Genomic DNA, 56710 nt, shown 5'->3' with positions numbered 1-56710 from the left:
ATCGGGACGGCCGGCATCATATTCGTCGAAGACCAGCGCGACATTGTGCTGATAGGCCCAGGGCAGGATACCGTCCTTGAACTCGGTGACCTGCAGCCCGTCCTTGACGACGATCGCATCCTTGCCGACGAGATCGATACGGCTGACATGGCTGTCGAGGTTGATGCGCACGCAGGGCCAGTTGAGCCGTGCGGCCACCTGCTCGATATGCGAGGACTTGCCCGTGCCGTGATAGCCGGAGATCATCACGCGGCGGTTATGGGCGAAGCCTGCGAGAATGGCGAGCGTCGTGTCGCGGTCGAACAGGTAGTCGGTGTCGAGGTCCGGCACATAGGCGTCGCCCTTGCTGTAGGCAGGAACGCGGATGTCGGAATCGATGCCGAAGGCCTCGCGGACCGAAACGGTGGTATCGGGCAGTTCTGAAATATCAAGTTCGATCTTGCTCATCATGTCTCCAAGGCGGGTGAAGCCACCCGGCCATACTGTCTCAGGCCATGTCGCAACCGTGACGCCGCGATTTTATTTCCGCGCCCGTCCAGGTCGGAACGTCGGCGATGCTTCTCCGGGACTGAAACGAAACCTCGGCGGGATAATGTCCGCGTGCGAGCATTCTTGAAAGAGTCCCGGACAAGAAACGCCGCGTCCGGAAGGTCGGCGGAGGCGATGTCGGGAAAACGCACAAATATGAGCCGCGTTTGCCTGCGGCCTCAGCCGAGTTGGACCATACCCGATTGAAGCCCAAGAGCAAGGACGGGAATTAACAAAAACCGTTCTGCTTCAACAATTGATAGGCCTGGACGACGGCGCGGAAACGCTCTTCCGAGCCGCGGTCGCCGCCATTGGCATCCGGATGATGCTTCTTGACCAGTTCCTTGTAGCGGCTCTTTATCTCCGCCGACGTCGCATTGGCATCGAGGCCCATCGTATCGAAGGCCTTGCTTTCCAGCGATTTCAGCTTGCGCGCCTGGGGAAACCGCGGCCCGCTGCCCTTGCCGCTTTCCTTGACGAAGCCAAAGGGATCACGAACGCGCGTGTAGGCGCCGGAGCGCACCTCCGAATGCAGCGGGCTGTCCTTCGCCGCCTTGTTGACGCCGACGGTCCAGGTCGGCCGGTGGCCGGTGATCGCCTCTTTCTGGTAGCGCGCGATCTCGCTATCCGAAAGGCCGGAGAAATAATTATAGCCCTTGTTGTAGTCCTTGACGTGCTCGAAGCAGAACAAAAAGAACTGGCCTTCCGCATTGCGTCCGACAGGAGCGCGATGCGAGCCTTTTTTGTCGCAGCCGTCCCACTGGCAGGTAGGCGGGGCCTCCTCTGCCTCAGGCTCGCGTTTGCGGCGTGTTCGGATGCGATCGAAATATTTGGAATCAAGTCTCATGACGGCGCTAATTATGGGGCTGTCGCGACGCGACAACAAGAATTGACAAATGGGTTTCTTGCTGGCTTGGTGGGAACCTTTTTCGCGAAACAGCAAGACCGGATGATGACCCTGCGAACCCGCATCGAAGAAAAACTTGTCGAAGCCTTCGCGCCCGACCGCCTGAGCGTCATCGATGAAAGCCACCTGCATGCCGGCCATCAGCCTGACATCACCGGTACCGGCGAAACCCATATGCGGGTGAGGATCGTATCAGTCAAGTTCGCCGGCATGTCGCGGCTGGCGCGCCACCGAGCGATCACCGACTTGTTGAAACCGGAACTCGATGCCGGCCTGCATGCGCTGGCCGTCGAACCGGCAGCACCTGGTGAGCCGACCCGCTGGTAGCACAGCCTATATAAGATTGATCGCCCGCAATCCAAGCCGGATCAGGCTGGTTTTGCGCCATCCTCCCCGGCCGGGCGGATGCGCAGCTTGGTGATGCGGTTCTTTTCCCGCTTCATGACGACGAAACGCTTGCCATAAAAGGTGAAGGCCTGGCGCTCTTCCGGGATGGTCATCGATTCATGGATGACGAGGCCGGCAATCGTCGTCGCCTCCTCGTCGGGCAGGTTCCAGTCGAGCGCGCGGTTGAGGTCGCGGATCGGCACGCCGCCGTCCACGACGACCGAACCGTCGGCCTCCTGGCGCACGCCCTGGATCTCGATATCGTGCTCGTCGGAAATATCGCCGACGATTTCCTCGAGAATATCCTCCAACGTGACGATGCCCTGCACCTCGCCATATTCGTCGACGACGACGGCGAAATGCTGCTTGCGGCGCAGGAAGGCGTTGAGCTGGTCTTCGAGATTGGTGCTGTCGGGCACGAACCACGGCTTCTGCGCGATCTTGACGATATCGAGGTTCTGCGGCTCCATGTTCGGCTCGGCAAGCGCCCGCAGCAGATCCTTGGCGTGGACGACGCCGATGATGTTGTCGATCGTGCCGCGCCACAGAGGCATACGCGTATAGGGACTTTCGAGAATGGCGCGCACCACCGCTTCGGGCGGATCGTCGGCGTTGATCGCCCGCATCGCCGTGCGGTGGACCATGATGTCGGAGAGTTCAAGCTCGCTGAGATCGAGCACGCCGCCGAGGCGGTCGCGATCGGCCTTCACCACCGATCCCTCGCGGTGCAACAGGTCGACGGCGCCGCGCAGTTCCTCGTGCGCCGTCAGCATCGACGTCTCCCGCGACAGGTTGATGCCGAACAGCGCAAGGATCCGGCGGACGATCGCGTTGACGAAGGAGGAAAGCGGGCCGACGACGAGGACGAAGAGCCTGGCCGGAACCGCAATGGCGAGTGCGAAACGGTCGGGTGTCGAAATCGCCCAGCTCTTCGGCAGCACTTCGGCGAAAATGACCAGGATGACCGTCATCGCAAGCGTCGCCAGCGCCACGCCGGAACTGCCGAACAGCCCGAGGAACAGGCTGGTGGCGATCGAGGAGGACAGGATATTGGCGAGATTGTTGCCGATCAGCAGCGCGCCGATCAGCCGGTCGCGCCGCTCGATCAGCTGCCGGACGATGCCGGCGCGTTCGTCGCCGTTGGCTTCAAGCGTGTGGATGCGGCTGCGCGAAACGGCGGTCAGCGCCGTCTCGGAGCCGGAAAAGAAGGCCGACATCAGTACGAGCCCCGCAATCGAAAGGATCTCCGGCCAATATGTTGCAAGAAATGCCAGAGCGCCTTCGACGGTTATCACGGATGTTTTTCCCGGAGAAAGCTGATCACTTCGGAAGCTGGAACGTCGTCGGCGACGAAGGACTGGCCGATGCCGCGCGTCAGGATGAAGGTGAGTTTGCCGCTCTTGACCTTCTTGTCCTGTGCGATCGCATCCATCAGCATTTCGGCCGGCGGTAGCTCGCCCGGAATGTCGGACATGCGGGTCGGCAGGCCGACCTCCTTGAGATGCCGCTCGACGCGCTGCGCATCGTCGGGGCTTGCAAGGTTCATCCGTGCGGAGAATTCGTGCGCCAGCACCATGCCGATCGAAACGCCCTCGCCGTGCACGAGGCGAGAGCTGTCATAGGCGGTCGCCGCCTCCAGCGCATGGCCGAAAGTATGGCCGAGATTGAGCAACGCCCGCGGACCGTTCTCGCGCTCGTCGGCAACGACGACATCGGCCTTCGCCTGGCAGCTGGCGGCAATCGCCTCGATGCGGGCGGAGCCGCCTGTAAAAACCGACGTCCAGTTGGCTTCCAGCCAGGCGAAGAAATCCGGCTTGTCGATCAGCCCGTATTTGGCGACCTCGGCGTAACCGGCGCGGAATTCGCGTTCGCTCAAGGTATTCAGCACATCGGTATCGGCCAGAACCAGATCCGGCTGATGGAAGACCCCGATCAGATTCTTGCCGTGGCGGGAATTGATGCCGGTCTTGCCGCCGACCGAGGAATCGACCTGCGACAGCAGCGAGGTCGGCACCTGCACGAACCGCACGCCGCGGCGGACGATGCCGGCGGCAAATCCCGAAAGGTCGCCGATGACGCCGCCGCCGAGCGCGATGACGCAATCGTTGCGCTCGACACGGGCTTCGAGCACCCTGTCGCAGACGGTCATCAGATGTTCGAAGCTCTTGGTCTTCTCGCCGGCCGGCAGGACGACCTCAGCCGAGGCGATGCCGGCTTGATCAAGACTTGCGACGAACGCCTTCAGATAGAGCGGAGCGACATTTTCGTCGGTGATAACAGCCGCCTTGCGGCCCTTAAGCCGGAAAGCGATCTCGGCGCCGGCCCGCGCGATCAACCCCGGCCCGATCAGGATGTCATAGGCGCGCTCGCCGAGCGGCACATGCACCGTCTGGATGGCGGAGGCGGAGGGTATCGCATTCATGACGCTGCACTTTCCTTCTGAGCTTCGATCACCGCATTCAGCACCTCGTCGGCCATGATTTCCTTGCGCACGTCGCGCGAGAGCACGGTGAGGTCGGCCTGCGCATAGATCGGATAACGCGCATTCATCAGGCCTTCGAGCGTCTGCTTCGGATTTTCGGTCTTCAGCAGCGGCCGCGTATCGCGCTTGGCGACCCTGTCCCAGAGCACGTCGAGATCGGCCTTCAGCCAGACGGAAAGGCCGCCCTTCTTGATATGCCTGCGCGTCCGATCGTTGATGAAGGCGCCGCCGCCGGTGGAGACGACCCGCGGCCCGCTCTTTAAGAGCCGCTTTACCACCCGCGTTTCCAGCGCCCGGAACTCCACTTCGCCATAGGCCGCGAACAGTTCGGGGATCGTCATGCGTGACACCCGCTCGATTTCGTGATCGCTATCGATGAAGGGAATACCGAGCTGGGTGGCAACGATCCGGCCGACCGAGGATTTTCCGGCGCCCATCAGCCCGACAAGGATGAGATTACGTGAACCGAGCGCGGCGCGAGCCCTGTCTTTCAAGCTGTCAGCAACGGTCAGCAGTGGTTCACTCATCGGTCCATTCACACTTTGTTTGCAAACCGTATCGACAAATGCAGCTGGAGCGTCAAGTCGCGGACAAGGGAATCATGGCTTGAATACCGCTTCTTGCACTTGCAGATACGCTTCTTATAACAGAAGCAGAGCATGAAGGAGTTGCCGGATGCCGACCCTGTTCCGTTTTCTGTTCGTCTGCGCGATCCTCGCCGGGACGGTCTACGGAGCGATGTGGGCGCTTGTGACCTTCGTCGAGCCCGAGCCGCGCGACGTAACGATCCGCATTCCCTCCGAGCGGGTCAATCCGCCCGCGACGGGGGCGATCGCTCCGGCCAGGAAGTGACCGGAATGGTGGATCTCGGCCGCGTCCATGTGGAATCCTTCCTGGAGATGATGAGCGCCGAGCGTGGCGCCGCCGCCAACACGCTGGAATCCTATGAGCGCGATCTCGAAGATGTCAGCTCCTTCTTGCACGAGCGCGGCATACGTCTCACCGAGGCTGCCTCCGCCGATCTCGCCGCCTATCTCTCCTCGCTCGCCCGAAAGGGTTTCAAAGCCTCTTCCCAGGCGCGCCGGCTTGCGGCCATGCGGCAATTCTACAAGTTCCTTTACGCCGAGGGCCTGAGGACCGACGATCCCACCGGCATTCTCGACGCGCCGAAAAAAGGCCGCCCGTTGCCGAAGACGATGGGCGTCGACGAGGTCGGCAAGCTGCTCGCGCAGGCAGAGGCCGAAGCGGCGGATACGGCGCCGGGCCAGCTGCAGCGCCTGCGCATGCTGGCGCTTCTGGAGCTGCTCTATGCCACCGGCATGCGTGTCAGCGAACTGGTTTCGCTTCCCGCCCGCGTGCTCGACCAGGAAGGCCGTTTCCTGATAATCCGCGGCAAGGGCAACAAGGAGCGGCTGGTGCCACTGTCGCATTCGGCGATATCGGCGCTGAAATCCTACGGACGCCTGCTGGCGGCGGAAAATGCCGCGGGCAAGCAGCCGCAGGAAAGCCCATGGCTTTTTCCCGCCGCCTCGAAGGAGGGCTATCTGCCGCGCCAGGTTTTCGCCCGCGACCTGAAGAACCTGGCGATCCGCGCCGGGCTGACGCCGTCGATGATCTCGCCGCATGTCATGCGCCACGCCTTTGCCAGCCACCTGCTGGCCAATGGCGCCGATCTGCGCGTCGTGCAGGAACTCCTCGGCCATTCGGACATTTCGACCACACAGATCTACACGCATGTCCTGGAAGAGAGGCTGCAGCAGCTTGTCCAGACGCATCACCCCCTTGCCAAACAGGCGAAAAAGCACGAATAGGACCGGCGACAAGGGGCGGAGCCAGGAAAAACGCCCCGGGCACAAGGAACGGAAACGCACCTCATGCACAATTATCTCGACTTCGAAAAGCCGATCTCCGACCTCGAAGGCAAGATCATCGAGCTGAAGAAGCTCGCCACGGAAGACGAGAGCATCGACACCACCGATGAGATCGGCAGGCTGGAGATTCGCGTCCGTGAGGCGATCCTCGAAATCTATTCCAAGCTCAATCCCTGGCAGAAGACCCAGGTCGCCCGCCATCCGCAGCGCCCGCATTTCGTCGACTACTCCAAGACCCTGTTCCAGGAGTTCACCCCGCTCGCCGGCGACCGCAAATTTTCCGAGGACGCCGCGATCCAGGCGGGCCTTGCCCGCTTTCGGGGCCAGCCGGTCGCCGTCATCGGCCAGGAAAAGGGCAACGACACCAAGAGCCGCCTGAAGCACAATTTCGGCAGCCCGCGGCCGGAAGGCTACCGCAAGGCAATCCGCATCCTCGAGATGGCCGATCGTTTCGGCCTTCCGGTGATTTCGCTGGTGGATACGGCAGGCGCCTATCCCGGCGTCGGCGCCGAAGAGCGCGGCCAGGCCGAGGCGATCGCCCGCTCGACGGAAAAATGTCTCGGCGTCAAGGTTCCCCTCGTGTCGATCGTCATCGGCGAAGGCGGCTCGGGCGGCGCCATCGCCATCGCCACCGGCAACAAGGTCTATATGCTCGAGCATTCGATCTACAGCGTCATCTCGCCGGAAGGGGCCGCCTCCATCCTCTGGCGCGATTCGACCCGCGCCCGGGAAGCGGCGACCAATATGAAAATCACTGCCGAGGACCTGAAATCGCTCGGCGTCATCGACGGCATCATTTCCGAGCCGCTTGGCGGCGCCCATCGCGATCCCGACAGCGTCATCGCCGCGACCGGCGACATGATCGCCAATGCGCTCGGCGAAATGGCGTCGCGTTCCGGCGAGCAACTGCGCAACGAGCGACGCCAGAAATTCCTCAATATCGGCCGCAATCTGTAGGACAGAATGATTTTAGGCCCAGTCGGCCTAGCCGAAAATCGCTGAGACTTTTCGGCATCATCTCCGAGACAAGTTCGGCTTTCACCGATTGGGGCCAAATCTTGGCCACATTGATATTATCTGTAGCATTCGCGCTTGCGGGGATGTTCAGGGCAAGTCATAGGCTGGTAAGGATTTATAAAGTATAAGCCGCCTATGATTCCGTCTGATGCCCGAACTCCATAGGCGGACCGGGTCGCTTTATCTTTATGGGCTAGTTTGGATGCGCATACGTCATTTTGCCTATGTTTCCCTCATGGCGCTGGCTCTGACCGGCTGCAATGACGCGTTGGATACCGCGCAGGTCGATCTCTCCAAGGTCAAGAACAAGGTCGAACAGCCGCTTCCCGCCCATATCCTCACCGCCATGTCCGCCAAGGGCATGGACCGCAATTCGCCGATCATGATCCGCATCTTCAAGGAAGAAGGTGCCATGGAGATCTGGAAGGCGAAGACCGACAACCGTTTCGACAAGATCGCCGACTACAAGATCTGCGCCTGGTCCGGCCGTCTCGGCCCGAAGGTGAAGACCGGCGACCGGCAGGCGCCGGAAGGTTTCTACGACCTGACACGCGCCAACCTGAACCCCAATTCCAAATATTATCTGGCGATCAACACCGGCTTCCCGAACCGCTACGACGCGGCCAACGGCCGCAGCGGCTCCGATCTGATGATCCATGGCGCCTGCTCGTCCTCCGGCTGCTATTCGATGACCGACCAGCAGGTGCTTGAAATCTACGCTTTTGCCCGCGACGCCTTCAAGGGCGGCCAGTCGACCGTGCAGCTGCAGGCCTTCCCCTTCCGCATGACGGCGGAAAACATGGTCAAGCATCGCCTCGACTCGAGTTACGACTTCTGGAAGATGCTGAAGGTCGGCTATGACAATTTCGAAGTGACGAAGCGCCCGCCCGAGGTGAACGTCTGCGAGAAGAAATACGTCTTCAACCAGCAGGCAACAGATGGCGGCGCCTTCAATGCCGCTGGCAAATGCCCTGCCATGTCGACGCCGCCGGCGCTGACGGCAGCGCTTTCCGCCTACGGCAAGACCTATGATGCCGACTATGCCAAGGCGATGGGCAAATTCGACGGCATGGCCTGGTACGACCCCTCCGAAGCCGAGCGCAAGGCCGTGGTCGCCAAGACCCGCAAGGGCCGCGAACTCGCTTATGCGCCGACCGGCACCTCGCTGGAAGCCGGCCGCATGGTCAAGGTTGCCGAACTCGAAGACATGATGGCCAAGCGCACCGCCCAAGGCATCGCCGCCAAATCAGCGCCGGGTGCCACGCCTCTCGCCGCTGCCCAGCCGCAGCCAATGGCAGTCGCTGCCGCGACCCCCGCGGCCGTCGCGACCCCCGCAGTGGTGCCGGTGCCGATGCCGAACCCGCTGGCCTATACGGCACCCGAACCGCAGGAAACCGCGGAAGTCGCGGCAAAGAAGCCGTTCTGGAAATTCTGGGCGCGGAACTGAACGGCTTGAACCCCGTTCTCTACGATCTTCGCGGCCTGAAATGCCCCTTCCCCGTGATCAAGACACGCAAGAAGCTTGCCGCCATGGCAAGCGGCACGCTCATTCGCGTCGACACCAGCGATCCGCTGGCGGTGATCGACATGCCGCATTTCTGCAATGAGGACGGCCACGAACTGGTCGAGACCGAAAAGACCGAAACCGGCCACCGCTTCCTGATTAAAAAGGGCTAACTGGCACGGCTTGCTTTGGCGTTGCTCACCAAGGACGCAGACCCACAGATCCTCTTTGCTGATCGGCATCGATCTTGAAGGACAAAAAACGATGAACGCCGCCGCCTCATTTCGCAAGGATTACTCCGAACTCGTCCCGCCAAACCAAGATTTCTACCAGAATATTTTTAAGTTGAATGGTCGCGCTTTTCTATTCAAGGGAACCAATGACGGTGTGCAGGGCTACGGAACCTTCAATCTGAAGGTCCAAGACCAAGAGTATGGCCTGTTCAACGGGTTGTCACTGATCGAGCTGAGATTATGGAGTTTCGAAATTGAAGGACGCACGATCGTCTGCGCTGTGGCGCAGCATTTCCGGCGCCCCGGGGGACATGCGCTTTCGCTATACTGTCGAAGCGATCAATGTAAGCTGTTTCCATCACAGCGCAGACGCCGCAATCACCCTGGCCGATTGCCAGATGTTGTCGCGCATTTTGCGGAAGATGCTGCCCGATTATCACCGCATGGCATGCCGAAATTTTCCGCTGCAAGCGGCCGCTCCCATTGAGATCGTTGAGAGATGGAACAATCCGAATCGGCAAATTGCGTCTTTTCTCAGTTTGACGACGCAAGTTGCGTGGGACGTTGAATCCGCGGAGCGGCAAGTGGAAGGTATAGATGGCTTCTTCAAAGAAGGTTGGCGAGACCGATATGATTTTGCCTCCGACAACAATTTTGCCGTCAAGTTCCGCGCTCCGCCAATTGAAGACATTCCTTCGTTTAGCGTCATATTCGATGGCCTTGAATTCACGTACAATCATCAGGAAGTTTCAGAAAAAATAGGACAAAAAACCTTTTGTTCTACTGTGTTATACGCTCCTTGGTCGCCGAACTCTCTCAGGGCATCCGTCAACGGTGCGATATCTTCTATCACCGATGAGACGAGAGCAAGAGCTGACCGGTTTGCACGCTTTAGCGCTTACAAAGACCTTAGAGCCAGCCGGGGTGAGAAATATCGAGAAACCTTGCTTAGCGTGATTTTGCTTTCGGGAGGACTTTGATGTCTGAATCTATTGCTCCTGATTATAAGTAAGCTTCTGGCTAGATTCGCATGCCCGGAATGGCAAGCGGATTGTCGGACAGCGCCGCGCGATCCGGCATGTCGATGCGCGGCTTGCCGAGGAAGGCGTCGAACAGATCCTTCACGAAGGCCTCCGGCAGGTCCCTGGTGATCAGCACCATGCGTGTGCGCCGATCTTTCGGATCCGGCCAGGCGGCAAGCCGCACCGGTGGATGGAAGATGCTTTGCACGCCATGCAGCACCAGCGGCCGGTCCGGCCGGTCGGAGACCGAAACGATCGCCTTCATCCTGAGCAGCTTCTCGCCATGGGCCGAGCGCAGCAGATCGATGAACATGTCGAGCGCCATCGGATCGATCGGCTTCTCCTCGATGATCGAGAAGGAGCGGATCGAGGCATCGTGACGGTTGACGTCATGCGGATCCTGATGCGCATTATCGTCATCATGATCATGGTGGTGATGATCATGATGGTGGTGGCCATGGTGATCGCCATCATGATGATCGTCGTCGTGATTGTGGTGCGCCCCGTGCGCATCCTCGTCCTGCAGCCAGCGGCCGACATCGGCGATCTTCGTCGCCGGATCGTAGATCCCGTTGACGAGCACTGCGGCACTGCCTGCCTCGGTGCCGTCGGCATCCATCATCGCAGCGCGCGGATTGAGCGCCCGCAGGCGCTTTTCCAGAGCATCCGCTCCAGCTGTCCCGCCGGCCATCGCCTTTTTCGAGACGATCAGCCGGTCGGCCACCGCCGCCTGCTTGCGCGCTTCTTCGTGATTGTCGAGCGTCTGCAGCCCGTTCACCGCATCGACGACGGTGACGACGCCGTCGAGTTCGAAATTCGTGGCAATGACGGGATTGCCCATGATCGCCTGCATGACCGGGGCAGGATCGGCAAGGCCCGTCGTCTCGATGACGACACGCTTGACCGGCTTGACCCGGCCCGTCTGCACGGCGTCCATCAGGTTTGCCAGCGTATCGACAAGCTCGCCGCGCACCGTACAGCAGAGGCAGCCGTCTGAGAGTTCGATGATCGAATCGCCGGAACTTTCGACCAGCAGATGATCGATGCCGACATCGCCGAATTCATTGATGATGACGGCGGCATCCTTCATCACCGGATCTTTGAGGATGCGGTTGAGCAGCGTCGATTTGCCGGCGCCGAGAAAGCCGGTCAGGATGGTGACCGGAATCCTATCGTTGAGCGCGCTCATGTCGTTTTACCTTGAAAACCTGTCTTAGAAGGATGTCGGGCGCGGCATCGGCACCGGCACGTTGGCGATGCCTCCCGCCGTATCGCCGGTCGCCACCTTTTCCGGCTGTGCCGCCGGCTGCGGGTCCTGACCGGGAATGAGGCCGGCAAAGACGAAGCGCGGATCGTGATCCATTTCCAGGATATAGGGCGACTGCACCTTCATGCGGCCGACCTCGTCGCGCGTTTCGCTGCGTATCTTGGCGCCTTTGGCGCTGCAGATATCGGCGGTGATGTCGGTAACCTGGTCCTGTCCCTGCCCGTAAGGCTTCAGCGAACCCAGCGTGTCATTGCCGGGAAACGGCGAGGTGAAACCCTTCTGCAAAAGGTTCGCCGTCGCATCGGCGCGCGCAGCAAGACTGTCGGTGCCGAGCACCACCGAGACGAGCGTATGGCCGTTGCGCGTCGCCGAACCGATCTGGTTGAAGCCCGAGGCGCAGATGAACCCGGTCTTCATGCCATCGGCGCCGGCGAAGCGGCCGATCAGCATGTTGAGGCTCGGCACGTTCTGCTGGCCGTTGGTGAAACCCTCAAGCGCGAAATAGCTGGCATATTGCGGAAAATCGCGGCGCAGCGCCACGGTCAGCACCGCAAGATCGCGCGCCGTCGTATATTGTCCTTTGCCGGGCAGGCCATTCGGATTGACGAAATGCGAATCCGTCATGCCGAGCTTCAGCGCCTCACCGTTCATCCGCGTCACGAAGGCTTCCTGGGTGCCGCCGACCGCTTCGGCGACCGCGACAGCAATGTCGTTGGCCGATTTCACCATCAGGATCTTCAGCGCGCTGTCGAGCGTCAGCTTCTGGCCCGGCTTGAAATACATCTTGGCGGCCGGCTGCGCGGCGGCGCGCTTGCTCATGACGACAGGCGTATCGAGGCTGATCTGGCCGGCGCGGATCGCGTCGAACACGGTATAGACGGTCATCAGCTTGGTCAGCGAGGCCGGATACCATTTGCGGAAGGCTTCTTCATGCTCGAGCACGCGGCCGGTCTGCACATCGACGAGAATATGCGGATTGGCCTGAGCGAGCGGAATGGAGGCGATAAAACCGGCAGTCGCGGCGACCACGAAACTCAACGGCCGCAAAGCGGCAAACAAACGGAAGTGGCTCGTCGACACGGTTCGTCCTTTGGATATTCGGAAAATCTCGAAACCTTCACCTATTTATCCTATATGGCTATGACATGGCAAAGGTCATTGACTAAGTAATTTCCACAGCTCCCACCGCCGCCTCATACGCCGGGGCTCACACCCTTGTGATGCGATGAAAGATTGTCGGGATTTCATAACAGGAACGCGAATATGCCGATTTTGAACAGAGCCGCGGAATTGCAGGACGAAGTCGCCGAATGGCGCCGCCACATCCACGCCCGGCCCGAACTGCTTTTCGCGGTTGAGAACACCGCCGCCTTCGTCGCCGAAAAACTCAAGGAATTCGGCGTCGACGAGATCGTCACCGGCATCGGCCGCACCGGCGTCGTCGGCCTGATCAAAGGCAAGGGCGAAGGCCGCCGCACTGTCGGCCTGCGCGCCGATATGGACGCCCTGCCGCTGACAGAGATATCCGGCAAACCCTGGGCTTCGAAGACACCGGGCAAGATGCATGCCTGCGGCCATGACGGCCACACCGCCATGCTGCTCGGCGCCGCGAAATACCTCGCCGAGACCCGCAACTTCAACGGCAATATCGCCGTGATCTTCCAGCCCGCCGAAGAAGGCGGCGGCGGCGGCAACCTGATGGTCAAGGACGGCATGATGGAGCGCTTCGGCATCGAAGAGGTCTACGGCATGCACAATCTGCCGGGCCTGCCTGTGGGCCAGTTCGCCACCCGCAAGGGCGCGATCATGGCGGCGACCGACGAATTCACCGTCACCATCAAAGGCCGCGGCGGCCACGCCGCCCAGCCGCACCGGACGATCGACCCGATCGCCATTAGCGCCCAGATCGTCGCCAACCTGCAGATGATCGCCTCGCGCGCCGCCGATCCGATCAGCTCGGTCGTCGTCTCGGTGACCAAGTTCAATGCCGGTTTCGCCCATAACGTCATTCCGAACGACGCGACCTTCGCCGGCACGGTGCGCACCCTGGACGCCGAGGTGCGCACGCTGGCCGAGATGCGGTTCCGGCAGATCGTCGAGGGCGTGGCCGCAGCCCACGGCGCCGAGGCCGAGATCAGCTTCCACCGCAACTACCCCGTCACCGTCAACCATCCCGACGAGACCGAGCATGCGGTCGCCACCGCCAGCGCCATTGCCGGCGCGGGCAACGTCAACGCCGAGATCGACCCGATGATGGGCGGCGAGGATTTCTCCTACATGCTGAACGCCCGCCCCGGCGCCTTCATCTTCATCGGCAACGGCGACAGCGCCGGCCTGCACAACCCGGCCTACGACTTCAACGACGAAGCCATCGCCCACGGCATCTCCTACTGGGTCCGCCTCGCCGAACAACGCCTCGGCGTCTGACGACAATTAAGGCTTGGCTTCGCGCCAAGCCTTTTGTATGCATGGCATCCAGTGGTCCCGTAGCTCAGCAGGATAGAGCACCAGATTCCTAATCTGGGGGTCACGCGTTCGAATCGCGTCGGGATCACCATTGATTTCAATTACTTATGGCCCGCAAGCCGTCGTTTCATGTCGATTCGTGTCGCAACTACTTCCGTTGATTTCCGGCGATTTCAATAGGGCAGCGGCGAATCCACGCATGCAACATAAGTTGACATCGGATCGCCCACCTTCTTACGGCGCCAGATTAGGGAACGAAAGTAATGCAGACCCTTGCGGCTCTCCTCACTCCCACTATCGCAATAATTGCCTTGATGATTGCCTTCCTACAATGGCGCACGGCGCATCAGAAGGTAGTCCTCGATCTTTTTGAACGGCGCCGGAAGGTATACGACGAGGTCCATAATATCATCGTCTACTTCTGGACCAACGACGGGAACCTTACGGGCTTTCATGCCGGGCAACGCTTGGCACATGCATATGCAGAATCCAGGTTCCTATTTGGTGAGGAAATTTCCAACGCGATTAACTCATTGAAGGCAACGATCTTGGACTTGTCAGCCTTGAAGGGCAAATTGGAGAAGCTCCCTTCCGATGGCGTTGCTCGCGAGGAAAATATCGAACGTATAATCGATTTGGAAAAGATCTTTGAGACATGGCCGCTAACCTTCTCGGAACTTTGCATGCCGTATCTTAAGCTCGACCAGCGTCGAATAAGGACGCCGATGGAATGGCTGCGCGACCGCAATAATCTGCGGCTAAGCCATGCTGACGATGTCAGTCTTTCCAGGCGGCCTTGATTTCCTGTCTTCCATTGTCGTTCCCGCGAAAGACCGGTGGCCACAGGCCGCCTCGCAGACGGAACGATCGTCGCAATCTTCGTAAATCTGGGCTCTGAGGCGCTTTCGATCATTTCGATGCGCCCCGCCCGCAAGGACGAAAGGAGCATGATCCGATGACTATCAAAGCCCGGAAAACGACGCAGTTCCAGCCTGGGCGCGGTTACTCCAAGGAGGATTGGGATGCCGTCTCCGACAATCCCCCTCTGTCCAAGGAAGAGATGGCAAGAGCCAAGCCCTTCAAGGAGGCATTTCCTGACGTTGCTGAAAAGATGGAGAAGGCCATTGCAGCCCGCGGTCGACCCAGGCTGGACAACCCGAAGCAACCCCTGAACATCCGTCTCGATGCCGATATCATCCAGTTTTACAAGGCCACTGGCAAAGGCTGGCAGTCAAGGATGAACGATGCATTGCGCAAGGCGGCGGGCTTATAGCGCCCTTCGAAGATCCTCTCCAAAACTGGCGGCCGTCGGCGGTTAAATCGTCTTCCAAAGCTTGGCTAGCCTCATCATCGCAGTGCGGAGCCATTGGCTCGCCGTGTCCTCACCGCCCGCCGCGCCCCCAATCCCAAAAGCCCCGCCACCATCCAACCACCTATAAACCCAATCGCGCCCCAGACCAGACCCGCAAAACTAACGGGCACGCCCGGCACAAAATCCCGCCAGGTATTGGCGAAAACAACATCATCCGGCTCCCCCAGCAGCACGAAGGGCTTGGCGACCGGGGCAGCGGTGCCGAGTTTCAGTTGCTGCGAGAGCAGCGTTTCGTAGCGCGTGATCGTGCTTTGCATGGAGACGCCGCGGTCGCGCAGGAAATCGTCGGAGGATTGGGCATAGGCGGTCAGCGCCTGCTGGCGATCGAGGTGGTGGTCGGCGGCCTGTCTGTTGAAGTCCTCGACGATGACGCGCAGTTCGTCGATCGCCCCGCCGATCCGCTGGCGGTATTGCTGGGCAAATTCCGGCGCCTGCGAAAACACCGTGCCGCCGGCAAGTCCGGCGACGATGGCGACGATCCTTGCAGTGGGTCCCATGCTCGGTGCCTCCGGCTCTCCTCAGCGGTAACGATCCGCGGCAGCAAAGGTTTCGCTACGACACAATCGGTAACGCTATGTGATTGAACCGACAGGGCTTCCGGCGAGTTGATCCGATGACCAACTGAGAAAGAGAGACTTGTCATGAAACAGATTATCCTTGCCTGCTCGCTCGCCGTTGCATCGATCTTTTCGGCAATGCCGTCCCAGGCGGCCAGCGTCACCATCACCACGGATGACGCACGCCCCTACTATCGTCATGGGGAACGCCCCCACTATCGTCATGCAGAACGTCCCTATTACCGCGAGCACATGAGGCCGCGCCATGTTTCGCGCGATTGCTTCACCAAGACGGAAAAAATTCGCCGTCATGGTCATACGGTCATCAAGGAAACCCGGGTCTGCCGATAGGCGATCCAAGCACGAAGCCCGGCGGTTAAACCAACCCCCAACTGAAACGCAGAACACTTTCTGTGAATATCTGTCGCGAAACTCCAACTTTGCAGTTGAGTTTCGCGACAAGCCATCCTCGTGCAACGGCAAGGCCGGCTACAGTGGCTTTCGGAAGAACACGACGCGCTGTGTCTCTTCAAATCCTAAAGCGGTATGGAGCGCATGACTGGCTGAATTCTCAAGCCGCGCGTCAGAGCCAAACTCAACACACCCAAGCGACTTCCCCCAATCGGCAACGGCATTGCAAAGCAATCGTGCGATACCCTTTCGCCGGTCAACGGGCCGCATATAAATCCCTTCGAGGAAGAAAACGGGCGAGCTGCTGCATCCATTCACATAATCATGTCGCAAAGTGGCCTCAGCAAATCCGACAGCCTCATTCGCAGCATTTCGAGCGATGAACGCGACGGCTTCTCCACCTTCTGAAAGAAACTCTCGGCCCAATTCAGCTCGATGATCTTCAAGCGAGTGATGCGGCCATAGCGCAATGCGAAGCTGCGCCCATGGCTCAATATCTTTTATAGTCCCAATCTCAATAATCGCTTCCATATTGCGGCTCCATTCCTGTCGCAAAAATCCCAATTAAATCGACAGTTTTGGGACAGGTGAGTGCGCAGAATGCTTCACGACGGATATAACCGCCCCGAACACCCATACCACAAGGGAATTCGGCACCTCTCGATGCGGAACTTCGCCATAAAAGCCGCGTTATCCGCCAAAAGGAGTGAGTGTCATGCGTATCAAGATGACTCTTTTGGCAATCGCCTATGTCGCGGTCAGCGCCGTGCTGCTTGCCGTTGTCTATCACCCCCAGGGGTCGGTTGCCCTGCAGAAGACGGATCGTATGGCCGGTTCGCCCTTCCTCGTCGAGCGCTTTGCCGGTTGATCGACTGAGCGCTCGTTGAGAGCGGACGATGCGAAAGCGCCTGCATCAATGCCGATCATTGATCGGAGGCCCGCCGAGCAGGATCCGGTTCTGTACCGAGTGCACGCCTTCGACGGCCTTGGCGACCGCGGTCGCCCGTTCGATCTCGCCGACCGTACCGACGGTGCCGCTGAGCACGATCTGGTCGCTCTCCATCGTCACCTCGACATCTGATGCATCGATGCCGCCGGCAATTGCCAGCGCATTGGCGACATCAGTCTCGACCGATGCGCGATTGGAAATTTCGGCTTCCATCTCGGGCTCGAGCCCGTGAAATGTCTGCTCCTTGAAAACCATGATCCGTTCCTCCTTAAAGCAAGGGCCGTAAAACCCGGGCGTCAAACCTGCGGAAGAAACGCCCGTCGGCCGGATTTGGTTGCAGCGCCGCTAAAGCGCGTCGCGATCTTTCCGATTCGCGCCTTGCGCTTTAGCTCTTTATTTTCTCGCATGTCGTTGGCGGCAAAAGCGCTTGGCGCTTTGCCCGGGAAAACCGCGGCACACTTTTGCGCGACATGCTTACCAGGTGAGGCGATAGCGCAGATTGACGCTGCCGGCCTCACTCGCCGAAAACGGATTGTTGACCGAGGCATCGAGATTGAGGTTCGGCAGGATCGCCTGGTTGACGGCAACCGTGCTCGAAAAGTCGCCGCTGGCATTGCTGACACCGGCGCCCGCCGAAAGCGAGGTTCCCGTCCAGGGATGGATCAGCTTCAGCGCCTGCGACGCCGTCACCGAGGCCTGTTTGATATCGACCGCGTCATATTGGACACTGATGGATCGGCTCGATTGCATGTCGAGCGAATCCGACAGGATCCAGCTGCGTGCGCGGCTGAGCGTCAGCGCGCCGCTGCCGCGCAGCGTATCGACGCGGATGCTTGCGCCCCGCTGTGATTGGCCTGCGGGCGTGACGCTGGTCCTGTCGATCCTGCCCCAGAGCATCGCCTGTCCGGAATCGGGCAGCGGCGCCCCGCCTTTGGTCGAGGCCAGGCCAATATCGGCACCGGCGCTGGTTTCCCATTCGGCCGGCAGGCGAAAACCCATCGTCGCTTTGTAGGATTGGTCGGAGAGTTTGGCTGGCGACCAGATCAGCAGACCATCCGCTCTCGCCGCGCTGGTGAGCGAGGTTACGATGGCAAACACAATGCACGCTATTTTGAATGTCATGAAGTCCGAACGTTTCACCTGACATGGCGCCGCAGCGCCGATACCGACGCAGCAACGCGTATGAATGCGCTCGCAGCGAACGCGATGAAGGATTGCGGCCAAGCCGCCTATCCCGGTTTTATCCTCGATTTTAATGTTTGGCCGGAAGGCCAGCGGCACCTCAGTGCCTGTGCTTCTTGGGACGGCTCAGCGCCCCGAATTGACCATGCGGCCGTGAACGGCGCGACGGATTTTCGATTCCGCCGGCAACGTCGCAAGGATCACATCCAGCCGCGGCTCTGTAAACCCCTTGAAGGCCGAAATCTGCTGCACCGCACACTTGCCGCCCCCAGCAAAGCCTAGTAGAGCCTGAGCCTACGACAGGAAATTATCGCGAAATTGCATATGATGACCGGCAAAACCGCGCCGCGGCGCCTTAGCATCTTCGGTTCGACCGGCTCGATCGGCCAAAATACCCTCAATGTCGTCGATCACCTGGGCGGGCGGGAGAACTTCGAAATCTCCGTACTAACCGGCAACAGCAATGTCGAATTGCTGGCCCGGCAGGCGAAAGCCTCCGGCGCGCTGATGGCGGTGACGGCAAACGACCGGCATTACGAATCGCTGAAGAGCGCACTTTCGGGCAGCGGCATTGCCGTCGCAGCCGGAAAATCCGGCCTGATGGAAGCAGCCGACCGCGAGGCCGACTGGGTGATGGCGGCGATCGTCGGCACGGCGGGGCTGGCCCCGACCCTTGCCGCCGCACGCCGCGGCGCCGATATCGCCCTTGCCAACAAGGAATGCCTGGTCTCGGCCGGCGATCTCTTCCTGGCAACGATCCGCGAAGGCGGCGGCAGGCTGCTTCCCGTCGACAGCGAACACAATGCGATTTTCCAGGTGCTGGAAGAAAACCAGCGCCACGCCGTCGAGCGTGTCATCCTGACCGCCTCCGGCGGCCCCTTCCGCACCGCCTCGCGCCACGAGATGGCCGGCGTGACGGTGGAAACCGCGCGCGCCCATCCGAACTGGTCGATGGGATTGAAGATCTCGATCGACAGCGCCTCGATGTTCAACAAGGCGCTGGAGATGATCGAAGCCCGGCATCTTTTCGGCCTCAAGCCCGAGCAGATCGAAGTCATCTTTCATCCGCAATCGATCATCCATTCGATGGTCGGTTATACCGATGGGTCGGTGCTGGCCCAACTCGGCGCCCCCGATATGCGCACCGCCATCGGTTATGCCCTGTCCTTTCCGCGCCGGCCGAACCTGCCGATCGAGCGGCTGGATTTTGCCAAGCTCGCCAGGCTGGATTTCGAGGCACCGGATGAGGTGCGGTTTCCAGCCTTGCGGCTCGCCCGCCTGGCGATGACGCGCGGCGGCGTGCAGGGCGCCGTGCTGAACGGCGCCAAGGAAGTGGCGCTGGAGGCCTTCATCGAAGGGCGGCTGTCTTTCCTCGCCATGGCCGAGATCACCGAAAGGGTGATGGACGACCTGGCCGGCCTGCCGCCTGCAGCCGATATGGACGATGTCTTTGCTGCCGACCGGCAGGCCCGGCAAAGGGCGTCCGAGCTGATGACACTCGCTGTCACCGGCTGAAAGTCACCGCAGCCTGTTGCCGCCCTCATCGAACAATCGGCAATCCGACGGTTCGAACAGCAGACTGATCTGCTCGCCCGCGGCGATGCTGATCGGTGAACGATGCTCGACGGTCAGCGACTGGCCATCGGCAAGCTGGCAATAAAGATATTGCGTTCCGCCGAGATACTCCGAAAAATCGACTTTTGCCGTCAGGCTGCCCGAAAGGCCGGATGCCACTTTCAGATGCTCCGGCCGCAGGCCGAGCGTCACAGCCGCGCCAACCGGTCGTCCTGCCGGCGGCAGGCTGCTTTCGATCTGCGAGCCGGCGACCTCGACCAGGCCGCTCTCGCCCCAGCGGGCGTTCAACAGGTTCATCCGCGGCGAGCCGATGAAGCCCGCCACGAAAGTATTGGCGGGGTTCTCGTAGATTTCCCGTGGGGTTCCGGCCTGCTCGACGCGGCCGTCGCGCAGCACGACGATCTTGTCGGCCAGCGTCATCGCCTCGGTCTGGTCGTGCGTGACATAGATCATCGTATTGCCGAGTTCGCGGTGAAGGCGGGCGATTTCGATGCGCATCGACACCCGCAATTCCGCATCGAGATTGGACAGCGGTTCATCGAACAGGAAGACATCGGGCTTGCGCACGATCGCCCGGCCGATCGCCACACGCTGACGCTGGCCGCCGGAAAGCTGCCCCGGCCGGCGGTCGAGAAGATGGTCGATCTTCAGGATCGCCGAGGCTGCCTTGACGCGCGTCTCGATCTCGGCCGCATGGGTGCGCGCCATCTTCAGCCCGAAGGCCAGGTTGTCGCGCACGCTCATATGCGGATAGAGCGCATAGGACTGGAAGACCATGGCGATGCCGCGCTCGGACGGATCGAGATCGGTGACGTTGCGTCCCTTGATCTCGACCTCGCCGTCGGTGACATCCTCCAGGCCGGCGATCATCCGAAGCAGCGTCGATTTTCCGCAGCCGGACGGGCCGACGAAAACGACGAATTCACCCTCTTCGATCGTCAGATCGATCCCGTGGACCACCTGCAGATTGCCATAGCTTTTGCGCACGTCCTGGAGCACGACGCTCTTGTTAGCCATACCGTTCGTCATCCCCAACGACCTACTTGTCCGACTGGACCCAGACGAGCATCTCTCCGGGTCCGCGGTTGTCCCAGAGATGATAGGGCACGAAACGCGCGGTGGCGACCTGCCTTTCAGCCGGCGCATTGCGGTAGAGCGGTGTCCCCCAGTTCGAGGTTTCCTCACGCTCGACCGTGAGATCAAGCGCGACGGCATCATTGAGATCCTTCAGCACCACGGTTTCGACGGCCGGGAGCTCGCGGGGCAGGATGATGGCGTTGAGGTCTTCGCCATTGTCGGTGGTTTCGATGCAGTAGACCAGCGGGCCGCGCATCAGGGCCACACGGCCGGCATCCTGGCGCACCTTCGGATTGGCATATTGCGGGCGCAGCGCCAACGGCAGGTGAAGGGCGACACGATCGCCGTCGGCCCATTGGCGATCGATCCTGGCATATCCGTCGCGGATATTGGCGTTAAGATCGAGCATTTCCCCGTTGACGCTGAGGGTGGCGCCATCGGCCCAATCCGGAATGCGCAGCGACAACGCAAATGTCGCCGGCGTCTTGAGCCTGGTGGTGAACGCCACCGCGCCATCCCAGGGATAGTTGGTGGTCTGCTGCAGCTCGCCTTCGGCACCGTTGGCAAGCTTCAGCCGCGCGGTGCTTTCGCCATAAAGATGGACAGCGATCTCGTCGTCGGCAACGGCATACATATAGGAGCCGATCGAGGTCACCAGCCGGGCGATATTCGGCGGGCAGCAGGGGCAATGGTGCCATTTCCAGCGATGATGTTTGCCGGCGCTTTCGAGCGGATTGTCATAGAAGAAGGTCTTGCCGTCAGTCGATAGCCCGGGCAAGGCGCCGTTATAAAGCGCCTGTTCCATGATATCGGCATAACGACGATCGGGACCGCGCCCGAGCATGCGGCTTGCCCAAAACACCAGGCCGACCGAGGCGCAGGTCTCGGCGTAAGCCGTGGCGTTCGGCAGGTCGTAATAATCGGTAAAACCTTCATTGGAGGCGGCTGGACCGATGCCGCCGGTGATGTACATCTGCTTGGTGGTCAGATCGTCCCACAGCGTTTCCAGCGCTGCCGTCAGGCTGTCGTCCTTATATTCGGTGGCGATGTCGGCCATGCCGGAATAGAGATACATAGCGCGCACGGCATGGCCGACGACCTTGGTCTGATCGCGCACCGGCTGGTGGGCCTGGCCGTACTCATAGGTCTTCTGATGGAAGTCAGCAGCGCTCCGGCCGTCGCGAGCGGCTTCCGCCGTGAAGAAGTGCGGCTCGGAGCCGCGCTCGTCGATGAAGAATTTCGACAGCTCGAGATATTTCTTTTCGCCGGTGACGCGGGCGAGTTTGACCAGCGCCAGCTCGACCTCCTCGTGGCCGCAATAGCCGGGGAACTGGCCCTCGCCATGGCCGAAAACCTTGATCATGTAATCGGCAAAGCGGCACATGATGTCGAGCAGCTTACGTTTGCCGGTCGCCTGATAATAGGCGACCGCGGCTTCCATCAGGTGGCCGGCGCAATAGAGCTCGTGATGGTCGCGCAGGTTGGTCCAGCGGCGGCTTGGCTCGACGCGCTGGAACCAGGCATTGAGATAACCGTCCTTGTCCTGCAGTCTCTCATACATGTCGATGATTTCGTCGGCGCGCGCCTCCAGCTTCGGGTTCGGCCGGCGATAGAGCGAATAGGCGATGGTCTCGATCGACTTGCCGAGATCGGAATCCCAGAACATCTGCGTCGTCCCACCCCAGGGCTGAATGGGAATGACGACGCCGGGGCTCGGCTGGGAGACATCGATTGCCTTCAGCATGCCGGCCTCGACGCAGCGGTCGAGCAGGGTTTCGGCGGTGGAATTACAGACGGCGTCCTGCCATTTGCCCCAGAAACCGCCGAGCTCGACATCGGGAACGGCGACGGGACGAAACTGGCGGTCGTTGCTTGATTTGGTCATGGGCTCGATTTTCCCTCGGTTATTTCACCGCGCCGGCCATCAGCCCGCGCATGTAGTAGCGTTGCAGGAGCAGGAAGACGATCAGGCAGGGGATCGTCATGACGACGACACCGGCCTGCACCGCTCCCCAGTTGATGGCGCCGAGCCGCCCGGCGCGAACCGCCGTCATCAGCACCGGCAGGGTGTATTTCTCATTGCTGGAGAGCAGCACCAGGGCGGCTAGAAACTCGTTCCAGGCATTGAGGAAGGCAAAGATTGCCACCGTCGCCACACCGGGAAGCACCAGCGGCAGCAGAACGCGGACCAGGAGCCGGAGGTCACGCGCGCCATCGATGCGCGCCGCCTCTTCGATCTCCTTCGGCACGGCATCGAAAGCGTTGCGCATCATGAAGACCGAGAAGGGCAACTGCAGCGTCACATAGACCAGCGTCAGCCCGATGAGCGAATTGTTGAGGCCAAGTTTTGCCAGGATGATGAAGAGCGGCGTCAGGATCGACTGGAACGGGATCATCAGCGTGGTGATGATCAGCACGAACAGTGCATTCTTTAGCGGGAAGCGATAGCGCGAAAAACCGTAACCGGCGAGCAGGCTGACGCCGACGGTCAGCACCACGGTGGCGACCGAGACGAACAGCGAATTGATCATATGCTGCCAGATGCCGGCGCCGAACGTATCGAGCAGCGCGTAGGAATCGATGCTGACGCCTGAGGTCGGCCATGGCGGCAAGGGCGGCAGGCTGGCCTCGGTGCCATGCCGGAAGGACGACAACAGCGTGATCACGAAGGGGGCGAGAAAGAAGATCGAAATCGCGATGCCGGTGAGATGATAGGCGGACTTCACCCGGAAGGCTTTGCGGGCGCGGCGTTCCCTCGAGGTGATCATGGACGCTCCTCCCCGACGCGCAGCAGCCAGAGCTGCACGATGCTGATCGCCATCAGGATGGCGAGCAGCACGATCGACAGCGCCGCGCCATAACCGAGATTGAACGACACGAAGGACTGGTTGAAGATGTAATAGACCACCGAGATCATCTTGTTCTGCGGTCCGCCCGAGGTCATGATGTAGAACTGGTCGAAGGCGAGGATCGAGCCGGTGACCGAGACGATCAGCGCCAGCGCGATGGTCTTCCTCATCAGCGGCAGCGTCAGATGCCGGAAACGCTGCCAGCGGCCGGCGCCGTCGATGCGGGCAGCCTCCGTCAGCTCGGACGGGATGGCCTGCAGTCCGGTCAGCAGAATGATCATGGTGAAGCCGGCGATCTTCCAGACGACCATCACCACGATCGTCAGAAAGGCGGTGTCGAAGGTCGCCAGCAGATTGGGGCTCTTTTCCACCAGGCCGAGCGCCTTCAGCGCCGGGCCGATGAAGCCGCTATCGACATTGGCAAGCCACACCCAGAGCAGCGAGGCGGTGGCCAGGCCGACGACGACCGGCAGGAAGATCACCGTGCGATAGGCACCGACGAACTGCCGTTCCTTCTCGACGAAAATCGCCAGCGGAAAGGCGACGGCGAAGATGGCGATGGTGACGATGAGCGTATAATAGGCGGTGAAATAGAGCGCCGTCACGAAGCGGGTGTCGTTGACCATGCGGTAATAATTGTTGAAACCGATCCAGCGCGACGCCCCCATCAGCGGCCAGTTGTGCAGGCTCATCCACCCGGTGAACAGCACCGGCATGAGGAAGAAGACGATGACCAGCGCCATGGCCGGCGCGATATAGGCAAGGCCACGCCAGTTCGATTGGCGTCGCCGCCGGCGCCGAGGCAATAGGATCTCTGGACCGGAACCGGTCATCGAAACGCTCCGCATTTGTCGGTTGGGATTTGGCCGGGAAGCTGCCACCGCTCCCCGGCCGCGGCCGGGAGAGAGTTATTGGCCGCTATCGATGATCGATTGCATTTCCGCCTGGGCGCTGGAAAACGCGCCGTCGACATCGTCGCCGAAGATCGCGGCGTTGGTGAAGCTCGCCCACGGGCCGTTGGCGCTGTTGATCAGGTCATTGAACTGCAGCGTATAGGGCGTCTTGGCCACGCTGATCGCCTTGAGGCCGACCTGCATGCGTGGATCGAGCCCTTCCAGCACCTTGTCGGCGATATCGCCGCGGGTCGGCAGGCTGCCGTATTTCGCCATGATCTTCTGACCGTCCTCCGAATAGACATATTCGAGGAAGCCCTTCACCGCGTCGATCTTCTTGGTGCCCTTGGTGATGACGAAATTATCGCCGCCGGCAAAGGACGACGGCTTGCCGTCGACGCCCGGAATGAGCGTCACGCCGAAGTTGATGTCCGGATGCTCGGTCACCAGCGTGCCGATGGCAAAGGCGCCGAGGGTCTGCTGGCCGATCTTGCCATTGGTGAAGGTCAGGAAGTTGGCGCCAGTATCGCTGGCCGCACCCGCCGGCACCAGGTCCTTCTTGACCATGTTGCGGTAGATATCGACGGCCTTGCGCATCTGCGGCGTATCGAGCGTAGCCGTCTTGCTGTCGGCCGACAGGATATCGGCCCCCGCACCCCAGGTGAGCGGCGTGAAGGTGAAGATCATGCAGCCACCGCAGCCGCCGCCGGAGAAATAGAAGCCGTATGTATCGTCACCCAAGGCCCGGATCTTCTCGGCGTTGGCGGTGATTTCGTCCCAGTTGGCAGGCGCCTTTTCCGGGTCGAGGCCGGCCTTCTTATAAAGGTCCTTGTTCCAGGCAAAAACCGATGTCTCAACCGACAGCGGCAGGCCGTAAATCTTGTCCTGGTAGGTGCCGAGGCGGACATGCGAGGGCGACAGCGAGTTGAAATAGGGCAGCGACTTTGCCCAGTCCGTCAGATCTTCCAGCTGCCCGGCCGCGGCAAAGGCGGGGTTATAGATCAGATCCATCGACAGGGCGTCGGGCGCCTGTCCGCCGGCGATCGCCGTCGCATATTTCTGCACCAGCTCGGAGAACGGCACCTCGGTCATCACGACCTTGGTCTCATGGCCGGCATTATAGGCTTCGACGACCTTCTTGAAGGCGTCGCCGATGCCGGAGCGAACCCACATTTCGACATTTTCAGCCGCCGACGCAGCCGAAAACAGGCATAAGGTAGCGATGCTGGTCGCCGCCAAAAGACGCTTGATCATGACACTCCTCCCGATATGGCGCATCTCCCTGCGCCTTTGCTCATTCCCTCGAGGTTTTACCCCCGCATGACTGCCGGACGACGAGCCGGCACGGCAATTTCCGCACTCCCGGCTCGACCGGCCGGCCTTCCGCAAGCGCCAGAACCGTCAATCCGGCCTGCCGCCCGAGCTCCTTCAACTCCATATCCACCGTGGTCAGCGGCGGCCGGGTCTGGGCGGCGACAATCTCCCAATTGTCGAAGCCGATCACCGAGACATCCTGCGGCACCTTGACGCCGCGCTCGCGCAGCGCATCGGCGGCACCACGGGCAATCTGGTCATTGCCGCAGAACAGCGCGTCCGGCTTTTCTCCCGGCCTTTTCCAAAGCTGCTCCACCGCCTCATGGCCCCAGCTTTCCGACCAGACGCCGTAGAGCACCGGTTCGCGGTGGCCTGCCACCGCGTGATAGGCGCCGGCGCGCTCGCGCACCGAAAAGAACTCTTCCGGCCCGGTGATATGGGCGATCCGCCGCCGCCCGACCTTGGCCAGCCATTCCACCGCCAGTCTCGCCCCCTGTTCGTCGTCCGAACGGAAGGTAACGCTGTTCTGCGTCCCCTCGGTGAAGGCGTAGACGACAGGCACGTGCAAATTCGACAGATCGACAGGCAGACGCCTGTCCAACCGTTTCCCCGTGGCGATGATGCCGTCGACCTGTTTGTCGAGCATCGCATCGACATGGATCTGGGCGAGCGCCGGATCGTCTTCGATGGCGCAGAGAAAAACCGAAACCCCGTGATCGACCAGCGCGTCCGAAATACCCGCCATCACCGGCAGCGTGAACCGACCGTAAGTGTCGTTGGTCAAGAGCCCGATGGTGAAGCTGCGTTTGCTCAGAAGCCCTCTCGCCAGCGCATTCGGCCGATAGCCGATTTCGCCGGCGATCCGCTTCACCCGCTCGCGGGTTTCCGCGCCCATCCGGCCGGTGTCGTTGAGCGCCTTCGACGCCGTCGAAATGCTCACCCCGGCCGCCGCCGCCACCTCATGGATGGTGATCCTGCCTCTTTTTCCTCCCGCTATATTCAGAGTTTCCTCCTTCTGAAGTGACGTGAGAAAAGCTTTTACCAACGAAAGTGTCAAGTGAGAAAAGGTTTTCTCACGCAAATCGGAGTTCCGGATTAGGGAAGACAGTGGGCGGATAAGCGCAAGCACAGAGGAAGACCCATGCGCATCGGTCGGACCGATTGCAATGTATCGTCGATCTTGAGCCGAAGCAGCGCGTGTAAAATTTTAAGCAGGCGCAGGGAAGCGGCAGCGGCGCCCTTGCGGAAACAGGACGATCGCCGTCAGAACCTCCAATGGAGGTCCTGAACTATGACGGAGCGATCATCGAAAAACTCAGGCGACGTGCCTTGCCAGCGCGCAGCGCGACCACAGCGAATGCAGCGCCTCGACCAGATGGGCGATATCGGCATCCGAATGCAGCGGCGTCGGGGTGATGCGCAGCCGCTCGGTCTTCTTCGGCACGGTGGGATAATTGATCGGCTGGACGTAGACGCCGCAATTGTCGAGCAGCAGGTCGGAGATCCACTTGCACTTGGCCGCATCGCCGACCAGCACCGGCACGATATGGCTCGGATTGGGTACATGCGGAATACCGCGCTGGTCGAGCAGCGCCCGGAGCTTGCGGACCCGGTCCTGATGGCGGGCGCGCTCGAACTGGCTGACCTTCAGGTGCTGGATCGAAGCGACCGCACCGGCGGCAAGCGCCGGAGGCAGCGCCGTGGTGAAGATGAAGCCGGAGGCAAACGAGCGGATGAAATCGCAAAGGGCTGCCGAAGCGGCGATATAACCGCCCATCACCCCGAAAGCCTTGCCGAGCGTGCCCTCGATCACCGTCAGCCGGTCCATCAGCCCCTCGCGCTCGGCAATGCCGCCGCCGCGCGGGCCGTACATGCCGACCGCATGCACTTCGTCGAGATAGGTCATCGCGCCGTATTTGTCGGCGAGATCGCAGATTTCCTTGATCGGGGCGATATCGCCATCCATCGAATAGACGCTCTCGAAAGCGATCAGCTTCGGCGCCTTCGGATCGGCGGCCTTAAGCCTGGCTTCGAGATCGGCGACGTCATTGTGCCTCCAGATCACCTTGTCGCACTTGGCGTGACGGATGCCCTCGATCATCGATGCATGGTTCAGCGAATCAGAGAAGATGATCAGGCCGGGAATTTTGGCGCCGAGCGTGCCGAGTGCCGCCCAGTTGGACACATAGCCCGAGGTGAAGAGCAGTGCTGATTCCTTGGCGTGCAGATCGGCAAGTTCACGTTCGAGCATGACGTGATAATGGGTGGTGCCAGAAATATTCCGGGTGCCTCCCGCACCCGCGCCACAGTGGTCGATGGCGTTTTTCATCGCCTCGATCACCTTCGGGTTCTGGCCCATGCCGAGATAGTCGTTGGAACACCAGACCGTGACTTCCTTTTCGCCATCGGCCGTATGGCGCGTCGCGCGCGGGAAATTGCCGCGGTGGCGCTCGAGATCGGCAAAAACGCGGTAGCGGCCCTCGGCATGCAGCCCGTCCAGCTCGTTTTTGAAAAACGCTTCGAAATCCATCATATGCTCCAGTATCGCGCGGCCGTTCTTGCCGACCGGACGTCCGCGCGTCAATGCTTACCCTTTGCTTTACCATCAACTGCGGCAAAAGGCCCAGTTTTTTGAATGATTCCAGATAAAAAATCTGCGTGTGGCGATCAATGAAATTGATCCGAAAAACCCGGCAGAGTTTGCCGATCGCCGCAAGCACGCCGACGACCGATATCGCAAAAAAATCGGCGCGCCGGTGGACAACCCTTTCTTCCGACATAGTTTTCGATCTAGCCTGAAAAAAATAAAGGGACGGCCTTTGCCCGCTGGGCAACAACCTCGGAGAAAAAACATGAAAAAAGCTGTCATACTCGCATTGGTCGGCCTGTCGATCGCAAGCTGCACGCCCACCCAGCAGGGCGCCGGCATCGGCGCTGCATCAGGTGCCGTCATCGGCGGCGTCGTCACCGGCAATGTCCGTGGCGCAGCAGTCGGCGCCGCTATCGGCGGTGTCTCCGGCGCACTGATCGGCAGCGTCGCCGAACAACCCGGCCAGTGCTACTACCGCGACCGTTACGGCCGCCGCTACATCGATAGCTGCCCGCGCTGAGAACCGCTTACAAACCGCACATTCAGGAAATCCCGGACACACCTCCGGGATTTTTTGTACTAAATTAGCGCGCGGGCAATTTAAAATGGTACACCCCGCGCGTTTTTGTCGCTAAGCTGTTCACGGCTGGGCAACGAAGCTTCATTGTAGACGTAACCAAAAGCGGCGTATGCGAATTAGAGGGACAGGCCCGAAAACAGGTACTGCGTATCGGCGAACAGGCACCATGATGGTGGTCGCAGCGGCAGCTGCGTTCTCACCGGTCCTGATCGGCGACGCTTACGCCTTCAAGCTTTTCGGCCTCACCATCTTCGGCAAGGACGAGGACGAAGGTCAACAGGTGCCCGATCCGGTGCGCTACCATGTCGACCTCAAGGCCGACACCGCCGATCCCGACCTGAAAGAAGCGCTTGAGAATAGCTCCCGTCTTGTCGGTGACCAGAAGCAGCCGGTTTCCGGCGATCTCGGCATCGTCGTCAAGGCGCGCGACGACCGCGAGCGGCTGATTGCCACCCTGTATGAAAAGGCCCGTTATGGCGGTCTGGTGACGATCACCATCGACGGCAAGAATATCGACGAGCTGCCGCCCAATCCGACATTCGACCGGTCCGGGTCGGTCCCGGTCACCGTCGACATTGCGCCCGGTCCGATCTTCAAGGTCAGGGAGGTGCAGTTCGGCGGCGATGCCGCAAACCACAATCCCGCCGATTACGATCTGGCTCCGGGCGCTCAGGCCGGCTCGCTTGCCATCATCAAGGCCGGCGACAAGATCGTCGAGCAGTTGAAGAGCGAGGGCCGGCCGTTTGCCAAGCTGACCGAACGCAAGGTGGTCGCCGATCACAACAGCGATACCGTCGATATTGTCCTTGCGGCCGAGGGTGGCCCGGTCGCCCCGATCGGCGATGTCGGCGTCACCGGCGAAAAGACCGTCAAGCCAGCATTCATCCAGCGTTATTCCCGGCTCGACAAGGGCGAAGCCTATTCCCCGGAGACGCTGAAGAAAGCCGGCGAGCGGCTTCGCGCCCTCGGCGTCTTTTCGAGCGTCACCATTCACGAAGCCGATGCGCTGGCACCGGACGGCACCTTGCCGATGACCATCGAGGTTTCCGAAGGCAAGCGGCGCTATTTCGGCGTCGGCGCGCAATATTCGACCACCGACGGCTTCGGCGTTCAGGGCTATTGGGGCCACCGCAATCTGTTTGGCGAAGCCGAAACGCTGCGGATCGAGGGCTCGGTCTCGCGGCTTGGCGAAACCACCGATGTCGGCAGCCTCGACTATTCCGCCGGCATCCTCTTCACCAAGCCCGGCGCTTTCTTCCCGGCCGCCACGCTGAAGGCCGGCATCGTTGCCAAGACCGAAAATCCGGACGCCTATAATGCGACGCTCGTCACCGCCTCGCTCGGCCTGTCCTACGAACTGACCGACCGGGACACGGTTTCGGCGAGCGGCGAGGTCAGCTGGGAACGCGACGACGACGCCTTCGGCACCAACGACTACCTGACCTTCACGCTGCCGCTACAATATGACCGCGACGCCCGCGACGACAAGTTCAACCCGACCGAAGGCTATCGCGCCACATTTTCGGCCAAGCCCGGTTACGAGATCTTCAACGCCACACCCTATGCGGCGTTCCAGGGTTCGATCTCCGGCTATCTGCCGTTCGGCGCCGAGGATGGCATGGTGCTGGCCGGCAAGGTCGCTGCCGGCGTGCTGATCGGCGGCGATGGCATCGAGAACATCCCGGCCACGCAGCGCTTCTTTGCCGGCGGCGGCGGCTCGGTGCGCGGATACAGCTTTCAGGAAATCTCGCCCTATAACGACAACGGCGATCCCACAGGCGGCCGCTCCTATGTCACCGGTTCGCTGGAGGCCCGCATCAAGATCACCGATACGATCGGCATCGTGCCCTTCATCGATGTCGGCACCGTATCGGACAGCACCTTTCCCGGCTTTTCCGATATCCGCGCCGGCGCCGGCGCCGGGATACGATATGCGACGCCTTTCGGCCCGCTGCGGCTTGATTTTGCCATGCCGCTGAACAAGTACGAAGATGGCACAGATTATGGAATCTACGCCGGCATCGGCCAATCCTTCTAGAACAGGATGATTTTAGGCCCGGTCGGCCTAAAATCTGAATCCTGTTCTACATTAAAGAGTTAGAGCATGATGTCGTCCGAAAACCGCGCACACTTTTCGGCATCATGCTCTAGAATGCCGATTCCGATTTGTGAGCCATTATGAAAACGGGGTAGTGTCCGCGCCGATGCAAACGCTGGCAAAAATCGTCAACTGGATCCTGCGGCTCACCGCCTATGGCGTGGGCGCGTTGTTGATTCTTGCCGTCCTGGCCCTTGCGATCTTCGGCTTCACCGCCTTTGGCGCCCGTATCGTCACCGAAAAGATAGCCTCGACGCTTTCCAACCGCGACATGACGATTACCGTGCGTGAACCGCAAGGCCTTTTGACCGGCGGCCTTCGCGCCGCCGAGATCTCGATCTCCGACACCAGAGGCGTGTTTGCGGAAATTCACGGTATCGCGATCGACTGGAATCCGTTGGCGCTGCTGACCGGAACTTTTCACGCCAAACGGTTCGAGATCGAATCAATCGACGTGCTGCGCAAGCCGGTGCGTACGCTGCCTTCGCGGCCCGGAGCTGAAAATGCCGGCGGGTTCAGTCTTCCGATCAAGGTCGACATCGACCGCGTCGCGCTGCCCGACATCAAACTGGCCAAACCCTTTGCCGGGCGCGCTTTTGCGCTTGCCGCCGAAGGCAGTCTTTCGGCGAACGGCGATGGCGGTGAGGCGGTCGTCAATGTCAGCCGTCATGCCGTCCCGGATGCGCGGCTCGCCGCCGACATCGCCTATGCGCCAGCCGAAAACCGGCTGCGGCTGAAGGCGCAGCTGTCCGAGCCGAAGGGCGGGCTGCTGGCCGGCCTTCTCGGCCTGCCGAATGATCCCGCCGTCAACATCGATCTCGACGGCCAGGGACCGATATCCGACTGGAAAGGCAAATTGCAGGCGGCCCTCGACGGAGAGCAGCGCGCCGCAATCGAAGGCCGGCATCAGATCACAGCAGACGGACTGCATCACCTCGACCTCAAGGGCGGCGGCGACCTGAGCTCGCTGCTTCCCTCGGCTTTCCGGCCGCTTTTTGCTGGCCAGACCAATATCGATCTTGCCACCACCTTCGACAACCACGGCAAGTTCGATATCCAGACCGGCAATATCGCCACCGGCAGCGTCGTCATCGCCGCCTCGGGCACCCTCGATCCGGCCGGCAACAACAGCCTGAACGCCAATCTGCTTGGCACGTCGGGGCCTGTCGATTTCCGCTGGCCGCTCGCGCAAAGCGAAGCACGTTTCCTGATATCAGGGCTCAACCTGGCACTAACAGGCGATGCGCAGGCAGCACGATTGAATGTCAGCGGCTCGCTCGATACCGCAACCCTGCCCGGGGCCGATATCGGCAACGTCAAGCTGACGGCAAAGAGCGACGCCTTCAATCTCGCCACCCGTTCCGGCAGCATCCAGTTGCGCCTCGTTGCCGGCGACGCGAGTTTTGCAGAGCCGAACCTCAATCGCGCCGTCCAAGGCCCGGTCACGATCGCCTCGCCTCTGCAGATAACGCCCGGCAGCATCGGCTTCAACGGCACCACCGTCGAAAGCGCCAATATCAACGGCAGCCTCAACGGCTCCTATAGGCTGACAGACCAAGCGCTAACCGGCAACGCCAAGCTCACCATCGCTCCGGCAGCCCTGCCGGCTGCGGTAACGACCAGGTTCGACGGACCGATCTCGCTCGAAAGCCAAGTGGTCGGCACCATCCCGTCGAAATTCGCGCTGTCCAACCTCGTGCTCAAGTCCGGCACGCTTGAGGCCGCCGGCAACGTCGTGCTCGACGGTGCGAAGTTGAATGCCGATCTCTCCGGCCGGCTGCCTGACGTCGGCAAACTCATCCCCGGCGCCATCGGTGGAGCGGCTTATGCGTTGAGAGTTGGCGGTGAGCTCCCCACAATCTCGGTGACGGCCAATCTCAAGGCCGCCAGCCTGCAGATCGCTGACCGCGCGCTCGGCAATCTCAATATGGACCTGTCGGGTCTCGCCGATCCCAAGGCGCCGCAGGGCAGGATCGCCGCCACCGGCACGATCGACGGCCAGCCGATGAGCCTCAACGGCGACATCAGCTCTGAGGACGGCAGGATTATCCTTCCGGCGCTAGCCGCCGATATTGGCGGCAACCGGCTGAACGGCAATGCCGAATTATCGCCCTCGCTGGAGCCGACAGGCGCACTGACCTTCGATTTCCCCAATATCGGCCTGCTCGCAGCACTCGGCGGACAAAAGGCCGAAGGCGACCTCAAGGGTTCGCTCGGGGTCACGAGCGACAGCGGCAAGATCGCGCTCAAGCTGCAGGCGACCGGCGGCTCGATCCGCCGCGACACGCTTGCGATCGTCAAGCCGGAGATCGATGTCACGGTCAGCGACCTCAATGCTCTTGCTGCAAACGGCACGATCAAGGCCGACGAGCTGAATGCCGGAACGAACAAGCTTGCAGGCCTTTCGCTCGGTTTTGCCAGGCAGCAGAACCAGACCGATTTCGACCTCAATGCCGCCTATGACGGCAATCCCGTGCTGGCGGCCGGCAATATCGAGGCGACAGACGGCACGATCGACGTAAACCTCGATCGCTTCTCGGCCAGCCCGCGCAATATCCCGGTCGAACTCGCGGCACCGACACAGGTCGCAATCGTCGCCGGCGCCGCCAATCTGAACGGGCTGACGCTGAAGACCGGCACCGGCTCGGTGCGCGTCACCGGTTCGGCCGGCGAGACATTGAAGCTTGATGCCGACATCAACGAGCTGCCGGCAGCGCTTGCCAACGGTTTCGTGCCGAACCTTTCGGCCGGCGGCACGATTTCCGGAACGATTGCCGTGACGGGAACGCCGGCCGCACCCGTCGCTGACTTCAAGCTCGACTGGAAGGATGCGACGACCAGCCAGACCAAGGGGGCCGGACTGGCACCGCTCGGCATCACTGCCGGCGGTAAATTCGCCGACAACAAGCTCGATTTCGACACGACGGTCAGCAGCGTCGACGGCCTTTCGCTGAAGGCCGCCGGCAATGTCGCACTCGCCGACCCCAAGGCACCGGTGCTGGACGTCCACGCCGATATCCTCAATCTGCCCGCCCGCATCGCCAATGGTTTTGTTGCCGATCTGGCCGCCGAAGGCACGATTGCCGGCAAGATCTCGGCCGCCGGCCCCCTCAATGCGCCGACCGCCAATTTCGATCTCGATTGGAAAAGCGCTGCGACGAGCCAGACGAAACGCGCCGGTCTTGCCGATCTCGCGGTGAAGGCTTCGGGAAAATTCGTTGACAGCAAGCTCGACTTCGACGCGGCGATATCAGGCGCCGACAAGCTGTCGGTAAACGCAACCGGCAATCTCGCCATGACAGGCACGACGATCGGCAACGTCAAGCTCGATGCCGCGCTGGCGAATGTTCCGGCAGCTATCGCCAATGGCTTCGTCACCAATCTCGCCGCCGAAGGCATGATCTCGGGAAAGCTCTCGGCCGCAGGTTCGCTTGCCGCCCCGACCGCCAATTTCGACCTTGATTGGAAAGGTGCTGCGACGAGCCACACCAAGCGTTCCGGCATTGCGGCCCTTGGCATCACCGCATCCGGAAAATTCGCCGACAACAAGCTGGATTTCAACGCGGCTGCAAGCGGCGCCGACAGCCTGTCGCTCAGGGCAAACGGCAATGTCGCTATCACGGGCACGACGATCGGTGAGATCAAAGTCGACGCCGCCCTGGCCAATGTCCCAGCCCGCATCGCCAACGGCTTCGTCGCCGATCTTGCGGCGGAGGGCGCCATTACCGGAAGGGTCGCGGCCAGCGGATCCCTTTCCGCTCCGTCCGCCGATTTCGACCTCAATTGGAAAAACGCCGCGACGCGCCACACGAAACACGCCGGCCTTGCCGGCCTTGACGTGACTGCTTCGGGAAAATTCGCCGAAAACAAACTGGATTTCGATACGGCCGTTAGCGGCGATAATGGCCTGTCGCTGAAGGCCGCCGGCAATGTCGCGCTTGCCGGCACGGCAATCGACAGCGTCAAGCTCGACGCCGCGATCGCCAAGGTTCCGGCCGCTCTCGCCAACGCCTTCGTTCCGGATCTCGCGGCGGACGGCACGATATCAGGCACGATATCCGCCGCCGGCACCCCTGCGGCACCGAACGCCGATTTCAAGCTCGACTGGACCGATGCCGCAACCCGGCAAACGAAGAGCGCTCATCTCTCCGGCCTTGCGCTGACCGCATCGGGACACTTTGCCGACGACAAGCTCGATTTCGATGCCGCGCTCGGCGGCAAGGATGGCCTCTCGCTGAAAGCCACCGGAAATGTCGCGATGTCGGGCACCTCGATCCGCAACCTCGACGTCAAGGCCGATCTCGCCAACCTGCCGGCAGCCCTTGCCAACGACTTCGTCCCCGGTATCGCCGCCGAGGGAACGGTGTCGGGAACGGCATCCGCCTCCGGCGCGCTGCCCAAACCCGCCGTCGATTTCAAGCTCGACTGGAAGAACGCCGCAACCGCTCAGACCAAAAGCAGCGGCCTTTCCGGCCTGAGTGCCGCGGCATCTGGAAAATACGCCAATGGCAGGGTCGACTTCGATGCCAACCTCGCCGGCAAGGACGGGGTGTTGGCCAAGGCGACAGGTGGCGTCACGATCGCGGGAACAGCGATCCGGGATCTTTCGATCAATGCCGATATTCCCGCACTGCCGGCCAACATCGCCAATGCCTTCGTTCCCGGCCTCGGCGCCGAAGGCACGCTTTCGGCAAGCGCCGTCACGTCAGGAACGCCGGCCAATCCGATCGTCGATTTCAAACTCGACTGGAAGGATGCCGCGACCAGCCACACCAAGGCTGCCGGCCTCTCCCGCCTGGCGCTGACGGCAACGGGAAAATATGCCGGTGACAGGCTCGATTTCGATGCCGCCCTCAACGGCAGCGGCGGCATTGCACTGAAAGCCGCCGGCAATCTCGCCATTGCAGGCACGACGATCCAGTCGATCGACGTCACGGCGAACGCCAACGATGTTCCGGCTGCCATCGCCAATGGCTTTGTTCCGGGCCTTGCAGCCGAGGGCGCGGTCTCGGCGACGGTCAAGGCCACCGGCGCGCTGGCGGCGCCGTCCGTCGATTTCAAAGTCGACTGGAAGAACGCCGCGACGGGCCAGACAAAAGGCGCCGGCCTTTCGCCATTCACCATCGGTGCGTCCGGCAAACTTGCCGGAAATAAGCTGACGGTCGACACCAGCCTTGCCGGCGACGCCGGCATGTCGCTGAAGGGTGGCGGCAGTGTCGTGATCACAGGCAATCGCGCCATCGACATGCGCTTCAACGGCAATCTTCCTTTCGCCGTTCTCGGCGCGCCGCTGGCGCAGCAGGGCCTCGTCGCCGACGGCGTCGCCACCGTAAACCTGCAGGTTGGCGGAACGGCCGCAGCACCCGTCATCAACGGCACTGTCTCGACCAATGGCGCAAAGCTCGTCGACGTTCGGCGCAATCTCGCCGTCAATAATCTGGTGGCGACAGTGAGCTTCAACGGTAGCCAGGCCGTTATATCGCGCCTCAGCGGCAGCATCGGCGGCGGCGGAACGATTTCGGCAACCGGCACCATCGGCATCCAACCGGCCGGCGGCTTTCCCGCCGACATTTCGATCAAGCTCGACAAGGCGGTCTATGTCGACGGAACGCTTGTCGTCTCCACGGTCAATGGCACGCTCGCCCTGCGCGGGCCGATCATGAACGCCGCGCTGAGCGGCAAGCTTCGCTTGGACAAGACCTCGATCACCGTCCCGGAAAAATTGCCGACCTCGCTCAGTCAGATCGACATCCGGCATAAGAATGCGCCGCGGGCGGTGCTTGCGCAGCTGCGCGACGACGGCGAACGGAAACCCGGCGAAAAATCCTCGACGATCACCCTCGATCTCGAAATCGACGCGCCCGCGCATATCTTCGTGCGCGGGCGCGGTATCGATGCCGAGCTTGGCGGCCGTGTGACGATCCGCGGAACCGCGGCAGCGCCGATCGTGACCGGCGGTTTCACCATGCGCCGCGGTCGCTTGACCATTCTCAACCGCCGCCTGGATTTCACCGACAAGAGCCGCATCACCTTTGCCGGCGACTTGACGCCGGCCCTTGATATGGAAGCGTCCTCGGCCTCCGGTTCGACGACGCTGACCGTCGACGTCGCGGGCCTCGCCACCGACCCTGCGATCACCTTTTCCTCTTCGCCCCAACTGCCGCAGGACGAGGTCCTGGCGCAGTTGATCTTTGGCCAGTCGATGTCAAAACTCTCGCCGGTGCAGATCGCCCAGTTGGCCGACGCCGTCAGCCAGCTGGCCGGCAACCGTTCCAACTCGCTTTTCGAAGGCCTGCGCAACCAGCTCGGCGTCGACGATCTCGACATCAGTACCGATTCCAAGGGGCAGACGAGCGTCAGCGTCGGCCGCTATCTCAACGACCGCACCTATTTCGAATTGCAGCAGGGCGGCTCGGCCGGCGCCAAGGCGGTGATCAACCTCGATGTCGGCCGCGGCGTCAAGCTGCGCGGCGCCGCCGGTGGTAACGGTGCAGGCGAAGCGGGCATCGTCTACGAACGTGAGTATTGAGCCGGCATAATTCAAGCGAAGCAAACAGCGGATGTCTGTCCGATTCGGACCCGTAATTTGCCCTCACCCTAGCCCTCTCCCCGTAAAAAACGGGGAGAGGGGACGTGCCCTGCGAAAGGTGGGAGAGGGACGGAAAGGTCGCAACTATCCCCCTTCGCCCCGTTTTACGGGGAGAAGGTGGCGGCAGCCGGATGAGGGGCTGGTTCCGCCCATTCGGGGTCCGGGGTGTCGCGCGACAATGTCCTAAAAACCCGTCTTGCTCGTCTTGAGCAGAATGTTGGTCTCGGTCGAGTTGATGCCGTTGATCAGCCGGATGCGGCGCAGCGTCTCGTCGAACGCGGCAAGGTCGCGATCTTCGAGTTCGGCGACGAAATCCCATTTGCCGTTGGTGCTGTGAAGTGCGCGCACTTGCGGCACCCCCCTCAACTGATCGGCCACCCTGTCGGCGAGCTTGCCGAGCACTTCGATCATGACGATGGCCCGCACCCCGGCTGACCGGGTCTCATGACCGGTGCGGATGGTGAAGCCGACGATGGTGCCGCCGGCGACCAGCCGGTCGATCCGGGCGGCAACCGTTGCTCGCGATGCGCCGGTCATCGCCGCAAGCGAAGAGACGGAAATCCGGGCGTTGTGGCGAAGTGCACTCAAGAGCTCAGTATCGAGATCATCCACGCTGATCACTTTGTCAAAAGTGGTTTATCAATCTGCGCAATCATACTCCATTTCTGACATTTTTCCATCTTTTTGCCGCCGGCCGTTTAACCCACTATCGCCTCAAACAGGCCTCAACACGGAGCCCCCTTTGATGAATGCCCAATCGCAATCCGTCACCCTCATCGGCGCGCCGCTGGAAGAAGGCTCAGGCCGCAGAGGTGCTGCCATGGGGCCTGCGGCTCTGCGCATTGCCGGCGTCGATCAGACACTGATCGAGCTTGGCCATGACGTCGCCGATATCGGCGATCTCAGGATCGTGCCAGCGATGGACCTGCCGAATCATCCGAAGGCCCATAATCTCAGGATCGTCGGCGCCTTCACGCGGGCGCTCGAAAGCAGCGTCCACGACGTGGCCGCCTCCGGCCGATTTCCGCTGATTCTCGGCGGCGACCATAGCCTTTCCATGGGCACCGTCTCCGGCATGGCCCGTTACGCCGCCGGCAAAGGCCGGCCGCTCTTCGTGCTTTGGCTCGATGCCCACACCGATTTCAATTCTCCCGCCACCTCGCCCTCCGGCAATATTCACGGCATGCCCGTCGCCTTCTTCTGCGGCGAGGCGGAGTTTGCCGAAATCCTGCCGAAGGACCGCCCGTTCGTCGACCCGAAGAATGTCTTCCAGGTCGGCATCCGTTCGGTCGATGCGCGCGAACGCGAGGAGATCCACGAACATGGCGTCAACGTTTTCGATATGCGCGCTATCGACGAGCAGGGCATTGGCGCCATCATGCGAGAGATCGTCAGTGTCGTCGCCAAGGCGAACGGCCTGCTGCACGTCAGCCTCGACCTCGATTTCCTCGACCCCGAAATCGCCCCCGGCGTCGGCACGACAGTGCCTGGCGGCGCGACCTTTCGCGAAGCGCATCTGGTGATGGAGATGCTGTCGGACAGCGGCCTCGTTTCGTCGCTCGATCTCGTCGAACTCAATCCATTTCTCGACGATCGCGGCAAGAGCGCCCGCATTCTGGTGGAGCTCACGGCAAGCCTCTTCGGCCGCCGCATCTTCGATCGCCCAACCCGTGCCGCATAGAAGGCACACGCTGCATAAAAGGGGGAAGAACCATGAACACTTCGGAAAAACTGATCGCCACCGAGCAGCGGCTCGGCGCCAATAACTACAAGCCACTCGACGTGGTGCTGACGCGCGGCGAAGGTGTTTATGTCTGGGATACCGACGGCAATCGTTATCTCGATTGCCTTTCGGCCTATTCCGCCGTCAACCAGGGCCATTGCCATCCTAAGATCCTCGCCGCCATGGTCGAGCAGGCGGGCAGGCTGACGCTCACCTCCCGCGCCTTCCGCAACGATCAGCTCGCCTATCTCTACGAAGAGCTCGCGGCCCTCACCGGCTCGCACAAGATCCTGCCGATGAATTCCGGCGCCGAGGCGGTGGAAACCGCCATCAAGGCGGTGCGCAAATGGGGATACGAGGTGAAGGGCGTACCGGAAGGCAAGGCGGAGATCATCGTCTGCGCCGATAATTTCCATGGCCGAACGCTGAGCATCATCAGTTTCTCCACAGATCCCGACGCCCGCACCGGCTTCGGCCCCTATACCGCAGGTTTCCGCACCGTTCCCTTCGGCGATGCCGAGGCTTTCGCCGCCGCAATCAACGGCAATACGGTAGCCGCCCTGATCGAGCCGATCCAAGGGGAAGCCGGCGTCATCATCCCCCCGGCCGGTTATTTCACCCGCATCCGCGAACTCTGCACTGATAACAACGTCACCCTCATCCTCGACGAGATCCAGACCGGCCTCGGCCGCACCGGCAAGCTGCTGGCCGAAGAACACGAAGGCATTGAGGCCGATGTGACGCTGATCGGCAAAGCGCTGTCCGGCGGCTTCTATCCCGTCTCGGCCGTGCTTTCCAATTCCGAGGTTCTGGGTGTGCTCAAGCCCGGCCAGCACGGCTCGACCTTCGGCGGCAACCCGCTCGCCTGCGCGGTGGCGCGCACCGCGCTGAAGGTGCTGACGGAAGAGGGCATGATCGAAAATGCCGCTGCGATGGGCGACTATTTCCTCGAGGGCCTCAAGTCGATCCGTTCGAACATCGTCAGGGACGTGCGCGGCCGCGGCCTGATGTTGGCCATCGAGCTGGAACCCGAAGCCGGCGGCGCACGGCAATATTGCCATGCGTTGAAGGAGCGCGGCCTTCTCGCCAAGGATACCCACGACCATACGATCCGTCTCGCGCCGCCTTTGGTCATCACGAGGGAGCAGGTGGATTGGGCGGTCTCGCAGATTGAAAAGACGATCACCTGAGCCGGATCGTCGAGTTGTTCGGGGCCGGTCACGCATTTGCGGGCGCCGGCTTCCGCCCGAGACAGAAAACCTTCGCAATCCGGCCTGTCAATTTAGATTTGGGCAACACTCTTCCGTTAATGTCGTCAATAACCGTACCGATGCTTCGCGGAAAGCAAAGCCATCGCGTGGTGTGAAGGCAAAAGCTCGTCCGCGCCAATGGTGGCGCGCCCGCTTCTGCCCTGGCTTACGATAGTTGGGAAGAATTCTATGGCCACGATCAATTCAACTAGCTTCAGCGGCGATACACTCGAGATCATTGCCTTCCGCCTGCATGATCAGGAATTCTGCGTCAAGACCACGACCATCCGCGAAATCCGTGGCTGGGCGCCGTCGACGCCGATTCCGCATGCACCGGCCGATGTCATCGGCGTGATGAACCTGCGCGGCTCGGTAATCCCGATCATCGACCTTGCCTACAAGCTCGGCATGAAGAGCACCGTTGCCAACGAGCGCAGCGCCATTGTTGTCGCCGAAGTTCACAGCATGGTCATCGGCATGCTCGTCGACCGCGTCTCGGATATTCTCACCATCTCGTCCAGCCAGGTCCAGCCGGTGCCTGAGGTGACCGCATCCTTCGACCGTGCCTATTGCGAAGGCATCATCGCTTCGGAAAACGGCATGATCTGCTTCCTGAACCTCGCCAAGATGTTCAAGGAAAACGAGACGGATGAACTGGCGGCCTGATCGCCATCAAGACCATTTCCAATATTGAAAACCGCCCCCGGGCGGTTTTTTATTGTGCACACCCCAAGCAAGTCACCGCATCCATTACACTTTACTACTATTAGCAATAGCTTTTATACAGAATATTAACCACGCTCCCTCACCATGGTGTCGAAGCATACGGATGATAAATTTCCGGCACAAAGGAATGACAACCGGCTACCGGCTCTTCCCGCCACCGGCTTACCTCGTCCGCCCCCTCGCTTCTCCGGCCGAAACAGCAGAAGCTGTGTATCACAAAGGGACAGGAATGTTTGGTCTAGCCTCCGATTCGAAATACATTCTTGACGCCATCTCCAAATCGCAGGCGATCATCGAATTCGACCTCAAGGGAAATATTCTCACGGCGAATGAGAATTTCTGCAACGCGCTTGGTTATCGCCTGAACGAGATCGTCGGCAAGCATCACAGCATGTTCTGCGAGCCAGCCTATACGGCAACACCGGAATATCGCGCCTTCTGGGCGCGGCTCGGGCGTGGCGAATATGATACCGGCGCTTATAAGCGTCTTGCCAAGGGCAATCGGGAGATATGGATTCAAGCCTCCTATAATCCTGTTTCAAAGGGTGGGAAGCCATTCAAGGTGGTGAAGTTTGCCGCCGATATCACCGCCGCGAAGAAGCAGGCGGTCGAGGATTCCGGCAAGCTTGAAGCGATCTCGCGCTCGCAGGCGGTGATCGAATTCACCCCGAAGGGTGATATCCTGACCGCGAATGAGAATTTCTGTCAGGCCATGGGATATTCGCTGGCGGAAATCGCCGGCAAACATCACAGCATTTTCTGTGACCCGGCATATACCCGCACCGAGGATTACAGCAGCTTCTGGCGGCGCCTTGCCAATGGCGAATTCATCGCCAACGAATTCGTCCGTTTCGGCAAGGGTGGCCGCGAAATCTGGATCCAGGCAGCTTATAACCCGATCGTCGATGCCGACGGCAAGGTCTACAAGGTGGTGAAGTTCGCAACCGACGTCACCCAGCGGATGAGTGCGATATCTCTGCTCGGCGGCGCGTTGCGTCAGCTTTCCGAAGGCGATCTGACAAGGACGGTGGACACGCCCTTTGTCCCATCGATGGAGCAATTGCGCCAGGATTTCAATACCGCGGTCACAGGCCTTGCCGAGACGATGAAGACGATCGGCGAGAATGCCAGTGCGATCGCCGCCGGCTCGAGCGAGATCGGCGGATCGGCCGATTCCTTTTCCAAGCGGACCGAACAGCAGGCTGCATCGATCGAAGAGACCGCAGCCGCGCTGGAGGAGATCACCACCACCGTCAACGATTCCAGCCGCCGCGCCGATGAGGCGGGCCGCCTCGTCGCGGTGACCAAGCAGGGTGCCGAACAGTCCGGCGTCGTGGTCCGCAACGCCGTTGCCGCCATGGACCAGATCGAGCAGTCCTCGCGCGAAATCACCAACATCATCGGCGTCATCGACGATATCGCCTTTCAGACCAATCTTCTGGCGCTGAATGCCGGCGTCGAGGCGGCCCGCGCCGGCGAGGCCGGCAAGGGCTTCGCCGTGGTCGCTCAGGAGGTCCGCGAGCTCGCCCAGCGCTCTGCCAAAGCCGCCAAGGAGATCAAGGCGCTGATCAATACGTCGAGCAACCTCGTCAAGAACGGCGTCGGCCTCGTCGGCCAGACCGGCAAGGCGCTCGAGGAGATCGTCACACAGGTCGGCGATATCAACGGCAACGTCGTCGCCATCGTCGAAGCCTCAAAGGAACAGGCAACCGGCCTCAAGGAAATCAACCAGGCAGTCAATACGCTGGACCAGGCAACCCAGCAAAATGCCGCCATGGTCGAGGAAAGCACCGCCGCCAGCCATAACCTGGCAAAGGAAGCCGAAACGCTGCGGACCCTGCTGGCAAGGTTCCGCCTGCCCAGTCAGGCCCGCACCCAGGCCCAGCAGCCTGCCGGCAGGCTAGACGCAAGACAGCCAGGTTCGCCGGCGCTGCATCTGGTTTCGCGTGTCGCAAAGGCCCATGGCGCTACTGCTGCAGCCGCACAGAGCTGGGAAGAGTTTTGACGTTAATCTTCCGGCACTTCGCCATTTTACGGTGTCGCCGTACGGCGGCACTTTGATCGTACCACCCGCAGGAAGCCCATGCGCAGGGCAGCTTGCCACTGCCCCCTTCCTGCATAAGCCGATCAATACTACCGGACCCGGCTTGCTTCCGGTTCGGGCTTCCGAATCAAGGGAGCGGCCTGAAGCACCAGAGCATCCAGGCCGTTGCCCTCATTCTCCAAAATTTCAAACAATTGCCGCCGCATGCGCGGCTCCCAGAATTTGTTGATATGGGTGGCGACGCCCTCGACGGCTTCGCTTGCCGGCTGGCTTTTGAAAAAGGTGGCGATCTGGTTTGCCATATAAACGAGCTTGGTCTTGGTATCATGCGACATCGGCAATGCTTCCGAACGAGATGCGGTGCGGGTGGGTGAAAATCTCGAAGTCCTCGCCGCGCACCAGCGCGACGAGCGTCATGCCGGCCGCCTCGGCCGTGCGGATGGCAAGAGCCGTCGGCGCTGAAATGGCAATCAGCACCGGGCTGCCGAGGATTGCCGCCTTCTGCACCATCTCCAGGGAGAGTCGGCTGGTGACGACGACGGCGCCGTCCGCGCCCTTTTCGCCCGAGCCGATAACGGCGCCGCAGAGCTTGTCCAACGCATTGTGCCGGCCGACATCTTCGCGCACCGCAACCAATCCCCGGCCGGGAAGATAAAAGCCGGCGCCATGCACCGCCCGCGTTTCGCGATGCAGCGGCTGGGCTTCGTTCAGCAGCGAAACCGCGCGGACGATATCGGCATGCGACAGCGCCAGCGGCGATGCCGAGACATCAGGCACCGGCCGCACCGCTTGCTCGATCGATTCGATGCCGCAGAGCCCGCAGCCGACCGGTCCAGCCATGCTGCGGCGGCGTGCCCGCAGCCGGTCGGCGACGTCGTCGACAAGGCTCACCTGCACATCGATCCCTTGCTCACCCTCGACGACTTCGATGTGCGATATCTCCGCCGGTCCGGTAATGATCCCTTCGGTCAGACTGAATCCGACGGCAAAATCCTTGAGATCATCAGGCGTCGCCATCATCACCGCATGTGAACTGCCGCCATAGGAAAAGGCGATCGGCAGCTCTTCCGGCACGATACGCGAACCGGTCTGCAGGATGCCGTTGCGGCGCGCGGTTTCGGGAGCACGGGTGGTGACGGCGAAGGTCATGATGCGCGCTCCCCCTTCTCCCCAGCAGGGAGAAGTGCCGAGCGAAGCGAGGCGATGAGGGCGTGAGCGACGATAGGAGCGAACGAACGAGCCGAAGCGAGTTCGCATTTGCCAAGCCGCCCCCTCATCTGCCCTTCGGGCACCTTCTCCCCGAGGGGAGAAGGGGAAGCCTCGCCGACGCCAGCCCACCCCCACATCGTCACTCCGCGGCCTCCAACTTGCCGGCGATGCGGCGCGATTGCCGCGCCTGCTCGTCATATTCGCGCTGCCATTCGCTCGGCCCGTTGGAAGGCGAGACCTGCACCGCCGTCACCTTGTACTCAGGGCAGTTCGTCGCCCAGTCGGAGAAATCGGTGGTGATGACGTTCGCCTGCGTATTGGGATGATGGAAGGTCGTATAGACGACACCCGGCGCAACACGATCGGTAATCAGGGATCTCAGCGTGGTGTCGCCGGAGCGGCTGCCAAGCTTGACCCAGTCGCCGTCGCGAATGCCGCGCTGCTCGGCATCGTGCGGATGGATCTCCAGCCGGTCCTCGGCGTGCCAGACGACATTTTCGGTCCGCCGTGTCTGCGCCCCGACATTGTACTGGCTGAGGGTGCGGCCGGTGGTGAGCAGCAGCGGGAAGCGCGGGCCGGTGCGCTCGTCGGTCGCGACATATTCCGTGCGGATGAATTTGCCCTTGCCGCGCACGAAGCCGTCGACATGCATGATCGGCGAGCCGAGCGGGTTTTTCTCGTTGCAGGGCCACTGCACCGAGCCGATCTTGTCGAGATAGTCGTAGGAGACCATCGCAAAGCTTGGCGTCGTCACGGCGATCTCGTCCATGATCTCCGACGGATGGGTGTAATCCCAGTCGAGCCCCATCGCCTGGGCAAGCTTCTGCGTCACCTCCCAGTCGCCATAGCCGTTGCGCGGCGACATCACCTTGCGCACGCGGTTGATGCGGCGCTCGGCATTGGTGAAGGTGCCGTCCTTCTCGAGGAAGGTCGAGCCCGGCAGGAAGACATGGGCGTAATTGGCGGTCTCGTTGAGGAACAGGTCCTGCACGACCACGCATTCCATCGCCGCCAGCCCGGCCGCGACATGTTTGGTATCCGGATCGGACTGGAGAATGTCCTCGCCCTGGACGTAGAGGCCCTTGAAGGAGCCGTCGACCGCCGCATCCAGCATGTTCGGAATGCGCAGGCCCGGCTCGTCGTTGAGCTTCACCCCCCAGAGCTTTTCGAAGATATCACGTGTCGCATCGTCGGAGATATGCCGGTAGCCCGGCAGTTCGTGCGGGAAGGAGCCCATATCGCAGGAGCCCTGCACGTTGTTCTGGCCGCGCAGCGGGTTCACGCCGACGCCGGGACGGCCGATATTGCCGGTCGCCATCGCCAGGTTGGCGATGGCGATGACCGTGGTCGAGCCCTGGCTGTGTTCGGTGACGCCGAGACCGTAGTAGATCGCGCCATTGCCGCCCTTGGCATAGAGCCTTGCCGCGCCACGCAGATCCGCCGCCGGCACGCCGGTGAATATCTCGGTCTGCTCGGGACTGTGCTGCGGTTCGGCGACGAAGCTGGCCCAGTCCTCGAACTCCGACCAGTCGCAGCGCTCGCGGATGAACTTCTCGTCAAAGAGCCCTTCGGTAACGATCACATGCGCCAGCGCCGTCATCACCGCAACATTGGTGCCGGGCTTCAGCGGCAGGTGGTAAGAGGCCTCGATATGCGGCGAGCGGACGATATCGGTTCGTCGCGGATCGATGACGATCAGCTTGGCGCCCTGGCGCAGCCGCTTCTTCAATCGCGAGCCGAACACCGGATGCCCATCCGTCGGGTTGGCGCCGATGATGACGACGACATCGGAATGCTCGACACTGTCGAAATTCTGCGTGCCGGCCGACGTGCCGAACGTCTGGCCGAGACCGTAGCCGGTCGGCGAATGGCAGACACGGGCGCAGGTATCGACATTATTGTTGCCGAAGCCGGCGCGGATCAGCTTTTGCACCAGGTAGGTTTCTTCATTGGTGCAGCGCGACGAGGTGATACCGCCGATCGCCTCGCGGCCATATTGATACTGGATGCGGCGGAACTCCGACGCCACATGCGCGAAGGCTTCGTCCCAGCTCACCTCCCGCCAGGGATCGCTGACCTTTTCGCGGATCATCGGGTTGAGGATCCGGTCCTTGTGGGTGGAATAGCCGTAAGCGAAGCGACCCTTGACGCAGGAATGGCCGCGATTGGCCTGACCGTCCTTCCACGGCACCATGCGCACCAGTTCCTCGCCGCGCATTTCCGCCTTGAAGGAGCAGCCGACGCCGCAATAGGCGCAGGTGGTGACGGCCGAATGTTCCGGCTGGCCGATCTCTATCACCGATTTTTCCGTCAGCGTCGCCGTCGGGCAGGCCTGAACGCAGGCGCCGCAGGAAACGCATTCGGATTCGATGAAATTCTCGTGCATGCCAGGCGATACGCGCGAACCGAAACCGCGTCCCTCGATCGTCAGCGCGAAGGTGCCCTGCACTTCCTCGCAGGCGCGCACACAGCGCGAGCAGACGATGCACTTGGAGGGATCATAGGTGAAATAGGGGTTGGACTCGTCCTTCGGCATCCATTTCAGATTGATGTCGCCGTTGCTGCGCGCCTTGACGTGGTTGTCGCCCTCGTAGCCGTAGCGCACATCGCGCAGGCCGACGGCCCCTGCCATGTCTTGCAATTCGCAATCGCCGTTGGCAGCACAGGTCAGACAGTCGAGCGGATGGTCGGAAATATAGAGTTCCATCACGCCGCGGCGGATATCTTTCAGCCGACCCGTCTGCGTATGCACCACCATGTTTGCCGCCACCGGCGTCGTGCAGGAGGCCGGCGTGCCGTTGCGTCCCTCGATCTCGACAAGGCAGAGCCGGCAGGAGCCGAAAGCGTCGACCATATCGGTGGCACAGAGCTTCGGCACCTTGATGCCGGCCTCCATCGAGGCCCGCATGATGGAGGTACCTTCCGGCACGTTGATCTGCTGCCCGTCGATGGTGAGCGTCACCAGCGCCTCGGATGTCGAAGCCGGGGTGCCGTAGTCGATTTCATGGATGAGCGACATGGATTGCACCTCCGCTAGATTTGTATGTTGGTTGTATCGAGGGATGCCCCTCATCCGGCTGCCGCCACCTTCTCCCCGCGAGCGGGGAGAGGGTTAGGGTGAGGGGCAAGGTTGGAGAAAAACCCATCATTCCGCAGCCTCCACCATCGGCGCCGGCGAAAAATCCTCGGGAAAATGCGTCATCGCACTCACGACGGGATAAGGCGTGAAACCGCCGAGCGCACAGAGCGAACCGAACTTCATCGTGTTGCAGAGGTCGGCAAGCAGCACCCGGTTCTTCTCCGGCTCGATACCTTGGGCGATCTTGTCGGCCGTCTCGACGCCGCGTGTCGAGCCGATGCGGCAGGGCGTGCACTTGCCGCAGCTTTCGACGGCGCAGAATTCCATGGCGAAACGCGCCTGCTTGAGCATATCGGCGGTGTCGTCGAAGACGACGATGCCGGCATGGCCAATCAGCCCGTCCTTGGCAGCGAAGGATTCGTAATCGAACGGCGTATCGAACAGCGCCCGCGGGAAATAGGCGCCGAGCGGCCCGCCGACCTGCACGGCCTTGACCGGTCGCCCCGTCGCCGTGCCGCCGCCGATCCCATCGACGATATCGCCGAGCGAAAGCCCGAAGGCCGTTTCATAGAGGCCGCCATACCGGACATTGCCGGCGATCTGCAGCGGAATGGTGCCACGCGAGCGGCCCATGCCGAAATCGCGATAGAAGGCGGCACCCTTTTCCATGATCACCGGCACCGAGGCGAGCGAGATCACGTTGTTGATGACGGTCGGACAGTTAAACAGCCCCTGATGCGCCGGCAGCGGCGGCTTGGCGCGCACGACGCCGCGCTTGCCTTCGAGACTGTTCAGCAGCGCCGTCTCCTCACCGCAGACATAGGCGCCGGCGCCGGTGCGCACCTCGATATCGAAGGCACGGCCCGAGCCGAGCACCGACAGGCCGAGAATGCCGGCCTGGCGCGCAATGCCGACAGCCTCGGTCATCACCGCGATTGCATGCGGATATTCCGACCGCGTGTAGACGTAACCCTTCGTCGCGCCGGTGGCGAGGCCTGCGATCGCCATGCCCTCGATCAGCACGAAGGGATCACCCTCCATGATCATCCGGTCGGCAAAGGTGCCGCTGTCGCCCTCATCGGCATTGCAGACGATATATTTGCGGTCGCCGCCAGCATCGAGAACGGTCTTCCACTTGATGCCGGTGGGAAAGCCGGCGCCGCCGCGTCCGCGCAGGCCGGAATCGGTGACTTCCTTGACGACCTCGGCTGGTGACATCGAAACGGCGCGGCGAAGACCGGCAAGGCCGCCATGCGCCTCGTAGTTGGCAAGCGAAAGCGGATCGGTGATACCGCAGCGGGCAAAGGTCAGGCGGGTCTGTCCTTTGAGGAACGGGAGGTCTTCAACCTCCCCGAGACAGAGCGGGTGATCGCCACCATCAGCCATCCCGGCGTCGAACAGGCCAGGCACGTCCTTTGCCTTCACCGGCCCGTAGCCGATGCGCTTGCCGGCGACCTCGACCTCGACCAGCGGCTCCAGCCACAACATTCCGCGCGAGCCGTTGCGCACGATCTCTGCATCGAGGCCGCGGGCGGCGATCTCCTGGGCAATCGCCTTTGCCACCGTCTCGGCCCCGAGCGCCAGCGCTGCGGCGTCGCGCGGAACATATATCCTGACCGTCATCGGCGTGCCTCCGCGACGAGTTCCGCGGCCATCTGATCGTCGATCCGGCCATAGACCTCGCCATCGAGCATCGCCGCCGGCGCGCAGGCACAGAGCCCGAGGCAGTAGACCGGCTCCAGCGTCACGGCACCATCGAGCGTCGTCTGATGAAAATCGATGCCGAGCAGCGTTTTGAGGCGTTCCGCCAGCGCATCGCCGCCCATCGACTGACAGGCTTCGGCGCGACAGAGCTTCAGCACATGCCGGCCGGCGGGATGGTCGCGATAATCGTGATAGAAGGTCATCACGCCATGCACCTCGGCGCGGGAGAGGTTCAATTCCTCCGCAATCACAGTCAGGGCTTCCGGCGGCACATAGCCGAACTCTTCCTGAACCTGGTGCAGAATGGGAAGCAGCGGCCCTTCGAGAAAGCGCAGATCGGCGATGATGGACCGGGTGCGCGTTGTGATATCGCCCTCGGCGATATGAATGGTCATAAGGCAGCTCTCCCAGCGGCTAGAGCATTTCCGTTTTTCTTCGAATCACGAAAATTCTCTATCTCTTTGTTTTTAAACAATTCCAAACGCAAACCGCTTCACAGTTTTGCTGGAATTGCTCTAGCTCTCGTTGGCGGAATAGGCACACTCCCCCTGCCGAACGCTATTCCGCAAGCAACATCTCAGGGAAGCCGCGCGCAATCAATAAAGCTATCTCGTGGATCGATAGGTTTTTTCTATCAGAGTTCCTCGTCCTGCACGAGCACCCGCGCTTCGTGCAGCAAGGCCGAGACGAGCGGCGTAAACGGCTCGCGATAAGGCGCGACAAGCCCAACCAGATGATGCGCCTCCGGCTCGACAATCGGGATCATCCGGATTTCCACTGGAAATCCAAAGGATTTGGCGACGTTGCGCGGCATGATGCTCGCCCAGCGCCCGGTCCTGACATGCGAGAACAGCACGATCATCGAGTTGGATTCGAGCGTCGGATGTACCGTGGCGCCGGCTTCCGTCAGGTGCCGGTTGATGATGCGACGGTTCTGCATGTCGGCCGTCAATAGACAAAGCCGAAGATCGCCAACCTCTCGCCAGGTCACGTTGTCGCGATCGGACAGAGGGCTGCCTGCAGCGGTGATCAGATTATAGCGCTCGGCATACAGCGGAACGGTGGTGACACGGCCGAGCGGTTCGTTTTCGAGATAGGTGATGCCGGCATCGATTTCGAGATTCTCCAGCATGCTCAGCACCTGCAGCGAATTGCGCGAGACGATCGAGAAGGTCACGCCGGGGTGCCGTTCCTGAAAAGGCGTGGTGATGCGCGAAAGCATGGCGAGCGCGGTCGGAATGGCGGCGAGGCGAATGTGGCCGGAAAGGCCGCGACGCGCGGCGCGCATCTCTTCGCGCATGGTGCGGGCATCGCCGACGATGCGCCGGGCCCATTCCAACACGCGCTGCCCTTCCGGCGTCAGCCCCTGGAATCGCGAGCCCCGCTGCACCAGCATGACACCCAATTGATCTTCGAGCTGCCGGATAGCCGCCGACAACGTCGGCTGCGAGATCCCGCACTCCTCGGCGGCACGGCCGAAATGCTTTTCATTGGCAAGGGCGATGAAGAATTCCAGCTTGTCGATCATCCGGTCTCCGGGGACATTTCGCGTCCGGCCTCATCTTCGACATAGCAGGCGCACTGCGCAAGGGCAGGTGCTGGTGCATGTCGCCCAAAAGTGAGCAGCGGTTTTGGGGCGACGACATGCATAAAAAAGCTAAAGCGCGTCGCATGAAGCAAGTCTATGCGGCGCGCTTTAGTTTTTTTATGCAGCCGGAAATAGATCGAATAGCGATTCCAGGAAGCCAAGCACGCTGACATTGCCGATGCTGTAATAAACCAGCCTGCCCTGACGGCGCGTAGTGACCAGACCCTCGAGCCTCAAACGCGCAAGCTGCTGCGAGACCATTGCCTGCTGTATGCCGAGAATATTTTCGATTTCACCGACCGTCCGCTCCTCCTTCGCCAGTATGCAGAGGATCAGAAGTCGGGTGTGATGCGCCAAAGCTTTCAGCAGATCGCTCGCTTCATGGGCTTTTCCAGCGAGTTTGTGCAACTCCTGGCCGGTCATACCCGGCTCCGGTTTAGGCAATGGCATTCGATATCTCGGAAGGAGGCGGTGAGGTAGATCAGCACAGTAGCATATTCGCACAAGCGAATTGGTCAATAGTGATGAAATGCCAAAAAAAAGGTCCAAGTAAATCAGCAGATAAGCTGCCCGCCATTGATCTCGACCACCTGGCCGGTGATGTATCCCGAGAGCGAGGGAGCCGCCAGGAACAGGTAGGCGGGAGCGCAATCCTCCGCCGTGCCGAGCCGCTGCAGCGGGATGGATTTCCTGGTCTGCTCCAGCTTTTCTCTGGAGGAATAGCGCTCGTGGAAATCCGTTTCGATCGTTCCCGGCGAGACGCAGTTGACGCGGATGCCATCCGGGGCAAGCTCGCGGGCAAGTGCCTTCGAATAGGTGGCAACGAAGGCTTTCGAGGCCGAATAGATCGAGGAGCCGGGGCTGCCGCCGGTCAGTGCCGAAATCGAAACGGTATTGACGATGGCAGCGCCTTCGGCCGCCTTCAATGCCGGCAGCAATGCCCGTGTCAGCGCCACCACCGATGTCTGGTTGAGCCGTATGACCGCCTCATATTCCGCGTCGGTCAGCGTGGCAGCGGGAAACCGGCCAAGCATGGTGCCGGCATTGTTGACGAGCACATGCACCCTGTCGAAGAAAGCGAGAACCTCTTCGGCAAATTGCGCCGCCCCGCCGACGGCGGAGAAATCGGCGTGCAGCAGCAGCGCCCGTCTTTCCGATTCAGCCGTCAGCAGGAAATCCGGCAGGTCCCGTCCCGGCTTGCGTCCGGTATGGACGATCACCTTCGCGCCGCAGTCCAGAAACTGACGCGCGACTTCAAGGCCAATGCCGCGGCCGGCGCCGGTGACGACAACATTACGATTTTCGAACAGTCTGGGATGAAACACGAAGCCGTCCTCCTCGCGGACAGTGCCGGCGGTTGCGTCACTCGCCCATAACATATGAGCCCAGCAACCGAAAGAAAGGCAGGCATCGATCTTTCCGGGAGAGGCTCGGTCTCTCCCCGGGGCGACGCGATCTCCTCCTGGAGAGACCGGGTTTCCCCGAGGGTTAGTTTTCGGTCTCCAGAAGCCGCGCACCCGGCCCCTCCTTGCCGAGCCGGTCGGAGGGATTGCGCAACGGGCAGCTTTCAATCGACAGGCAGCCGCAGCCGATGCAGCCGGTCAATCGGTCGCGCAACAGACTGAGCCGCCCGATTCGCGCATCGAGATCATCCTTCCAGCGCGCAGACAGCGTCTGCCAGTCTGTAACGGTCGGTGTGCGTCCCTGCGGCAGGGACCTGAACGCTGCCTGGATTTCCGAAAGCGGAATGCCGACACGCTGTGCCACCTTGATGATGCCGAGACGGCGAAGCACATCGCGCCCATAACGCCGCTGGTTGCCGCGGGAGCGGATGCTCGAGATCAGCCCCTTGGTCTCGTAAAAATGCAGCGCCGAGACGGCAAGGCCGCTACGCTCCGCCACTTCGCCGACCGCCAGGAGCCTGCCGAGCGGCGTTGCGGGAGTTGTATCCATCACCTCTTGACCTCAATATTAGTTGAGGTTTTATAACTCTTGCTCCTGCAGTCGTAAAGCCCAAGCGAGCGCATGCCCCGTTTGGGCTTGCGCTGGATGTCGCCGCTTGAGGCAGAAAGCTGCGGTCCCGTTCCCGGCAGGTACGGGCCCCGGGGAACACCCGAACGGAAGTCCCGCTCGGGTGTTCCCCTCAAATCAGGTGTATTCCGACCGGGTGGACGGGTTTGCAATTTTGCGGTTGCGGGAAGAAAACCCCGATGATAGTTTCCGCCGAAATAACAGGGGAGCTCCGTATCGCCGGGGCTGAGATGTGAGGCGCAAGCCTCTGGACCCTTCAAAGCTGATCTGGGTAATGCCAGCGGAGCGAGGTTCAGATGTTCTCAGGCGCACAAGTGTCACTCTATCCGATGTCCGGCAATTTCGTCGGCATCATCCTCGATGCCGTCAAGGCGCTCGATCCCTATCGCGATCGGCTGTGCATCGAGACCGATGACATCTCCACCCTGCTGGTTGGCCCGCCTGATATCCTTTTCGCGGCCATGCGCGATCTTTTCGTCGCCGCCGCCAACACCGGCGAGCACTGCGTGCTGTCCGCCGCGGTCTCACGCGGCTGCCCAGGCGAGCCCGACGACGCCATCTGCGGCGTCACCCCCTCTGCCGGCCGGGCGGAGCCGCTTGCCGACCGGATTACATCCGCGCTTGCCGCCGTTGAAACGACCGACGAAACCGGACAGCCGGCGGCGGCGCAATTCTCGCTCTACGTCATGGGAACCGGCAGCCATATGGACGAGATCTATGGCTGCATCGATTTCCTGAAGCGCTCCGGCACCTTCGACCGCGCCAAGAATTTCTGCACCCGGCTGGGGGGCGATGCCGGCGCCGTCTTCGCGACCATTCATGAGGCCTTCTATCGCTTCGGCGATCCGGAGGGACACGTGACGCTCGACATCACGGTCTCCGCCAATACAGCGCCGCGCGTCTTGGCAGACGCGCAAAGGACGCTGTAACACTTTGAATTGCTGAATAATTTGCCCTTACATCGATTCCGATCTAAGGAATTGTGACAGTGCCCGACGAAAGCCTGAAATCGAACGCTGATGACATCGCTACAACCATCGGATTCGCGCCTTGCCGCGCTCCGCGCCGCTCTCTACCGGGGCATACCCGCCTTTCTCGCGGGCTGCGCCTTCTTGGCGGCATGGGAACTTTATGTCGATCTTTCCGGCATCAAACCTTCCATCCTGCCGGCGCCTTCGCGCATCGTTTTCCAGGGCTGGCTGAACCGTGAAGCGCTGATAGCAAACACCTGGCCGACGCTGGGTGCGACACTCGGCGGTTTCGCGCTGTCGCTTGCCTTCGCCTTCACCGCTTCGATCCTGATGGATTTCGTGCCTTTCATGCGCCGGGCATTGCTGCCGATTTTCATCGCCAGCCAGACGCTGCCGCTGGTGGCGATCGCGCCCCTTGTCGTCCTCTGGTTCGGTTTCGGCCTGTTGCCGAAGATTCTGCTGGTGGCGCTCGTCACCTTCTTTCCGCTGCTGGTCGCCCTGCTGCAGGGCTATCAATCGACCGACCGCGACATCGCCGAATTGCTGAACTCGATGAAGGCGAGCCGCTGGCGGATCTTCCGCCTGGCGCGGCTTCCCTCGGCGCTGCCCTATTTCTTCGCCGGCCTGAGGATCTCGATCACCTATGCCGTCGTCGGCGCGATCTTTGCCGAATATGCTGGCGCCGCCCGCGGCCTCGGCATCTATATCCTCAACGCCAAAAACAATTTTCGCCCCGATCTCGTGCTTGCCGCCGTCGTCATCAGCGCCGTGCTTACCCTCTGCCTCTTCGGGCTGACGCTGTTGATCCAGCGCCTCGTCATGCCCTGGCAACGACCCCAGGAGCCGCGTCGATGAGCGATACGATGGTCGAACTGCGCAACGCCTCGAAGTCTTTCGACGGCATGAAGGTGCTGGGCGATATATCGCTGACGGTGGCCAACGGCGAGTTCGTTTCGATCGTCGGCCCGTCCGGCTCCGGTAAATCGACGGTGCTGCGATTGCTGACACAGGCGCTACGTCCGGATTCCGGCGCCGTGCTTTTCAAGGGCGCGCCCTTGGAACAGGCGCCGCATTCCTTCGCCTTCATGCCGCAGCGCGATGCGCTGATGCCCTGGCGCCGGATCATCGACAATGCCGCGCTTGGCCTCGAAGTGGGCGGCATGAGCCGCCGCGCGGCCCGCGCCACGGTGGCGCCGCTGTTTGAGCGCTTCGGCCTTGCCGGTTTTGAACACCATTATCCATCCGAACTATCAGGCGGCATGCGCCAGCGCGCCGCCCTGCTGCGCACGGTCGTCCAGAGCCAGGACATGCTGCTGCTCGACGAGCCGTTCGGCGCGCTCGACGCGCTGACCCGCACGCAGATCCAGGAATGGCTGCAGGGCATGTGGACCGAACACCGCTGGACGGCGCTGCTGATCACCCACGATGTCCGCGAGGCCGTGTTCCTCTCCGACCGGATCTACGTGCTTTCGGCCCGCCCAGCGCGTATCATCCGCGAATTCCACGTTCCCCTGCCCCGTCCGAGGAGCATTGCCGATCTCGGCTCGCCGGCGGCCCAGGCGATCGAGACCGAAATCCTGCAAACACTGCTTCATCCGCTGGACAGGATGATTTCAGGCCGGTCGGCCTAAAATCTGAATCCTGTTCTCCATTATAGAGTTAGAGCATGCTGTCGTGAGAAACCGCTCACACTTTTCGGCATCACGCTCTAGAGACCTGAGGAGGTCACTATGCTGCTTCTCACCCGTCGCCAGACGATCTTCGCCGCCATTGCCGCAAGCCTTGTCGGCCGCACGGCCTTGGCCCAGTCGGCGCCCGCAAAGGTGCGCATGGCGCTCGATTGGACGCCGAACACCAACCATATCGGCATCTATGTCGCCAAGGCGAAGGGCTTCTACGAGGCCGCCGGTCTCGACGTCGAAATTCTTCCCTTCACCGACACCAGCGCCGGAACGCTGGTGTCGAACGGCGTCGCCGACTTCGGCATCAGCAGCGAGATCGAGGCCCTCATGCAGCGCGCCGCCGGCGGCGACGTGAAGATGGTCTACGGCGTCGTCCAGACCGAAACAGCGCGCCTGATCTACAAGGGCGGACGCGACGACATCAAGAGCCCTAAGGATCTCGACGGCAAGACCTATGGCGGCTTCGGCGGAACCTGGGAGAGCGCTTTGATCTCCGCGATGATCCGCAACGATGGCGGCAAAGGCGAGGTCAAGACCGTCACGCTCGGCACCTCCGCCTACGAGGCGCTGGACAATGGCTCGATCGATTTCACCCTGGAGATCTACACCTGGGAAGGCATCGCCGCCGAGCTGGAACAACGCAAGATCGGCCGCTTCCACTATGCCGATTATGGCGTTCCCGACGAGCAAACGACGGTCATCGTCTCCAGCGATGCCTATCTCTCGGCAAGTCCGGAAAATGCCCGCGCTTTCATTCAGGCAACGCGAAAGGGGTATGCCTATTCCGTCGATCATCCCGACGAAGCCTGCGAGCTGCTGATATCAGGAAGCAACGGCGCGCTGATGAACACGGAACTGGTGAAAGCTTCGCTGAAGGCATTGATCGACGGACACTTCCTGAAGTCCGAGGCCGGCGTGATCGGCACTCTCGACCCGGCCAAGGCCGATGCCATGGGCGGCTTCCTGGTCGAGAACGGCATCCT

The 56710-nt window shown here is 61.4% G+C and carries 53 protein-coding genes, 1 tRNA gene, 1 pseudogene and 1 riboswitch (2 of these 56 running past the window's edge); of the genes and pseudogenes, 27 read left to right on the top strand and 28 right to left on the bottom strand.

All coding sequences use genetic code 11. The annotated features are described in order from the left end of the window. Both cobS and RCCGE510_RS19215 read right to left on the bottom strand, forming a co-directional pair. Positions 1-447, bottom strand: partial view of a cobaltochelatase subunit CobS gene (gene cobS / locus RCCGE510_RS19220; protein WP_007632662.1) — the 5' end (the start) only. It extends 546 nt beyond the left edge of the window; only the first 447 of its 993 coding nucleotides appear in the window; its start codon is at positions 445-447; its stop codon lies beyond the left edge, outside the window. Between the two features lie 310 nt (positions 448-757). Then, positions 758-1375: a J domain-containing protein gene (locus RCCGE510_RS19215; RefSeq protein WP_007632661.1), complete on the bottom strand. Its 618-nt coding sequence runs from the start codon at positions 1373-1375 to the stop codon at positions 758-760. A gap of 102 nt (positions 1376-1477) precedes the next feature. On the opposite strand from RCCGE510_RS19215, the gene RCCGE510_RS19210 reads away from it, so the two are divergent. Continuing rightward, positions 1478-1762: a BolA family transcriptional regulator gene (locus RCCGE510_RS19210; protein ID WP_192815324.1), complete on the top strand. Its 285-nt coding sequence runs from the start codon at positions 1478-1480 to the stop codon at positions 1760-1762. A gap of 41 nt (positions 1763-1803) precedes the next feature. On the opposite strand, the gene RCCGE510_RS19205 is transcribed toward RCCGE510_RS19210, so the two are convergent. Genes RCCGE510_RS19205 through RCCGE510_RS19195 form a run of 3 tightly spaced genes read right to left on the bottom strand, consistent with a single transcriptional unit; the run spans position 1804 to position 4831 of the window. Further along, complete coding sequence (locus RCCGE510_RS19205; protein WP_007632657.1) at positions 1804-3117, bottom strand: HlyC/CorC family transporter; 1314 nt, start codon at positions 3115-3117, stop codon at positions 1804-1806. Beyond that, a complete protein-coding gene (aroB, locus tag RCCGE510_RS19200) occupies positions 3114-4244 on the bottom strand; it encodes a 3-dehydroquinate synthase (protein ID WP_007632655.1) in 1131 nt (376 codons plus the stop codon). Before aroB ends, RCCGE510_RS19205 begins: the two co-directional genes overlap by 4 nt. Further along, positions 4241-4831 carry a shikimate kinase gene (locus RCCGE510_RS19195; protein WP_007632654.1) on the bottom strand — a complete coding sequence of 197 codons (591 nt, stop codon included), beginning with the start codon at positions 4829-4831 and terminating at the stop codon, positions 4241-4243. Before RCCGE510_RS19195 ends, aroB begins: the two co-directional genes overlap by 4 nt. A gap of 148 nt (positions 4832-4979) precedes the next feature. Here RCCGE510_RS19195 and RCCGE510_RS35220 point away from each other — a divergent pair, with 148 nt between their 5' ends. From RCCGE510_RS35220 to RCCGE510_RS35630, 7 genes are all read left to right on the top strand, one after another. Beyond that, positions 4980-5156, top strand: coding sequence for a hypothetical protein (locus tag RCCGE510_RS35220; protein WP_007632653.1), 177 nt, complete (start codon positions 4980-4982; stop codon positions 5154-5156). Between the two features lie 5 nt (positions 5157-5161). After that, positions 5162-6115 (top strand): site-specific tyrosine recombinase XerD, encoded by a 954-nt coding sequence (gene xerD / locus RCCGE510_RS19185; protein WP_007632652.1) that lies wholly within the window; start codon positions 5162-5164, stop codon positions 6113-6115. A gap of 63 nt (positions 6116-6178) precedes the next feature. Continuing rightward, positions 6179-7132 (top strand): acetyl-CoA carboxylase carboxyltransferase subunit alpha, encoded by a 954-nt coding sequence (locus RCCGE510_RS19180; protein WP_007632651.1) that lies wholly within the window; start codon positions 6179-6181, stop codon positions 7130-7132. 262 nt (positions 7133-7394) lie between these two features. After that, positions 7395-8639 carry a murein L,D-transpeptidase family protein gene (locus tag RCCGE510_RS19175; protein ID WP_007632650.1) on the top strand — a complete coding sequence of 415 codons (1245 nt, stop codon included), beginning with the start codon at positions 7395-7397 and terminating at the stop codon, positions 8637-8639. A gap of 5 nt (positions 8640-8644) precedes the next feature. Beyond that, positions 8645-8869, top strand: coding sequence for a sulfurtransferase TusA family protein (locus RCCGE510_RS19170; RefSeq protein ID WP_007632649.1), 225 nt, complete (start codon positions 8645-8647; stop codon positions 8867-8869). A gap of 55 nt (positions 8870-8924) precedes the next feature. Then, on the top strand, positions 8925-9416 hold the full coding sequence (locus RCCGE510_RS35635; RefSeq protein ID WP_240539668.1) for a hypothetical protein: 492 nt from the start codon (positions 8925-8927) through the stop codon (positions 9414-9416). 97 nt (positions 9417-9513) lie between these two features. Beyond that, on the top strand, positions 9514-9909 hold the full coding sequence (locus RCCGE510_RS35630) for a hypothetical protein (RefSeq protein WP_240539667.1): 396 nt from the start codon (positions 9514-9516) through the stop codon (positions 9907-9909). Positions 9910-9949: 40 nt separating this feature from the next. On the opposite strand, the gene RCCGE510_RS19160 is transcribed toward RCCGE510_RS35630, so the two are convergent. Beyond that, positions 9950-11140: a GTP-binding protein gene (locus RCCGE510_RS19160; protein ID WP_007632646.1), complete on the bottom strand. Its 1191-nt coding sequence runs from the start codon at positions 11138-11140 to the stop codon at positions 9950-9952. A 24-nt stretch (positions 11141-11164) separates the two neighbouring features. Continuing rightward, the gene (locus tag RCCGE510_RS19155; protein ID WP_007632644.1) at positions 11165-12298 is read right to left on the bottom strand and encodes a D-alanyl-D-alanine carboxypeptidase family protein; all 1134 of its coding nucleotides are present in this window, start codon (positions 12296-12298) and stop codon (positions 11165-11167) included. 183 nt (positions 12299-12481) lie between these two features. On the opposite strand from RCCGE510_RS19155, the gene RCCGE510_RS19150 reads away from it, so the two are divergent. The 4 genes from RCCGE510_RS19150 (at position 12482) to RCCGE510_RS19130 (ending at position 14957) form a co-directional block, all read left to right on the top strand. Then, on the top strand, positions 12482-13645 hold the full coding sequence (locus RCCGE510_RS19150) for a M20 aminoacylase family protein (RefSeq protein ID WP_007632642.1): 1164 nt from the start codon (positions 12482-12484) through the stop codon (positions 13643-13645). A 53-nt stretch (positions 13646-13698) separates the two neighbouring features. Then, a tRNA-Arg gene (locus RCCGE510_RS19145) sits at positions 13699-13775 on the top strand. 172 nt (positions 13776-13947) lie between these two features. Further along, positions 13948-14484: a hypothetical protein gene (locus RCCGE510_RS19140; RefSeq protein WP_007632640.1), complete on the top strand. Its 537-nt coding sequence runs from the start codon at positions 13948-13950 to the stop codon at positions 14482-14484. A gap of 155 nt (positions 14485-14639) precedes the next feature. Next, positions 14640-14957, top strand: coding sequence for a BrnA antitoxin family protein (locus RCCGE510_RS19130; RefSeq protein ID WP_007632631.1), 318 nt, complete (start codon positions 14640-14642; stop codon positions 14955-14957). Positions 14958-15031: 74 nt separating this feature from the next. Here RCCGE510_RS19130 and RCCGE510_RS19125 read toward each other — a convergent pair whose 3' ends face one another. Beyond that, complete coding sequence (locus tag RCCGE510_RS19125; RefSeq protein ID WP_007632630.1) at positions 15032-15553, bottom strand: DUF2937 family protein; 522 nt, start codon at positions 15551-15553, stop codon at positions 15032-15034. Between the two features lie 144 nt (positions 15554-15697). On the opposite strand from RCCGE510_RS19125, the gene RCCGE510_RS19120 reads away from it, so the two are divergent. Then, entirely contained in the window at positions 15698-15964 is a 267-nt protein-coding gene (locus RCCGE510_RS19120) for a hypothetical protein (RefSeq protein WP_007632629.1), read from the top strand. Between the two features lie 138 nt (positions 15965-16102). Here RCCGE510_RS19120 and aac(6') read toward each other — a convergent pair whose 3' ends face one another. Beyond that, positions 16103-16555 carry an aminoglycoside 6'-N-acetyltransferase gene (aac(6'), locus tag RCCGE510_RS33555; protein WP_081525766.1) on the bottom strand — a complete coding sequence of 151 codons (453 nt, stop codon included), beginning with the start codon at positions 16553-16555 and terminating at the stop codon, positions 16103-16105. 184 nt (positions 16556-16739) lie between these two features. On the opposite strand from aac(6'), the gene RCCGE510_RS35215 reads away from it, so the two are divergent. Then, positions 16740-16892, top strand: coding sequence for a hypothetical protein (locus RCCGE510_RS35215; protein WP_007632626.1), 153 nt, complete (start codon positions 16740-16742; stop codon positions 16890-16892). 45 nt (positions 16893-16937) lie between these two features. Here the strand turns inward: RCCGE510_RS35215 and RCCGE510_RS19110 are convergent, their stop codons facing one another. Both RCCGE510_RS19110 and RCCGE510_RS19105 read right to left on the bottom strand, forming a co-directional pair. Beyond that, a complete protein-coding gene (locus tag RCCGE510_RS19110) occupies positions 16938-17228 on the bottom strand; it encodes a BON domain-containing protein (protein ID WP_007632625.1) in 291 nt (96 codons plus the stop codon). A 219-nt stretch (positions 17229-17447) separates the two neighbouring features. After that, on the bottom strand, positions 17448-18095 hold the full coding sequence (locus RCCGE510_RS19105) for a hypothetical protein (protein WP_007632624.1): 648 nt from the start codon (positions 18093-18095) through the stop codon (positions 17448-17450). Between the two features lie 60 nt (positions 18096-18155). On the opposite strand from RCCGE510_RS19105, the gene RCCGE510_RS35210 reads away from it, so the two are divergent. Next, positions 18156-18437 (top strand): hypothetical protein, encoded by a 282-nt coding sequence (locus RCCGE510_RS35210; protein WP_007632623.1) that lies wholly within the window; start codon positions 18156-18158, stop codon positions 18435-18437. 42 nt (positions 18438-18479) lie between these two features. Further along, a complete protein-coding gene (dxr, locus tag RCCGE510_RS19100; protein ID WP_007632622.1) occupies positions 18480-19670 on the top strand; it encodes a 1-deoxy-D-xylulose-5-phosphate reductoisomerase in 1191 nt (396 codons plus the stop codon). Between the two features lie 3 nt (positions 19671-19673). On the opposite strand, the gene ugpC is transcribed toward dxr, so the two are convergent. The 7 genes from ugpC to hemA form a co-directional block, all read right to left on the bottom strand. Beyond that, on the bottom strand, positions 19674-20747 hold the full coding sequence (ugpC, locus tag RCCGE510_RS19095; RefSeq protein ID WP_192815323.1) for a sn-glycerol-3-phosphate ABC transporter ATP-binding protein UgpC: 1074 nt from the start codon (positions 20745-20747) through the stop codon (positions 19674-19676). 22 nt (positions 20748-20769) lie between these two features. After that, on the bottom strand, positions 20770-22692 hold the full coding sequence (locus tag RCCGE510_RS19090) for a glycoside hydrolase family 127 protein (RefSeq protein WP_007632620.1): 1923 nt from the start codon (positions 22690-22692) through the stop codon (positions 20770-20772). A gap of 19 nt (positions 22693-22711) precedes the next feature. Then, positions 22712-23575, bottom strand: a complete 864-nt coding sequence (locus RCCGE510_RS19085) for a carbohydrate ABC transporter permease (protein ID WP_007632619.1) — start codon at positions 23573-23575, stop codon at positions 22712-22714. Continuing rightward, complete coding sequence (locus RCCGE510_RS19080; protein ID WP_037079213.1) at positions 23572-24489, bottom strand: sugar ABC transporter permease; 918 nt, start codon at positions 24487-24489, stop codon at positions 23572-23574. Before RCCGE510_RS19080 ends, RCCGE510_RS19085 begins: the two co-directional genes overlap by 4 nt. Positions 24490-24564: 75 nt before the next feature. Next, positions 24565-25803, bottom strand: a complete 1239-nt coding sequence (locus RCCGE510_RS19075) for a sugar ABC transporter substrate-binding protein (protein ID WP_007632616.1) — start codon at positions 25801-25803, stop codon at positions 24565-24567. A gap of 40 nt (positions 25804-25843) precedes the next feature. Then, positions 25844-26821 (bottom strand): LacI family DNA-binding transcriptional regulator, encoded by a 978-nt coding sequence (locus RCCGE510_RS19070; RefSeq protein ID WP_007632615.1) that lies wholly within the window; start codon positions 26819-26821, stop codon positions 25844-25846. 357 nt (positions 26822-27178) lie between these two features. Further along, complete coding sequence (gene hemA / locus RCCGE510_RS19065) at positions 27179-28393, bottom strand: 5-aminolevulinate synthase (RefSeq protein WP_007632614.1); 1215 nt, start codon at positions 28391-28393, stop codon at positions 27179-27181. A 322-nt stretch (positions 28394-28715) separates the two neighbouring features. Here hemA and RCCGE510_RS19060 point away from each other — a divergent pair, with 322 nt between their 5' ends. From RCCGE510_RS19060 to RCCGE510_RS19050, 3 genes are all read left to right on the top strand, one after another. Beyond that, positions 28716-28973, top strand: coding sequence for a YMGG-like glycine zipper-containing protein (locus tag RCCGE510_RS19060; RefSeq protein WP_007632613.1), 258 nt, complete (start codon positions 28716-28718; stop codon positions 28971-28973). A 169-nt stretch (positions 28974-29142) separates the two neighbouring features. Next, complete coding sequence (locus RCCGE510_RS19055) at positions 29143-31071, top strand: autotransporter assembly complex family protein (protein WP_192815322.1); 1929 nt, start codon at positions 29143-29145, stop codon at positions 31069-31071. A 166-nt stretch (positions 31072-31237) separates the two neighbouring features. Next, entirely contained in the window at positions 31238-37660 is a 6423-nt protein-coding gene (locus RCCGE510_RS19050; protein ID WP_037079210.1) for a translocation/assembly module TamB domain-containing protein, read from the top strand. 243 nt (positions 37661-37903) lie between these two features. Here the strand turns inward: RCCGE510_RS19050 and RCCGE510_RS19045 are convergent, their stop codons facing one another. Further along, positions 37904-38341 (bottom strand): Lrp/AsnC family transcriptional regulator, encoded by a 438-nt coding sequence (locus RCCGE510_RS19045; protein WP_007632610.1) that lies wholly within the window; start codon positions 38339-38341, stop codon positions 37904-37906. A gap of 124 nt (positions 38342-38465) precedes the next feature. Between RCCGE510_RS19045 and rocF the strand changes: the two genes are divergently transcribed. From rocF to RCCGE510_RS19025, 4 genes are all read left to right on the top strand, one after another. Then, positions 38466-39401 carry an arginase gene (rocF, locus tag RCCGE510_RS19040; protein WP_007632609.1) on the top strand — a complete coding sequence of 312 codons (936 nt, stop codon included), beginning with the start codon at positions 38466-38468 and terminating at the stop codon, positions 39399-39401. Positions 39402-39433: 32 nt separating this feature from the next. After that, positions 39434-40633: an ornithine--oxo-acid transaminase gene (gene rocD, locus RCCGE510_RS19035; protein ID WP_007632608.1), complete on the top strand. Its 1200-nt coding sequence runs from the start codon at positions 39434-39436 to the stop codon at positions 40631-40633. Between the two features lie 249 nt (positions 40634-40882). Beyond that, positions 40883-41359, top strand: coding sequence for a chemotaxis protein CheW (locus RCCGE510_RS19030; protein WP_007632607.1), 477 nt, complete (start codon positions 40883-40885; stop codon positions 41357-41359). 289 nt (positions 41360-41648) lie between these two features. Continuing rightward, positions 41649-43424 (top strand): PAS domain-containing methyl-accepting chemotaxis protein, encoded by a 1776-nt coding sequence (locus RCCGE510_RS19025; RefSeq protein ID WP_007632605.1) that lies wholly within the window; start codon positions 41649-41651, stop codon positions 43422-43424. A 128-nt stretch (positions 43425-43552) separates the two neighbouring features. Here the strand turns inward: RCCGE510_RS19025 and RCCGE510_RS19020 are convergent, their stop codons facing one another. From RCCGE510_RS19020 to soxR, 9 genes are all read right to left on the bottom strand, one after another. Then, on the bottom strand, positions 43553-43798 hold the full coding sequence (locus RCCGE510_RS19020; protein WP_007632604.1) for a formate dehydrogenase subunit delta: 246 nt from the start codon (positions 43796-43798) through the stop codon (positions 43553-43555). Further along, a complete protein-coding gene (gene fdhD, locus RCCGE510_RS19015; RefSeq protein WP_007632603.1) occupies positions 43788-44612 on the bottom strand; it encodes a formate dehydrogenase accessory sulfurtransferase FdhD in 825 nt (274 codons plus the stop codon). Before fdhD ends, RCCGE510_RS19020 begins: the two co-directional genes overlap by 11 nt. 199 nt (positions 44613-44811) lie before the next feature. After that, positions 44812-47691 (bottom strand): formate dehydrogenase subunit alpha, encoded by a 2880-nt coding sequence (gene fdhF / locus RCCGE510_RS19005; protein WP_007632601.1) that lies wholly within the window; start codon positions 47689-47691, stop codon positions 44812-44814. Between the two features lie 126 nt (positions 47692-47817). After that, positions 47818-49374 carry an NADH-quinone oxidoreductase subunit NuoF gene (locus tag RCCGE510_RS19000; RefSeq protein WP_007632600.1) on the bottom strand — a complete coding sequence of 519 codons (1557 nt, stop codon included), beginning with the start codon at positions 49372-49374 and terminating at the stop codon, positions 47818-47820. Next, complete coding sequence (locus tag RCCGE510_RS18995) at positions 49371-49850, bottom strand: formate dehydrogenase subunit gamma (protein WP_007632599.1); 480 nt, start codon at positions 49848-49850, stop codon at positions 49371-49373. The genes RCCGE510_RS19000 and RCCGE510_RS18995 overlap by 4 nt, the downstream gene beginning before the upstream one ends. Positions 49851-50089: 239 nt before the next feature. After that, the gene (locus RCCGE510_RS18990; RefSeq protein WP_007632598.1) at positions 50090-50983 is read right to left on the bottom strand and encodes a LysR family transcriptional regulator; all 894 of its coding nucleotides are present in this window, start codon (positions 50981-50983) and stop codon (positions 50090-50092) included. A 177-nt stretch (positions 50984-51160) separates the two neighbouring features. After that, positions 51161-51493: a metalloregulator ArsR/SmtB family transcription factor gene (locus RCCGE510_RS18985; protein WP_007632596.1), complete on the bottom strand. Its 333-nt coding sequence runs from the start codon at positions 51491-51493 to the stop codon at positions 51161-51163. A 104-nt stretch (positions 51494-51597) separates the two neighbouring features. Then, positions 51598-52368, bottom strand: a complete 771-nt coding sequence (locus RCCGE510_RS18980) for an SDR family oxidoreductase (RefSeq protein WP_007632595.1) — start codon at positions 52366-52368, stop codon at positions 51598-51600. Between the two features lie 163 nt (positions 52369-52531). Then, positions 52532-52996 carry a redox-sensitive transcriptional activator SoxR gene (gene soxR, locus RCCGE510_RS18975; RefSeq protein ID WP_007632594.1) on the bottom strand — a complete coding sequence of 155 codons (465 nt, stop codon included), beginning with the start codon at positions 52994-52996 and terminating at the stop codon, positions 52532-52534. Positions 52997-53266: 270 nt separating this feature from the next. Further along, positions 53267-53380, top strand: a riboswitch (TPP riboswitch). On the opposite strand from soxR, the gene RCCGE510_RS18970 reads away from it, so the two are divergent. The 4 genes and pseudogenes from RCCGE510_RS18970 to RCCGE510_RS18955 form a co-directional block, all read left to right on the top strand. Further along, positions 53371-54003 (top strand): YkoF family thiamine/hydroxymethylpyrimidine-binding protein, encoded by a 633-nt coding sequence (locus RCCGE510_RS18970; protein ID WP_007632593.1) that lies wholly within the window; start codon positions 53371-53373, stop codon positions 54001-54003. Its footprint overlaps the riboswitch before it by 10 nt. Positions 54004-54093: 90 nt before the next feature. Then, the gene (locus tag RCCGE510_RS18965) at positions 54094-54900 is read left to right on the top strand and encodes an ABC transporter permease (RefSeq protein ID WP_007632592.1); all 807 of its coding nucleotides are present in this window, start codon (positions 54094-54096) and stop codon (positions 54898-54900) included. Then, a pseudogene (locus RCCGE510_RS18960) lies at positions 54897-55702 on the top strand (ABC transporter ATP-binding protein). Before RCCGE510_RS18965 ends, RCCGE510_RS18960 begins: the two are co-directional and overlap by 4 nt. Positions 55703-55775: 73 nt before the next feature. Beyond that, positions 55776-56710: the 5' portion of an ABC transporter substrate-binding protein gene (locus RCCGE510_RS18955; RefSeq protein ID WP_007632590.1), read on the top strand. Its footprint extends 76 nt past the window's final position; only the first 935 of its 1011 coding nucleotides appear in the window; the start codon lies at positions 55776-55778; its stop codon lies beyond the right edge, outside the window.

The sequence above is a fragment of the Rhizobium sp. CCGE 510 genome (genome assembly GCF_000292525.1).
GTDB lineage: Bacteria > Pseudomonadota > Alphaproteobacteria > Rhizobiales > Rhizobiaceae > Rhizobium.
The sequence above is the reverse complement of the archived record's forward strand: the minus strand, read 5'-3'. Positions and strand labels throughout refer to the sequence as shown.

What these genes read in the sequence shown, in the direction of transcription:
- RCCGE510_RS19215 (WP_007632661.1), bottom strand. Translation starts at nt 1,375, where the DNA reads ATGAGACTTGATTCCAAATATTTCGATCGCATCCGAACACGCCGCAAA.
- RCCGE510_RS19210 (WP_192815324.1), top strand. Translation starts at nt 1,478, where the DNA reads ATGATGACCCTGCGAACCCGCATCGAAGAAAAACTTGTCGAAGCCTTC.
- aroB (WP_007632655.1), bottom strand. Translation starts at nt 4,244, where the DNA reads ATGAATGCGATACCCTCCGCCTCCGCCATCCAGACGGTGCATGTGCCG.
- RCCGE510_RS19195 (WP_007632654.1), bottom strand. Translation starts at nt 4,831, where the DNA reads ATGAGTGAACCACTGCTGACCGTTGCTGACAGCTTGAAAGACAGGGCT.
- RCCGE510_RS35220 (WP_007632653.1), top strand. Translation starts at nt 4,980, where the DNA reads ATGCCGACCCTGTTCCGTTTTCTGTTCGTCTGCGCGATCCTCGCCGGG.
- xerD (WP_007632652.1), top strand. Translation starts at nt 5,162, where the DNA reads ATGGTGGATCTCGGCCGCGTCCATGTGGAATCCTTCCTGGAGATGATG.
- RCCGE510_RS19180 (WP_007632651.1), top strand. Translation starts at nt 6,179, where the DNA reads ATGCACAATTATCTCGACTTCGAAAAGCCGATCTCCGACCTCGAAGGC.
- RCCGE510_RS19175 (WP_007632650.1), top strand. Translation starts at nt 7,395, where the DNA reads ATGCGCATACGTCATTTTGCCTATGTTTCCCTCATGGCGCTGGCTCTG.
- RCCGE510_RS19160 (WP_007632646.1), bottom strand. Translation starts at nt 11,140, where the DNA reads ATGAGCGCGCTCAACGATAGGATTCCGGTCACCATCCTGACCGGCTTT.
- RCCGE510_RS19150 (WP_007632642.1), top strand. Translation starts at nt 12,482, where the DNA reads ATGCCGATTTTGAACAGAGCCGCGGAATTGCAGGACGAAGTCGCCGAA.
- RCCGE510_RS19140 (WP_007632640.1), top strand. Translation starts at nt 13,948, where the DNA reads ATGCAGACCCTTGCGGCTCTCCTCACTCCCACTATCGCAATAATTGCC.
- RCCGE510_RS19130 (WP_007632631.1), top strand. Translation starts at nt 14,640, where the DNA reads ATGACTATCAAAGCCCGGAAAACGACGCAGTTCCAGCCTGGGCGCGGT.
- RCCGE510_RS19125 (WP_007632630.1), bottom strand. Translation starts at nt 15,553, where the DNA reads ATGGGACCCACTGCAAGGATCGTCGCCATCGTCGCCGGACTTGCCGGC.
- RCCGE510_RS19120 (WP_007632629.1), top strand. Translation starts at nt 15,698, where the DNA reads ATGAAACAGATTATCCTTGCCTGCTCGCTCGCCGTTGCATCGATCTTT.
- RCCGE510_RS35215 (WP_007632626.1), top strand. Translation starts at nt 16,740, where the DNA reads ATGCGTATCAAGATGACTCTTTTGGCAATCGCCTATGTCGCGGTCAGC.
- RCCGE510_RS19110 (WP_007632625.1), bottom strand. Translation starts at nt 17,228, where the DNA reads ATGGTTTTCAAGGAGCAGACATTTCACGGGCTCGAGCCCGAGATGGAA.
- RCCGE510_RS19105 (WP_007632624.1), bottom strand. Translation starts at nt 18,095, where the DNA reads ATGACATTCAAAATAGCGTGCATTGTGTTTGCCATCGTAACCTCGCTC.
- RCCGE510_RS35210 (WP_007632623.1), top strand. Translation starts at nt 18,156, where the DNA reads ATGAATGCGCTCGCAGCGAACGCGATGAAGGATTGCGGCCAAGCCGCC.
- dxr (WP_007632622.1), top strand. Translation starts at nt 18,480, where the DNA reads ATGATGACCGGCAAAACCGCGCCGCGGCGCCTTAGCATCTTCGGTTCG.
- ugpC (WP_192815323.1), bottom strand. Translation starts at nt 20,747, where the DNA reads ATGGCTAACAAGAGCGTCGTGCTCCAGGACGTGCGCAAAAGCTATGGC.
- RCCGE510_RS19090 (WP_007632620.1), bottom strand. Translation starts at nt 22,692, where the DNA reads ATGACCAAATCAAGCAACGACCGCCAGTTTCGTCCCGTCGCCGTTCCC.
- RCCGE510_RS19085 (WP_007632619.1), bottom strand. Translation starts at nt 23,575, where the DNA reads ATGATCACCTCGAGGGAACGCCGCGCCCGCAAAGCCTTCCGGGTGAAG.
- RCCGE510_RS19080 (WP_037079213.1), bottom strand. Translation starts at nt 24,489, where the DNA reads ATGACCGGTTCCGGTCCAGAGATCCTATTGCCTCGGCGCCGGCGGCGA.
- RCCGE510_RS19075 (WP_007632616.1), bottom strand. Translation starts at nt 25,803, where the DNA reads ATGATCAAGCGTCTTTTGGCGGCGACCAGCATCGCTACCTTATGCCTG.
- hemA (WP_007632614.1), bottom strand. Translation starts at nt 28,393, where the DNA reads ATGGATTTCGAAGCGTTTTTCAAAAACGAGCTGGACGGGCTGCATGCC.
- RCCGE510_RS19060 (WP_007632613.1), top strand. Translation starts at nt 28,716, where the DNA reads ATGAAAAAAGCTGTCATACTCGCATTGGTCGGCCTGTCGATCGCAAGC.
- RCCGE510_RS19055 (WP_192815322.1), top strand. Translation starts at nt 29,143, where the DNA reads ATGCGAATTAGAGGGACAGGCCCGAAAACAGGTACTGCGTATCGGCGA.
- RCCGE510_RS19050 (WP_037079210.1), top strand. Translation starts at nt 31,238, where the DNA reads ATGCAAACGCTGGCAAAAATCGTCAACTGGATCCTGCGGCTCACCGCC.
- rocF (WP_007632609.1), top strand. Translation starts at nt 38,466, where the DNA reads ATGAATGCCCAATCGCAATCCGTCACCCTCATCGGCGCGCCGCTGGAA.
- rocD (WP_007632608.1), top strand. Translation starts at nt 39,434, where the DNA reads ATGAACACTTCGGAAAAACTGATCGCCACCGAGCAGCGGCTCGGCGCC.
- RCCGE510_RS19030 (WP_007632607.1), top strand. Translation starts at nt 40,883, where the DNA reads ATGGCCACGATCAATTCAACTAGCTTCAGCGGCGATACACTCGAGATC.
- RCCGE510_RS19025 (WP_007632605.1), top strand. Translation starts at nt 41,649, where the DNA reads ATGTTTGGTCTAGCCTCCGATTCGAAATACATTCTTGACGCCATCTCC.
- RCCGE510_RS19020 (WP_007632604.1), bottom strand. Translation starts at nt 43,798, where the DNA reads ATGTCGCATGATACCAAGACCAAGCTCGTTTATATGGCAAACCAGATC.
- fdhD (WP_007632603.1), bottom strand. Translation starts at nt 44,612, where the DNA reads ATGACCTTCGCCGTCACCACCCGTGCTCCCGAAACCGCGCGCCGCAAC.
- fdhF (WP_007632601.1), bottom strand. Translation starts at nt 47,691, where the DNA reads ATGTCGCTCATCCATGAAATCGACTACGGCACCCCGGCTTCGACATCC.
- RCCGE510_RS19000 (WP_007632600.1), bottom strand. Translation starts at nt 49,374, where the DNA reads ATGACGGTCAGGATATATGTTCCGCGCGACGCCGCAGCGCTGGCGCTC.
- RCCGE510_RS18995 (WP_007632599.1), bottom strand. Translation starts at nt 49,850, where the DNA reads ATGACCATTCATATCGCCGAGGGCGATATCACAACGCGCACCCGGTCC.
- RCCGE510_RS18990 (WP_007632598.1), bottom strand. Translation starts at nt 50,983, where the DNA reads ATGATCGACAAGCTGGAATTCTTCATCGCCCTTGCCAATGAAAAGCAT.
- RCCGE510_RS18985 (WP_007632596.1), bottom strand. Translation starts at nt 51,493, where the DNA reads ATGCCATTGCCTAAACCGGAGCCGGGTATGACCGGCCAGGAGTTGCAC.
- soxR (WP_007632594.1), bottom strand. Translation starts at nt 52,996, where the DNA reads ATGGATACAACTCCCGCAACGCCGCTCGGCAGGCTCCTGGCGGTCGGC.
- RCCGE510_RS18970 (WP_007632593.1), top strand. Translation starts at nt 53,371, where the DNA reads ATGTTCTCAGGCGCACAAGTGTCACTCTATCCGATGTCCGGCAATTTC.
- RCCGE510_RS18965 (WP_007632592.1), top strand. Translation starts at nt 54,094, where the DNA reads ATGACATCGCTACAACCATCGGATTCGCGCCTTGCCGCGCTCCGCGCC.